Raw genomic sequence first — 57,671 nt, forward strand, 5'->3', positions numbered from 1 at the left:
ATCAGCTTGTCCAGGGTCAGGTCAGAAACTGCACGTCGCAGGCGCTCGTTCTCTTTCTGTAGCCGCTTTAGCTCTTTGAGTTGTTCCGTGCCCATTCCACCGTACTTCTTCTTCCAGCGGTAATAGGTTTGTTCAGTCACGCTGATCTGACGGATCGCGTCAATCCGGGGCATGCCTTGCCCCATCAGCACCTCAACCTGCCGTAACTTCACGACAATCTCTTCGGGCTTGGGTCTCTTAATCGCCATTCTTGGTCCTCCGCTTTCCTAACTATAAGGGCGGACCACTTCAAAGGGGGAGGCTCAAGCCGATGTCGTGTGGCTCGGCGCTCGAACCGTTTGGCCGATCAGCAGGCGCCTTGAGCGCGCAGATCGCGTCGGACGTGACCCCGAAGGATGCCGGGGCCGCGATTGCGGTGCGTCAGGATGAACTGGTCCTCTCTCCCGCACATTCCTTTCCAGCATGTCAGATCTGCCGTGGGGTTGCGTCAAATCTCAAGCCGCGACACGCGCCAGTCGCCGGTGTAGCCACGCCGCAGATGCGCCGCCACCATCTGAACCCGCTCTGTGGCCAGCCGCGCGGGGTATCGAGGAGCACCAATTCCGCGATGCCGTATCCGTGCTCAGCCAAATCCCGCAGCCGCGCCTTGGTGGTGATATTCACGATCGGCACCAGCCAGACGATATGCTCGCAGAGCGTCATCGCATGGCGGGTGAAACTGCGGATCTTCGACCAGGGCGGATTCGTCCTGATCCAGTCGACCGGATCGCTCCACGCAAGAAAATCCCGACCCAGCGCCAGCTCGCACCAAGAGCGTTCGACATGATCGGGATACTGGTCGTAAAACGCGCCCGCGCCCCTTGCCGGGTCGAGCACATGCCCGGACATCCGGTCTGCGAAATGTGCGATGATCCTGGCCGCCAGATCAGGGGGCGTCATCACCAAGTCGCGGGCGGGATCGTTCGTTGCCGGGACCAGCCCGGGCTTTGTTGGTGCTGACTCCGGGCGAAGAGCCTGACGGATCCCGAGGATCGAAAGAACACGCAGCAACGTCTCGACCCTGCCGGTCAGGTCGCGCTCAAGCGCGATGATTGTCGGGCGCGAGCAACCGATCTTTTCCGCCAGCGCGCGCTGGCTGAGCCCGCGCATCCGCCGACGCCGCGCAAGGTCCGGCCCGGCATCCGTGTCACGGAGCCAAGACCACCGGAGCTGCAGGTAGGGCAGGGTGCGCGACAGCGACCCGATGCTGCCTTTGCCCTGTTCGAGATTACGCAGTGTCGGGATGCTGATCCCCGCCGCGCTGGCCACGCTCGCTTGGGTCAAGGAAAGGTTGCGGCGACGATCCCGCAGGAGAGGGAGTGCAGGAATGATAAACTATCTTTGCTTTTTAAGCGGGCATGATGGAAAGATTATTTTACTTGTGGCAAAGAGATGTGACGTCGTCAATTGCCGACCCTGCGGGATCAACGCGAAAAGTTAAGACGAGATGAACACCAGTGGCCAGCTGATATCGAATGGCCGCGTCGGATGCAGCGTGAGGCGGTTTGGTGCCAAACGTCACCAAGACTGCACTCGGCCCAGAGCCGACCTTCGTCGGTCGCAGGATACGCCGCACTGGAGCCCGCCATTACGGACATTGGGCGGTGAGCACAGCGTGTCCATAAGCAGGATAGCTGGCTTTGACGATTAGCGAGTCGGGAGCCTAAGTCCCGATGATGTTCCGGAATATCTTGGAATGATGTGGGCGGACCGGTAAGGCTTGATCCTGCTCTCGCTTCTGGAATGACAAATGACAAGAAGTCCCACGTTCGGCATCATCCTTGCACTTTTTGGTGCGCTGGTGATCACGCCTGACACTCTTCTTATGCGGTGGTCGGAGATGAATGGCTCCCAGATGGTGGCTTGGCGCGGGCTCCTCATGGGCTCGGCAATGCTCCTGGCTTGGCTGATCTTCCGACGGCGGCACCTTCAAAGCGATCTGCGTGCCATTGCCTGCGGGGCGGGGCTTCTAGTCGTGCTTTGCCAAGCCTGCAACGCCTCGCTCTTCGCGATCGGCATCGCGGTGGCGCCAGTGTCGGTCGTGTTATTCAGCGTAGCGACCGTGCCGATCTTTGCTGCGCTACTGTCCCGGATGTTGCTGGGAGAGACGGCGCATTGGACAACCTGGATTGCGACTGCGGCAGTGCTGGCCGGCATCGGCGTCGCAGTTTTCGGGACCGCGCCCGCGCAGACCACCGGCAGCCCGCTACTTGGCGCCCTAACAGGGCTGGGCGTTGCGATGTGTCTCGCGCTCAGTTTCGTCACCATCCGAGCCAATGCGCAATTGCCAATCCTGCTGGTGGTGGGGGGCGGAGCCACGCTGGCCGGCCTCGCAGGTCTTGCCTGGACGGGAACGAGCGCGATGATTGAAGGTCACGTCTGGGCGATTGCCCTTGCGGGTGGTCTTGTGCTGCCAGTGTCGTTCTTCTCGCTATCGCTTGCATCGCGCTATACGCACCCGTCGAACGTGGGTCTGCTGATGCTACTCGAAACCGTTCTCGGCCCGATTTGGATTTGGGCCGGAACCGCCGTTGCTCCGACGCCCGCGATGCTTAGCGGTGGGACAATCGTAATTGTCAGTCTAGCGCTCTATCTTTGGCATACTGGACAGCGCCAAGTCCGAGCGCGCCAATCGGTGCCAACGCCTGACAATACAGTTTAGAGCTAACTCCCAATGTCTTTCTGCAATGCAGTATCGGTCAGCTTTGCGGGATGAGTTCAAAGCAAACATGCGGCGGCGCGGTGCTCGAATTTTCACTTTCTGCGCTTCGCTGACGTTTGTGCTCGACCCTGCGAATGACTGGTATCCGCCGCTGTGTGAAGGGGGCCTCCCGGCCCTTTGCTGCGATTTAACCTGCAGCCTTTTGCTACGGTGCGGCATCATAAAGGCGGTGTTTTAAGTCATTGCCATGGAGCAGTATTCTTACGGAAGTCGGGTTGTGTCTTGAATCTGGTTGAAATTCTCTGGCGGCGTTCTCCGAGCATGTGGATTTGGGCCTGATCAGGCCGCGAGGTCAAGGCTGATTGGGTGATGGGCTGAGCCAAGGTTTCCCAGCCATCGACCTTTCGCATCTGGATTTGGCCCGATGCCATCAGCGCCCAGAGTAGCATCGACACGGTTTCGGCGCAGGACAGCACGGTCTGGGTCTTGATGCGACGGCGGAATTCCTCGTTCAGACGCTCTATGGCGTTTGTCGTCCTGGCCGATTTCCACTGCGATGGGTCCAGGCGCGTGAAGGTGAACAGCCGATCCCCGGCCTCGTCCAGGCTGTAGGCGACCGCGCGACATTTCAGGTGCCGCTTGCGCAAGAATGCTTTGCGCCGCCTCTTGTCCGTCGTCAGATAATTTGGGACGCTTGGGCGCTTTTCGGATTGGAGGCTCTGGTCCATCCTTGATTGACGTTACCTTGCAGGCTACAAGCCCGGCTTCAACACGGGGATGTTCAGGAATGCCCCTGGTTCGCAGCCGGACGTCAAGTATTCGGGGCAGAAGGAGCCGTCTTGATTGGTGCTACCGGTGGGGGGGCGAGCCCAAGGACCGGAACGCGAATTGTATCAAGGACCACATCCTCCGGGCGAAACTGAAAGACCACCTGGCGCACACGGCGCCTAATTCCGCGTCTGAACTTCGCGCGGCGCGTCACGCTCATGCCACCATGCGAAACTACCTGAATCCGAGCAGGCCATGAAAGCAAGCGCACACCGGCAACCGAACTGTAGCTCACATCATTGATATGGGTGATTGACAAGACAGGCGAGCGGGCCAGTTCCGTATCCGGATATTCAGGAAGTCCCAGCTTGAACTCGCCGGGGTCGAGAAGTGATGGATCACGTCCGATCTCCATCATCCGATTGAACCCACGCCAAATATAGCGGGCAACCCAGCCACTCCCCGCTTTCCCTGAGCGTCCAGGGCTCCGGGTGAATCTGTTTTTGAGGGCAACCAGGACAAAAAGCAATATTAAGAAAACAAAAACCACCGTGAGAGTTATAGCCACCACTCGGATCACATCCCAAATCAACAGCATGCCACTGCTCAAAGATTCGTACCAAACATGATCTACCAGTATGATGATAAAAACGGCGACCGCCGCCTTCGTACGAACGACACCGACTTGACGAAGAGGTGACCCCCTTCCACTTCCGCCGGGGCCAAGCGCTTGGCTCTCGAATATCCTCTCTATATCTTCAGCGGCCCGATCGAACCGCGCGAGAAGATACTTCTCTGGAATCTTCTGCCTGAGTCCCCGCAGGTAGTCCGCAAACGGCCCCAGTATGAAGATCCGTGCGCTTGAATCGCTCATCTTTGAGCTGATGAAATCGGCAACCTCATCACGGAACTCGGGCTTGATCGGGTAGATCAGGGAGTCTCTGATCGGGCTGAAAATGCGCACCTTTCCCGGCACGAAGGCAGGGCCCACCAACCTGATGATTGATAAATAAACCATTGTTGCAGCCAGCATTCCTACAAGCGCAGGAAACTGCATCTCCTCCGAGATATCGATTGGAAACAAAAGGAAGGCGATCCAACCGAGAATATCGATCGGGACTGCCAGGGCAGCAGTCACATCGCCAAGAAAATTCAGGACCTTAGTCAGCCCCTCAATGTTGAAATCGAGCCACTTCGCCACGTCCCCCCATATTTCGAGCTTTGAGAGGGCTATGAAAAGAGAGTACCCCAAAGTCGCCACCCCCCAGTTCTCGAAAGCAAAGGCGGCAGTACGGCGTATTGGATCTGGTCGGTCTGACATTTCACGTCTCGACGTCCGGCTGCAAAGAGTGCTCCTCGGGAAATCTCCCCACATCCGAAGCATGGTTCATCCTGAACATCAGAATGCGGCAACTTTTCCAGTCTGGCAAGGATGCCCGAACGACAAAGGCAGGCTGTGAAGCATGGCGCCTCTTCGCGCCGAAAAGAGGGCGAGTATTGGGATGGCATATCGCATCTGAATGTCCGCTCCTGCTGAAGCCTCTCATCTGGTTCGCGCGTGCGGCGAACTTCCGAAATCCGCCTAACCATCGCCCCTTCGCGACCGGTCAAAAACCGACATTTTGGGTGGAGACCAACACCGCTACGCGGCCTCACCAAACCGGTCATTCGTGCATCGCGCAGCATCTTTGAACACCGCGAGACCTTTCAGCGACGTTTCCTGACCTTCGCTGCGATTGCCAAGATGACGATACCCAGTGTTGAGGGTCAATATTTGCAATTGTAAAACAATTGCTTGCGCCTTGTCGCGGGCGCCCCTCAGATTACTCAAACTTATGTCGCAAGCCACCGTCATCAGCTGTTTTTGTCGGCCCGGCCACCGGGCACGCTGAAGAGCGGTTCAATTTTTTGCACGGGAGGTTGCATCGCCGACAAGGCGCTCAAATCGTGCCTATGATTGCCCCCAATAGGCACCTTCGTCTATCACGGGGGCGCCTGATCATTGGGAAACGTCGCAGGATCGATGGCACCGAAAGACTACCCGATCCCTCTGAATTTATATGCTCCACTGGTGTCTTCTCCGCGGACATAGCCGACAGCTAACGAGATTGGCGCATACCGGGATACTGCAAAACCGTCCGACGAACATTGCCGTTTCAGCTTTGACGAAACTCCGCTAGGCTCCCGCCATGCAGGCTGAATTAACACAGATTTTTGCCCTGTTGGGGGTGGTGTTCGCGCTTCTTGTCTGGGGCCGCATTCGATACGATCTTGTTGCCTTTGGCGCTTTGATCACGGCGGCGACGCTTGGGCTGGTGCCAACCGAGGATATGCCAAGAACCGCTACATGCGCGAAGCCGAGCGTCACTATCAGGTGCTGAATGATCACCTGAAGGGCCGCGAATTCATCGTGGGTGACAACTATTCCATCGCTGACATTTCTGCATGGGGCTGGGCCATCCGCGGCGAGCGTGTGCTGGGCGGCGAAGGTCTGGAGCGGTTTCCAGAAGTCGCGCGCTGGTTCAAGGTAATCAACGCACGCCCCGCCGTTGAAAAAGCGCAGCAGATTAGCAAGGGCGAGACCTTCAAAACGCCCGGTGATGAAGCCTCGCTTCGCGCCCTGTTCCCCAGCAACTACGTGAACGCATGACATTTGCCCGCCCCAAGCCAAGACTTTTGGGGCGGGCCTTTGGACAGTGCGATCGCTTGGCAAGGTCCGCAGCGCTGCATTGATCGCGTCACCGACCCTACCTTGCTGGCCGATGGATCATTGGCGAACTCCGGCTCTTGAGCGCTTCAATGGAGGTCGGCCAGTTCCTAGTTTTGCAGATTTGGGGGTGTCGCTCTGCTGATGCTGTCCGGCATCCACTCTGTTTTTGCGCGATGAACCCCCTCAGAGCGGCTGCAGTAGGCCCGCATAAGGCGCTGTATTCGCAAGATTAATTCCCTATCGAGATCACTCCAGAAGAGCCGGTATGGGCCCGGATTTGTGCTCTTTTTGGCGCCACTCAATCAGCGGAAAGGACTCAAATAATCGTGATTGGCGGCTGGTTGCTGATCGTGAGCGTCATTGTTAGCGTCTGCCGCAATCGTTGAGCGTGACTTTGAGCAGGCCCCCTTGGGGCCCTTTTTCGGCGATAGAGCGACTACATCCTGAGCGGGTGATATGCGCTGCCAGGATGGTTTGGTCACATCACGCACTGGTCGAACGCTGCTTGAACGATCTCCAACCTCACCAAGAGAGGACTTTACATGCGGAAGACAACACTCCTTGCGGTTGCCGGGGCAACCGTCATGATCACCGGGTTTGCTGCCCAAACCAGAACCGCTCGTGCTGCCGATAAATGTGGTGATATCTCGATCGCCCAGATGAACTGGGCTGCCGCCGAAGTTACCACCAATATCGCGAAATTCATGCTTGATCAGGGCTATAGCTGCAATGTCAGCCTGATCAAGTCCGACACCATTCCCGCGATTACCTCGATCGCAGAAAACGGTCGTCCCGATGTCGTCACCAACCTGTGGCTGAACTCGGCGGGCGACGCCTACAAGAAGCTTGAAAACGAAGGCAAGATCAAACGGGTTGCCAAGACGCTCGAGCCCGGTGGCGTCGAAGGCTGGTGGATCCCGACCTATCTTGCCAAGGAGCACCCCGAGTTGACCACCATCAAAGGTGTGATGGAGCACCCCGAATGGGTCGGCAACCGCTTTAATAACTGTCCCGATGGCTGGGGCTGCCGTGTGGTTAGCGACAACCTGATCAACGCGCTCAACCTCGAAGGCTCGGGAATCAAGGTCTTCAATCACGGGTCGGGCCAGACGCTGGCCTCCTCGATCGCATCGGCCTATGCCGACAAGAAGCCGTGGTTTGGCTATTATTGGGGTCCGACCGTCGTCATGGGCAACTATGACATGACCCGCGTCAAGCTGGGCGATTACGACAAGGCCAAGTTCGACAATCTGCAAAACAAGGACACCAAGAACCCGCAGGTTTCGGATTTCCCGGCGGCAACCGTGCTGACCTCGGTCACCACGCAATTCGCCAAGGATCACCCCGCCGAGACCGAGTTCTTCTCGAAGATGAGCTTCAAGACCGACACCATGTCGCAGCTTCTGGCATGGCAGGACAAGAACAAGGCATCGGCCGAGCAAACGGCGGTCCACTTCATTCAGGCCTATCCCGATACATGGAAAAACTGGCTGTCCGCGGACGCCCAGAAAAAGCTTTCCAAGCTGATCGGCGGATGATCAAGCTGGCGCCCAGCGCGCCTTTCACGGACGGGGTCGATCGCGACCCCGTCCTTTTTCGATCAAACGTGCAATAAATGATAGGCGGGACCGCTGGCGCGGCCCGGAAAACGAATGGCAGCTTATGAGAACATCTTCAACGCCGTTGGCCTGAAGGACTGGTGCTCAGCCGGGGGCGATGGCGGCGGCATGATGTCGATGGCCGACCTGATCGCGAAATCCGATGGCACGAGCACGCAAGGCCCTACGCTCTGGAACTGGCCCTTTCCCTCGCTTGATGCCTTGCACAAGGCCTGCGCTGCGGTCCCGCCCTCGCGCGAAGTGACGCAAGGTCTCGAAGACGGCTTTCTGGCAATACGAAGCGGGTTGCGCGCGATTGTCGATCCGCTGACCCAGCCGCTGAGCTGGGCCTTGAACGACATGCTCTGGATCATGACCAACACGCCTTGGTGGATCATGGTGCCGGTGCTGATGCTGATCAGTTGGCTGGTCACACGGTCGTGGCGGCTGGTGGTCTTCGTGATGGCCTCGATCGCGCTGCTCGCCTTCATCAACCATTACGCCGCGGCGATGGAGACGCTGGCCATTATCTTTGTCTGCGCCTTCATATGCGTGCTGTTCGGGGTGCCCATAGGCATTGCGATGTCACGCAGCGATCGATTACAGCGCATCGTGATCCCGATCCTCGACATGCTGCAAACCTTGCCGCCCTTCGTCTATCTGATCCCGCTGATCTTCCTGTTCTCGGTTACAGAGCCCAAGCTCTATGGCATCGCGATCATCCTTTACGCTATCGTGCCGGTCGTTCGTCTGACCGATCTCGGGATCCGGCTGGTAGATCCTGATGTCATCGAAGCGGCCGATGCGTTTGGCATGACCAAGCGGCAAAAGCTTTTTGGCGTGCAGATCCCGCTGGCGCTGCCCAATATCATGGCCGGTGTGAACCAGACGATCATGATGAGCCTTGCAATGGTGGTGATCGCCTCGCTCGTCTCTGCGCCGGGTCTGGGTGTGCTTGTGCTGCGCGGCATCCGTTCGCTGGAATTGGGCGTTGGCCTTGTTGCTGGTTTTGGCATCGTCATTCTCGCGATCCTGCTGGACCGCGTGACGAAAGCGGCGCTGGCGCGCATCGACACCAGCAAGAGCGGAAAGTGAGGAGACAAGCATGACGAAAGATATCAAGGTTTCCATCCGTCACCTCTACAAGATTTTCGGAAGTGATCCGCTGACGGCGCTGGAAGACGTCAAGGCGGGCATGGGCAAGCCGGAATTACTTGAGAAACACAACCATGTGCTGGGGCTCAACGACATCAATGTCGACATGAAAGAAGGTGAGATCACCGTTATCATGGGTCTGTCAGGTTCGGGCAAGTCGACGCTGATCCGCCACCTCAACCGGCTAATCGAACCCACAGCCGGCAAGGTGTTGGTGAACGGTGAGAATATCCTCGGCTACAACGAGGCGCAGCTCCGCAAGCTGCGGCGCGAGAACATGTCGATGGTGTTCCAGAAATTTGCCCTGCTGCCGCATCGCACCGTGGCCGAGAACACCGCGATGGCGCTGGCCACGCGCGGCATCGGGGCCTCGGAATATACCTCCGAGGCCGAGAAATGGCTCGCGCGCGTGGGGCTTGGGGGCTACGGCGACCACCATCCGCACCAGCTTTCGGGTGGTATGCAGCAGCGCGTGGGGATCGCCCGGGCGTTGGCGTCGAACTCTGATATCATGCTGATGGACGAGGCGTTTTCGGCGCTTGATCCGCTGATCCGCACGGATATGCAGGATCTGCTGCTCGAACTGCAGGCAGAGTTGCACAAGACGATCATCTTCATCACCCACGATCTGGACGAGGCCCTCAAGCTTGCCGATCATCTGGTGATCCTGAATGACGGGCGTGTGGTGCAGCAAGGCGAGCCGCAGGATATCCTGCTCAATCCAGCCGATCCCTATATCGAGGACTTCGTGGCCGACATCAATCGTGCGCGGGTTCTGCGCGTGCGCTCGGTGATGGAGAAGGGCGCACCCGAGGGCGAGATGTCAGGGGATATCGATCTCAACGACAACCTCGAGAGCGTGATTGCCAAATCGCAAGGTGCGCTTGACCGCCGCTACCGCGTACTGCGCGATGGTGCGGCGGTGGGCAGCCTCACGATGCCCTCGATCGTGCGCGCGCTGGTGCCCGCGCAGTCCTCGGGCGAGACCGCCAAACGCTGAGAGAGAAGGGCGAGGGGGGCGCTGGAGTTACAGGGCAGGGTAGTACTGACATACTTGCGCGCGGGATGCACCCGCGCTGTCTGGGGCCATAGGCTCGAGCAACTCAACCTCTCGCCCGCTCTGAGTGGTAAACGCTATCTCCTTTGAGCTGGACATCCACAACCGTGCGGGCGGGACCGGCTGGTCACTGGACGTTGTCTCAGAAGATGAAACGTTCAGTGTCCGGAACGATCTATTTGACGACGACGATTCCTGAGAAATGCACGCACGATCAAACCGTGGGCTCAAATATCTGGGGTGTCTTACCTCTGTTCGGCTTTGATGATGTAACCGCCCCCCCGACGGCATCTGTGTGCCAAGGTGGGTCACCGGCGGCATCCGGGCCGTGGAATTCACCTCAAGCGGGGAGGGCCCCCTCTCGTGGTTTGCTGGCAAACCACTGCTGGGTGGCGAATGCGTGGGGCATTGTTGCAGAAGTAGCCACTTAAAGGATTCACCTTGCGAATCTGGTAGGTTAAGAGGCTTGTCATGAGCAAGCCTGACCCTGTCCACTACCGCACTACGAACTGGAAATCCTACAACGAAGCGCTGAAGCGGCGCGGGTCGCTGCTGATCTGGCTCGACAAGGACATGGTGTGGCTGGCGCCCAAGGCGGGCCCGCATCTCATTCTCCCCAAAGGAACCGGTCATGACCCATTACTCTCTCCCCATCTCTCTTTCTTCCAAAGAACCCTTTCGTCGCAAATCCGATGGAATCACAACCTGCTGAAATTACTCACCCTCTTTTTTCGGTCAGCCTCTCAGCGAGAGCGGGGACCGCGCACGTACAGCATCACCGCCAGAGGCATAATCTCAGGCTCTCAGTCTACGGCTTGAAATGATCAAGAGGCTACTTTTCATCATGCACGAACGCTACTCGGCACCCGCCCAAACCTACGAGAGCGATGCCACGTAGCGTGGCCTTGCTGAACGGGCGCGCCTGCGTCCTCATCATTCAGATATGGGGAGCCTCGCCAACGGCTCGTCAAGTTTCTCGTCAAGGAACAGTTCGGCCGCACCGACCTCCACGAGACCTCCCATGGTGGCGATGACCTCCAGGGTGATGGGGCCCGGCGGCCCTCCCGGGGCGCCGGCCAAATTGTAGACGAACGGAGCATCGACGCCGACGATGTCATAGGTGACGCGCATGGCAATCTGCCGTCGCGCGGGCGTCGTCCGCTGATCCAGGCTCGCGAGCAGGCCCTCGGCTTCGGCGGCGCTCATCGGGGCGACCCTCGGATCTTTTTCAAGAAGCCGTTCGATTGCATCTTGGCGGCGAAGCCATGGCATGGGCGTCTGTCCCACCGTCAGCCTTACCCCTCCAAGATCCGCGTCGTAACGTCGAATCATCACCGGCACCACCGCCGCGAAGGCGACCGGCCATTCCGGCGCAACGGATGCGGCCGCTTCGAGGAGCTCGTCCTCAATCGAGGCGAGATGCGCAGCCAGCGCCTCATCATTCACATTGAGCCCCGTCTCCCGACGCAGTTCCGTCGGGATGAGACGCATCCACTCATCGGGCGAGAGGATCTGATCGGCGATCGCCCGCAGAACCGGCGGATCGATGTCACGGTCCGGCCCGTGCTTTCTAAGGAAGACAAGGCTCATCGCGAGGCGGGCCTGCTCGGCACCCAACCGTCCCGATTCCGCTTCGACGAGGGCGTCAGGGTCGGGGTAGAGAGACCTTAACCCGTGCGTCGCACGATCGTCGCGCAGGGTCAGGTCGGCGTAGAGCGACGTCAACGCGGCGGCGTCCCCGAGTGGGGCGCCCTCCGTTCCCATGCCCGCCTCCAGCGCGGAGCTGGAAAAATGGTAGAACGGCTCTCCGGGTTCCGCCGGATAGCCACGGCTCGGAGCTGCGTCGTCGATCAGGCTCGCCGCGAGCACCCGGGCATCCGCTGTCGCCGCGACCCCCATGTGCCGCGGCTGGACCGGGTCGACCTCAGGCAACCGGATGACAGGATCCTCTAGGGCGATCTCAAGGCGTAAGAAATGACGTGCGGCCGGTCCGCGGGCCGCCGCCTCGGCGGCGCCCTGACCTTCAAGGACGAGCGACACGGGGTTGACTAAAGACAACACGACCGAGCCGTTGACGAAGCCGTTGTCGAACTCGAGCTGCCGCAGCGTCTCTGCGGGTCCTCCGGCGGTGCCGCCGTATTCGGTTTTTTCCGCAACGACGACCGTGGGGGGGCGGCTGGCGCCTCCCATAGGCGCATCTCCATCCGGGACCCGGGCCGGAAGGTCGATGATCAGCCGACGTGGCGCACCCGCGGCTCTCGCCTCCTCGCGCAGACGTTCCGACACCGACTCCCGGTCGTCACGCCGCCCAAAGGACCGGTCTGAGGACGCCCATCGACGCCAACCGATCTCGTTCTCGAGCATCGTCGGACGCTCGGAGAGCATCCAGAGCGCAAAGCGCCTCTCGAGCGCCTCTTCCCGAAGTGGTACCACCTCTTCGAAGGACCCGCCTACTGCGCTTGCCGTCGCATCTGGCACGGGCGCGGTGGAGGCCTGCGGCTGTCCGTCTTCCGGTTGCGGCAGTTCGAAATCGGGAAGTTGTCCCGATCCGCTGGCACGGCCCGGGAGGATGCATTGCGCGAGGTCTGCGCCCGCTTCCAGGTCCGCACAACCCTTGGCCGCCACCGTCGCCTGGGACATGCAGGCTTGCGACAACTGCGCCATCGCCTCGCCCAGCCCGGACGAACCGGCGAAATCTACAGCTTGCGCACCGGTGCGGATCGCCACCCGCCCTTCGGCCAACCGTTCGGCGAACCCCGGCACCAGCACAAGGTCGGCCGAAAACGCGCCCGGCGGCGCGCGCCACTCGAAGGGCAGGGCGAGGGTATCCGACGGACCAAGCGCAAGTTCCGCATTGATCGCCTGGCCCGCCGCGCCGCTGCCCGCCATCTGCGGCGCAAGATGTAACGTCACGATTCCGGGCGTCGGATCGATGCCCGCGACCGCCGCAGGCTGCGCACCGTTGGCTTCGACGCACCGCAACGACACCAGCAGGTCTTGCCCGCGGTAAAGGTCCGCCGACGCGATGAAGGCCATATCAGCCGAATACCTGCCAAAATTCCATGTCAGATCAGACGGTTGTGGCGCGCTCATCCCCGGCAGTGCCGGTTGCTGCTGCGCCCCTGTGACAAGTGTCACCCGCAGCCCGGTCGCGCGCCCGGCCGACCCAAGCACCTCGACGAGAACGGGCGCATCCTGCCCCCCAAGGATCGCCCGGGCGACGGCGGGGTCAACAGACCCACTGCCAAGCAGTGCCGGTATCCGCGCACGTTTCTCGGTGGTGAGAAAGGTCCGGTCCGCCGTGTCACCGTCTTGCCTGATACCAAAGCGGTGAAAATTGGCGCGGTCCTGCGCGAGTATCTGGCCCGGTTGGGTCAATGCGGCGCCTGACGAATTGAAGCGGTCCTGCGGTCCGATCACTGCGACGTAACTGTCCACAACCTGCTGTGCAATTGCGGCGGTGGACGGGGAAAGTGACAAAACGACTGCAAGTCGTGCCAAGTGCCTTAAACCGGTTGCCATGAGAAATCCTCTCAATCAGACTGCCTTGCCCTTGCCGCTTCCCTTGGAAAGTTAGTCGGGCACCATACGGCTGTAAAGAATAAGTTCGGGTCGGAACTCGAAATGCATGCCATCGAAATGGTGCCACTTCCCACCCCAGATGAAACCGAAACGCTCCATCGTCGTAACAAGGCTTTCGGGAATGACGTTGTCGTAATGGCCAACGGCATCTTCTTTGGCACCGGTCCAGAGCCAGTATTTGCCCATCTCGGCATTCACGTCGAAGGCGATGCCGAAACTATGTGTGCTCAACCGCGTCGTTCCGGCGATCGCACGCCAGTTGAAACTACCGCCCGCGTCCGCGAACAGGGCGTTGTAATCCTGATCAGATGCGGCCAGCGCGGCCAGAGCCGCAGCAAGCTGACACGCGACATTTCGTTTCCGCGTGACCCGAAACGATGCCTGCGTCATCGCCGGTTCGGTTACGTAAACAAGGCTCTCGCGTGCCGCCTGTTCTGTTTGAAAATACAACGCCTCGAAGAAGGCTGCATTGCGTAACCGCCCCGGATCGACGAAAGGCACGGCGCGCTGCGTCAGGTCAAACTCTAGCGGATAACGGTACTTGAATTGTTCAAGAATAGTTGGGTCGCGTAGCGTGTTCTCAGGCGGGATATCGCGGATCGTCCCAAGGTCTAGCCAGTCCTGTCCGTTCAGGCTTATGGCTCGGCCGTCTGGGGATAAACTGATATCATCGTAGGCGAGCAACAATGCGTCGGTGCAGCAGACGCGCTGTTCTGCGCTACTTCAACTGCCAAGAAATCCCTTGGCACACAAGCCGAGGCTTGTAACACTGGAAATCCAATGATCGCTATCACAGATAGTAAAGTCTGGGTTCTAGCCGACAGAAGCATGACTGAACCGATCTGCATTCCTAAAGCGGTTTACTACTCGATAAAACTGCACATGATCTCAGTCCTTGGTCAAGCCTTTTTCGCCCCGGGCTTAGGCAACGAGATGGAGTAACGGGCTGGCGATCTGTTCGCTTGGGTGGCCGTCCCTGCGACTGATGGTGTTTTGCACAGCCTCGGCGAAAAACTGCGCCAGAGGGATTCTGCTTTACTAAAAGGTCCTCGAGCACGGACAGATTTCCAGACCGCCATCTCACCCGGCCAGGGAATGGCGTGGGCGGCGACCAGCGGCCGATGCGCGGGCTGGTCTTCGGTCAGCTGCGGCAGGTCCATCAGCATCACGTCCGGCGCACCGAACACGACGGCCCGCGTCAGCGACGCCGCGCGCGGATCGCCGGGCGGCAGATCGTAGGTCGCGCGATCTTGGCGGACCGCCTCGATGCCGCGCGCCTCGGCGTCGGCGATGGAGACGAGCCGCAGATCGACCAGCCGCCCGTCATGGGCGAGCCGGATCGCGTCGGCCGGATCGAGCCCGACCTTGATAGCTTACGACATGACCGCTTTTTTTGTCGATCATTGCAGGCCCGCCTTGGCACATCGACGCCGTCGTGGGGGCGTTCACATCATCAACGCCTTAAGGCGGCACTTATTCGGCAACGATCAATCCGGGTACAGGATTTCAGCGACCTCGGAAAGCGTTGTGCCGCGCCGTCGCGCGAGTTCAGCGAAGACGCGGCACGACAGATGCACCGCGATGGCCAGTGCACCTTGCTACTGGTGCGCCCGGGCCGCGATCTGATCCTTGCCAAGATCGAGCTCGACAGGATCCTGAGCAAGCTCGCCAGGCTCCTCGCGCTGCCTGAGGTGGCAGGCGCGGGACTCGCGGTCTTTGTCGATATGGCGCATCGCGATGCAAGTGCTTCGGAGCAAGCGCGCTCTCATGAGCGCTTTTGCCAAGAGCAGGACCAGACGATCAGCTATGGCGGCCCGCTTCTCGCGGTCGCGTCAGATCCGGGGGCTTTCACGCCTGCCGCCCGCGCGCTTTGTCCCAAGCCGCGCATGCTGCCTCAGCTTACGCGCGCGCTGATGCTGCAGCTGCTCTGCGTCACGCATTCCGGTAGGGGCGAGATTGACACGCACGCGCTTCTGGCGGCGCTGCCCACCGACGAAGATCTGCGCCGTCTCGAAGGGCCGCTACTTAGCCCGGCGTTTCAAGAGCAAACGGCGCTAGGGGCCGCCATCCGGCTCAAAGAGCTGGTAGATGCGTCACGGGTTCTGGTCCAAGACGGCCTCAATCGCGTGCATGGGCTCACGCCGATCCGCCCTCAGATCGACCGGCTTTTGGCCGGACTAATTGCCTGGCAGGCCGGCAAGGTCGATTGGTGCGATCTCCTCACCAGCGCGCTGATCTCGGGGCCGACGGGCTGTGGCAAGACGATGCTGGCCCGCGCCTTCGCTGCCCAAGCCTGCGTGCCCCTCGTATCCACGAGCTACGCGGAGTGCCAAAAGGCGGGCCATCTCGGGCAGATGCTCGCAGCGCTCGACACAGTTGTTAGTGAGGCCATCGCCAAGGCACCCTGCGTGTTCTTTATCGATGAGATCGACAGCTTCGCCGATCGCATGATCCAGCATCGCAATAGCGAATATCAGCGCCAGGTCGTCAACGCGATGCTGGTGCATCTTACGCGCTTGGCGCAGGTCCCGGGGGTGATTGTGCTGGCTGCGACGAACCATCCAGAGCATGTCGATCCAGCGCTGCGCCGAGCGGGGCGCCTCGACCTGCACCTGCGGATGCGCTACCCGGATCGGGCCGGGATCTCGGCAATTCTGCGCGATGCGCTCGGTCCATCCGCGCCAGATTTTGGCGCAGCCGCGGATCTGCTGATCGGGGTCAGCGGCGCGACAGCAGCGGGGGTGGCGCGCGCGGCCCTTGGGATTGCGCGGCAGCACGCTCGCCCGGTGGCAACGGACGATCTCATCGACGCCGCGCAGGAGATCGTGCCAGCGATGTCTCCCGGTCTGCTCAAGCGCATGGCGGTTCACGAGGCCGGTCATCTGCTCGCAGCCTTTCAGCTGTTTCCCACCCCGCCAACGAGCGCCTCAATCGGCCCCTCGGGCGGCACGATGGAGCTGCCGATCCAGCCTGCCATTACCGAGACCGACCTGCGCGCGGCGATGATCGTTAGGCTGGCCGGTTGGGCCGCTGAACTGGCGACATTCGGTGACGCTTCGATCGGAGCCGGCGGCACGGAGCAATCCGACCTCGCCCTCGCGACGCGCATCGCGATAGATGCTGTGACCCGACACGCGCTCTTCGGCAGCGATCTGCTCTGGACGCCCGTCGCCCCCGAGCATCACCTGACAATGCCCAAACACCTGCGCCTGCGCGTCACTGACCTCCTCAACGCGGCGAACGCCGCCGCCCGGCAACTCGTTGCAGACCATCCACAAGCCATTGAGACGATTGCTCAGGCACTAATCGAACACCGTGAGCTGGATGCGGGGCAAATCGCAGACTTGCGGGCGCGGATCTTGGATTCTGCCCGAGGTGCTCAGAATTTTGAGGCTATGAGAGAGAGTTCTGGTATGATGGCTACGCGGGACTGCGCAAAGCACCCCAAGTTTTGAGGAAGCCATCCCAGACAAGCGAGAATGTAACTCAAAACGTAACTCAGACCCAGCACGGCCAAAAAAGGACAGACAAATGAAGGCTTTATAGAAGTGGAGTGGCGGACAGTGAGGGATTCGAACCCTCGAGACGGTTCCCCGCCTACACACTTTCCAGGCGTGCGCCTTCGACCACTCGGCCAACTGTCCGTGACGCGCGGTTTAGCCGCAAACCCAGGCGTGATGCAAGGGGGGTTTATGCAGAAGCTGCTTAGCGCTCGAATTGATTTTATTTCGCACGCGGGGGCGCTTGCGCGGGGGGGCTGGGCACCCTAGCATAAGGCTTGGCCAGATTTTACGCCCGCGCGGGTGGATCAAGGACGCGATGAAGATGAAGGACAGCCCCGGTCAAGGCCTCTCGGCTTTGCACGATGATCAGCGCCGTGAGCCGCGCCAGCTTACGAATGTGCTGTTGGGCATCATCGCTTTTGCGCTGGTGTTGTTTTTGTTGGTGCAGGCGCGCTTTATTCTGATCTCGCTGGCGATTGCGATCATCCTGTTTTCGCTGACATCTGAGGCGATCAACGGGGTGGGGCGGTTGCGCATCGGGCCGTTGCGTATTCCGCCGCGGGTGGCCTCGCTGATTGCATTGGCCTTGATTGCGGGAGGGTTGCTGACGCTGACGGCGGTGCTGATCAGTCAGGTCAACACGGTTATCACGATCATCCTGAACTATGCCGGTCCCGCGCAGCGCGCGATTGCCGAGCTGTTTGGCTGGATGGGGCCGGATGTCGAGCAATCGGTGCTGGAATCGATGCAGCGTATTCAGGTGGCGGGCTATCTGACGACGCTGGCGGGACAGGCCTCGAACCTGCTGTCGGCGACGATTTTGGTTATTTTGTTCGTGGGCTTCCTATTTGCCGAGCGGATTTGGTTTGACGCCAAACTCATGAGTCTGATGGGGGATCAGGAGCGCGCCAAGCGGATCTCGAAAACCGTGGGCACGATCATGCGCCGGGTGAACCATTACCTGCTGGTGAAGGCGGCGGTCAGCGGGGTTACGGCGATTGCGGTTTACGGGGTGTTTACCTTTGGCGGGCTGGAATTGGCGGCACCGGTGGCGATTATCACATTCGCGCTGAACTTCATTCCCTCGATCGGGTCGATCATCGCCACGATCATTGCCGCACTTGCTGCCTATGTGTTGACGCAAAACCCGTATCAGGCGGCCAGTGTGTTTGCGATCATCGGCGTGCTGCAATTCATCATCGGCAATGTGATTGACCCGATGCTGATGGGGCATGCGCTGCGCCTCTCGAGCTTTGGGATCATCATCTCGCTGGCCTTCTGGGGGGCGGTCTGGGGCCTGCCGGGGATGTTTCTGGCGGTGCCGATCATGGTGGCGCTGATGATCATCTGTGCGCAAAGCCCGACGCTGCGCCCGCTGGCGGTGTTGCTATCGCGCGAAGGCCTGCCCGAATCCGAGCATTGAGGCCTAGCGATCTTGCGGCGGGCGTTGCGGCTCGCGTGACGACGACAGCGGTTTAGATTTGCGGCGCCGCAGCCCATCGGCATCGCCACGCTTGAGGCGCATGAAATACAGCGCCGAGAGCGGCCCCATCATTCCGCTCAGAAGATAAGCGATGGTGAAGGCGTGTAAGGGCAGGGCCGTGGAGCCATCGGTGCCCCCCGCAGCACCCGCGGTGAATTGCAGCACGACCCCAGCAAACGCGATTCCCATCGCCAGCGAGATTTGCCGCGTCATTGCCGAAAATGCCGTGCCCGTGCTGATTTCCGCAGCCTCCAGATCAGCATAAGCGATGGCATTGACGGCCGTAAATACCACCGCTTGTGCCGCCCCGCCGATCAGCAGTAGCGGGATAAGCTGCCAATCGAAAATGCTGGTGACAGTCGCAAAGCCAAAGATCGTGACGCCGCGGATCAACGCGGCCAGTACCATTACCGGTTTGAACCCAAAACGATCAAGAAAACGGGGCGCAATCGCGCGCATCGACACCGCTCCCACAGCGTTCAGCCCGCTGAGTGCGCCTGATACCATGATCGTGGTGCCCAGCCCCAGCTGGAAGAACAGCGGCAACAGCAGCGAGATCGCGCCGTTGGAAAGGCGAAAAATCAGCCCTCCAATCGTGCCAATATCGAAAGTGCGATGGCGAAACAGGCTTAGATCGAGCAACGCATCGCTCCTCCCTGAGGCACGCAGCCCGTAAAGGATCAGCAAGATCACCCCCAGCACAGCTAGTCCCGTCGCGGCTTGCCAGGGCAAGATATGCTCGCCCAGTGACGACAGCCCTGTCATGGCCGCGACAAGCCCCGAGGCGGAGAGCACAAACCCCGGCAGATCAAAAGGTTTCGCCATCGCCGGGCCGTCTTTTGGCATCACCTTTAGGGTCAGCGTAATCGCGGCGGCGGCCAGTGGCAGGTTGATCAAGAAGATCGCGCGCCAGCCCAGATAGGTGGTGACCGAGGCCCCCACGAAAGGCCCGATGGCAGGCCCGATCAGCGCAGGCAGGGTGACATAGACCATCGCGCGGGTGATTTCAGACCGCTCGGTATGGCGCAGCACGATGATGCGCCCCACGGGAGACATCAGCGCCGCCCCCAGACCTTGCACGGCGCGCGCAGCGATCAGACCGGGCAGGCTTGTTTGCAGCGCGCAGACCAGCGAGGCGGCCGCAAAGACAATCAGCGCGGTGATAAACACCCGCTTGGCCCCAAAACGGTCGGCGATCCAGCCGGACACCGGGACAAAGGCGGCCAGCGCGATCAGATAGGTTGCCATCGCCATCTTGAGCGACAGGACCGCCACCCCCAACTCGCGCGCAATCACCGGGACTGCGGTGGCCAGAACAGTGGCGTCCACCATCTCCATCAAGAGGGCGAGCGCCACCGTCAGGGGCAGGATATTGTCACGAAGGTTTTTCAGCATGGCCAAAGGCACTTAGCGCAGGAAATGCCGAAGTCACCCCATCGGCGTGCCAATCATCAACGGAAACAATCCCGCCAGTCCGATCGCGATCAGATAGACCGCCACGATATAGCTTAAAAGACGTGGGAAAATTAAGATGAGCACGCCTGCGAATACTGCCATCAGCGGCGCGAGCATCACCATCGACCCTGAATATACCATTTAAACCTCCATCACGTCACCGACTGGCAAGACCCATCAGTTCATATACCAGCCATGGCTGACCACCAGGCTTTGGCCCGTCAGCGCGTTGCTTGGGAAGGCGGCAAAGACATAGGCCACTTCGGCGACATCCTCGACCGTTGTGAATTCGGTATCGACGGTGCCCCCGAGCATGATGTCATTGACGACCTCTTCTTCGGAAATCCCCAGATCCTTGGCCTGTTCGGGGATCTGTTTTTCCACCAGCGGCGTTTTCACGAAACCGGGGCAGATCACATTGGCACGCACGCCGTATTTGCCGCCCTCTTTCGAGATCACGCGCGCCAGACCCAGCAGCCCGTGCTTGGCCGTGACATAGGCGGATTTGAGCGGCGAGGCCTCTTTTGAGTGGACCGAGCCCATGAAAATGATCGAGCCCGATTTTTGCGTCTTCATGTAGGGGATCACCGCCTTGGAGGTCAAAAATCCGCCATCAAGGTGGACCGAGAGCAGAAATTTCCAATCCTTGAACGGGAAGTCCTCGATCGGATGGACGATCTGGATGCCGGCATTGGAGACCAAAACGTCAATGCGGCCCCATTTATCGGCCACCGCCTTGACGCCGGCATTGACCTGATCTTCATCGGTCACGTTCATCTCGACGGCCATCGCGCGGCCCGGTCCTTGGGCGTTCAATTCATCGGCAGTCGCCTGCGCGACCGCCAGCTTGAGGTCGGCAATCGCAACCTTGGCACCACCTGCGACATAGCGCTCAGCAATCGCCTTGCCGATGCCCGAGGCCGCGCCGGTGATGATGCAGATTTTGTCTTTCAGATCGAGGGTCATGGAGTAACTCCTTGGGTTAACTTATTAAAATTATGTCAGGCGAGGTAGTCATGGACCACCGTGCCCAGACCCAGCGTCAGATCGGTAAGAATGTGGCTGGCCGAGACCACCTCGTGCACGGGCAGATCGGCGACCGGGGCGAGGGCGTGTTCAAACAGCTCCAGCCGGGCAGGGGCGGACCATGCGCCTTTGACGGTCACGTCTTGCGAAGCATAGCGCACCAGCTCGCAAATCCGCGGCGTGCAATCGACATGCGGGATGATCTTGAGCAGGAAGGCCGGGGCCTCGACGGCGGCCTTGGCCTGCGCCAAATCCATCGCGGTATATTTGAACCCCATCGTGGCCGTGGCAATGCGCACCGGGCCAATATCGAGCGTGCCCAGCAGCGTGTCTTTCTCGACGCTCAGACGCGGCGCGCCCAGTTTCTTGGGAAAGCCCCAAATCTCGCGCCCGCCCGCAATCGGGGCTTCGTCATCAAGATACATCGCGTGGCTATAGCCGCCCTCGACCCCATTGAAACTGACGGGAATGACTTGGCCGCTTTCGGTATAATCGCCAAAGCCAGTCGAATTGGGCATGCGGATGAATTCAAATTTCACAAGGCCCTCGGGATTGGGCACAAGGGGTTCGGGCACCACGTCGCGCAACAGATTGGGATCGGTGTGATAGGTGATGGTAAAGAATTCGCGGTTGATAAAACGATACGGGCCGGGCGGAAATGCGGGGCTGGTGAGGGGCATTGCGAAAGCGGTTTTGAGAACATCGTCTTGTTTCATCGGAGGGCTCCAAACTTCGGATATCGCAGGCTTAAATCAAAGGCTTTCATGCCCTCGCCGGGGGCCAGTAGGGTTTCCCAATCGGCATTGGCATGGCTGCGCTGCACGTCGCGGCTTCCGGCCTGCCAATGCTCCAGCATTGAGGGGCGCGAGAACTCGTAATCTTTTGAGCCGTTTTCATAGGCAAAATGGCGATAAATCAGGTGAATGACCGTCACGTCCGAATTTGCGGCCGCATCCATCAGCAGTCGCAGGTCGGGATCGTCGCGCAACTCGGGGGGGAGTTTTGCCGCCAGCCGACGTGCAAGCTCTGACACGCGCGACAAGTCCTTCATCCGGTCGGTCGTTGCGCGGGTGCGCGATGAAAACCGGATGTCCTTTTCGCGCGTCTCGATGCCCGCAAGCGTCGCGGGGGCCTCACCCGATGCTGGAAACAGATCGACCTGATAGATCAAAAGCGGCGGGCAATTGCCCTGCGCGCAACTCAGTTGCAAGCCGTCCTCAAGCACGTATTGCAACGGTGCATTTGACACCAAGCCACCATCCCAATAGAGCGCCCCGTCAATTTCGATCGGGGGAAAGCCCGGCGGCAGTGCGCCTGATGCCATCACATGATCGGGCGTGATCACGGTATCTTCGCTGTCGAAATAGGTCAGGTTGCCGGTCTCGATATTGACCGCCCCAAGGCTGACGCGCACTGGCCCGTCATTGAGCAGGTCAAAATCCACCAACCGCTCCAGCGTTTCGCGCAGTGGAGCGGTGTCGTAATAGCTGATTTTGGTCGGGTCAGTAAATTTGGTGAACCAAGCACTCGGCATGCGCGGGCGGAAAAAACCAGGCACGCCGAACATCATTGCTTCCAGAGATGAGGCGCTATTCCAAGGCCCGCGCGCGATACCCGTGGGCACGAAGGGCAAGCTGGCGGTGGCCATGCTGGTTTTTTCCCAGAAGTCCCGCAGGGCCGCTACGCGTTTTTCCGGCGGGTTACCTGCGATCAGGGCGCAATTGATCGACCCGATTGAGATCCCAGCCACCCAGTCAGGGCTTAGCCCGGAATCTGCGAGCGCCTCGAATGCGCCCGCTTGATAGGCCCCCAGCGCGCCGCCCCCTTGCAGCACCAGCACTTTATGTCGGTCTTTCGCCTGTTCAGGGATGTGGATCGGGATATGGGCTGCGTGGCGGCGGGTCTGACCGAGCACGTCGCGGTTCGGGGATTTACGGCTTGTTCGGGTGGGGCTGCTTCGTGCCATTGGAATGGCTCCTCGCACTGTGCTTCACTGGCGCTTCATCGACAGAACTCTGCGCGGATGGCGTTGTTCCTGCGCGACACGGGCATGTGTGCGCAGAGGAGGAGACGTGAAAAAGCCCGCCCTTTTTCGGGGCGGGCAGGTGGGAGAGAACCACGGTGATAGGCGAACGCGCCCCCGCAGACCGGAGAGAGAACAGTGCGAGGGCGGCTCGTAACGGGTGGCGCGCGATTGAGGGGGGGAGAGAGCCCCCTGTCTCGGCGCACCCGTTTGGCGGGATGTTTGCGGGCTGCGCGACCAAAATGAGGGGTTTGATTGCGCGGCACATCTGTCAACTTGGCAGTAGCGTTTCGATGCTCCATTCCGATATCGGCACACCCCAGCTGGGCACGCGGCCATTGTTGCGAAAAAAGATTTCCTTGTAGGCCAGCTTTTGCATATAGGGCATTTTGCCCATCCGCAGTTCCTGAATATCGCCGCCAAACCAAGAGGTTGCGTGGATGTAAAAGCCCTTGCCACCGCCCATGTCGCCAATGCAGATGACCTCGGGGTGCCACTCTTTGTTGGCCTCGGCCTCGCTGAGGCGGCCCAGATCGCCCGCTATCTGACGCCCCACCACGTCACATTCCTGATGCCCGATCGCGCCCAGCTTTGGCACGGTCAACGCGGCTGCATCGCCACAGGAAAACACCTCGGGGTGGTCAGGGTTGCGCATGCGCATATCGGTGACGATAAAGCCGACCTCATCGGACACTGACAGCCCCTTGAGGAAGTCATGCGGCTTCCAGTTTGGCAAAACGATCTTGAGTTCGGCCGGTAGGGAGCGCCCATCGGTGAACTCGATCCCCTCTTTGGTCAGGCGTTTGATCCCCTCGACCTTGTTGACATAGTTGAACCCCATCGAGCCCGCCGCCTCTAGCAGCTTGCCCACGACCTTCTCGCCCGCATCCTCGGCGATCAGTTCCGCCGGAGTGAAAAGGGTGATGTCTTTGGGGCCACCCTTGTTGCGCTCCCCCAGCCAATGCGCCAGCGACAAGGCAATTTCGACGGGCGGTCCCTCGCAGGCGGCCAAGGCGGTGGGCAGCCAGTCGGGGCGGCCCTTATGGCCCTGCTCAAAGCGGTCCGAACCCACCACGATCGGCCCGCCTTGATAGTCATTCTCAAGGAAGTCGATCAGCCGATTGGCATGAAACGCGTCTGAAACCGTGTGGCCATGTTCGGCAAAGCCTTCGATGTCGTCATAGGCCAGCTTGGCCCCGAGGGCGATCACGACATAATCATAGCCGCGCGCGTATTCCGGCGCACCGGGGCGTTCATTGGGGCGAATCTTGACCGTCTTGGCGTCAATATCGAGCCCCAGAATCTCAGCCTGCACGAAATGGATGTTATCTTTGGCCAAGGCCGAGAGCAGATCCATATGCATCGTCACGGCCGGGTCGCGCCCCTCAAAGGCTTCAAGCGGGATATTGGGGATGAAATCGAGATAGGCTTTGCGCTCGATCAAGGTGATCTCACAAGCATCGCCTGCATAATCCCGGATCTTCTGTGCCGCCCCGAGGCCAGCAAAATTGCCCCCTAAAACAACAACCTGCGGCTTATCTTTGTGCGTAGCCATGGCGGCCCTATCCTTTGCTCGTCGCTTGCCGACGCTGTCATGACAACTGATGCGCAGATGCAGCGGTTCCCAAATTTCAAAGCGTTCTCGCCAATGTGATTGGCTCGGGACGTGGCGTGCTGAGGCCAATTAATTGCGCGGCGAAGGCGGAAAAGCGCTTGGGGTTGTCACAGGTCAAACGCGCCACGCTTAGAATGTGCTAATCTCATGCCTCAACCTATGGAGGATGCCATGGCTGTTACGAAATTATCACCGGGTTCTAAAGCGGCAGGCTTCATGCCATTGCCCGATAGTGGCGATGTCTCGCAGATCGTTACGCCGCATTTGCATATGGCAGATGCGTTGATTGCTCGGAATATCGAGATGCTCCATTTCCTGAAAGCGCGCTTTGAACGTGATCGAGAGATGATCGGCAAGCTTGCGGACGAGCGCGACCCGATGAAAGCGATGAGCCTTTGGGGCGAGTTCTGGCAGGGCACGATGACCGATTACAGCACGCAGATGACCAAGCTGGCCACCTCTGCCAGCGGCCTCGCTGAGCAAGCGGTGCGCGCGGCCACTGAAGAAAGCGAGGCGATCGCGAAAGCGACTGCGGGAAAGTGACGACTCAGACGGGTAGATCACCGGTCAGCCTGACCGACGTGCCCGTCTGAGACGCCAACATGACGATTGGTGCGGCGGGGCATGTGTAACCCGCCGCGCCGTTATCACGTCTTAGCCCTTCCAGATCCAGCCGCCGCCAAAGATACGGCTGTCATCGGGGGCGTAGAACACGCAGGCCTGTCCGGGGCTGACGCCTTCTTCGGGGACCAGCAGTTCCACCTCTGCCGTCGTCTCTGACAGCGGGCGAATGATCGCCTCACGCGGCGGGCGGGTTGAGCGGACCTTGACGCCCAGATGCCACTCCTTGCGCGAGGTAAATGCCTCATCGCCCAGCCAGTTGATTTCGCGCACCGGGATGATGCGGGTCGAGAGCGCCTCTTTCGGGCCCACGACCACATGGCGGGAGTCGGGATCAAGCTTGACCACGTAAAGCGGATCTTCCAGCCCACCGATGCCCAAACCGCGCCGCTGCCCGACCGTATAATGGATCACGCCGCGATGCTGGCCCAGAACATTACCCTCCATATCCACGATATCGCCGGGATCCGCCGCGCCGGGGCGCAGCTTTTCGATCACCGAGGCATAATCGCCATTGGGCACGAAACAAATATCCTGACTGTCGGGCTTATCCGCCACTGCCAGCCCATATTTTGCCGCCAAGGCGCGGGTCTCGGCCTTGGACGCCAGATGGCCCAGCGGAAAGCGCAAATAAGACAGCTGCTCGGGTGAGGTCGAGAACAGGAAATAGCTTTGGTCGCGATTGGCATCTGCGGCGCAATGCAGTTCTGGGCCCAATGCGCCGATCTTGCGCTGGATGTAATGGCCCGTCGCCATGCAATCGGCGTCCAGATCTTTCGCTGTCTCCAGCAAGTCCTTGAACTTCACGCGCTCATTGCAGCGGATGCAGGGCACCGGGGTCGCCCCGCCCAAATACGCATCAGCGAACTCGTCGATCACCGCCTCGCGGAAGGTGTTTTCGTAATCCAGCACGTAATGGGGAAAGCCCATCTCCTCGGCCACGCGGCGCGCATCGTGAATATCTTGCCCCGCACAGCACGCGCCTTTTTTCGCCAAGGCTGCGCCGTGATCGTAAAGCTGCAACGTCACGCCCACCACATCATAGCCTTCCTCGGCCAGTTGCGCCGCCACAACCGAGCTATCGACGCCGCCTGACATGGCAACGACGACACGGGTTTCGCTGGGCGGCTTGGCGAATCCCAGCGAGTTGAGAGGCAAATCTTTAGGCATGTTGAACGGACCTTTAACCAGACCCGCTGAAATATAGGAAAATGCGACGCACTCACAACCCTCTGTTTCACACGCTGTTAAGAGCGATCGCGCAAACTGCCCGGTGTGAAGAGGAAGAAGGGGTGTCCCATGTATCTCAAGAAAGTCGATGGTCCACGCGCTGTGACCCTGCCTGACGGCTCGGTCCTGACCCGCGCTGACCTACCGCCCGCCCAGACCCGACGCTGGGTCGCCAGCCGCAAAGCCTTGATTGTTCGCGCACTCTCCCATGGGTTGATTTCCCGTCCCGAGTTGATTGAGCGATACGAGTTGTCCGATGAAGAGCTCGATATCTGGATCGAGGCAATTAAAAAACACGGAACAAAAGGTTTGAAAGTGACCGCAATTCAGAAATTCAGACAACTTTAGGTTGCATTGTCACGAAATCGTGCGAAGGTAACCGGGTATTAACCAATTGATGGCAGGCTCATTCCTGACTGAGGGATTAACGCGGAGAACCCAAGATGCGGATTTTGTTGGTGGGAGACGACCCGACCACGTCGCGCAGCATTGAATTGATGCTCACCCACGCAAACCTGAACGTGTATTGCACCGATCTTGGTGAAGAAGGGATCGATCTGGCAAAGCTCTATGATTACGATCTTATTTTGCTGGATCTGAACCTGCCCGACATGAACGGGCATGAGGTGTTGCGCCAATTGCGCCTGTCCAAGGTGGATACGCCGATCCTGATTTTGACCGGCTCGGACGATACCGAGAACAAGATCAAGGGATTTGGCTCGGGCGCCGATGATTACATGACCAAACCGTTCCATCGTGAGGAATTGGTGGCGCGCATTCATGCCATTATCCGGCGCTCCAAGGGGCATGCGCAATCCATCATTCGCACCGGCAAAGTTTCGGTCAATCTGGATGCCAAAACCGTCGAGGTAGAGAGCAAACCGGTCCATCTGACGGGTAAAGAATATCAGATGTTGGAATTGCTGAGCCTGCGCAAGGGCACGACGTTGACGAAAGAGATGTTTCTCAACCATCTTTATGGCGGAATGGATGAGCCCGAATTGAAAATTATCGACGTCTTTATCTGTAAATTGCGCAAGAAAATGGCCGATGCCACGGGTGGCGACAATTACATCGAGACGGTTTGGGGGCGCGGCTATGTGTTGCGCGATCCTGATCCTGATGAGTTGGAGCGTCGCATCGCGATGGGTGCCTGAGCCCGCTTAGCCGATGATCTCCGTCACGGCTCTTTACGCCCCCTCGGCGCGGCCCTAAACCTTGGGTCGAACTGAGGGGGTTTTCTTATGGTTGATCAGACTGATCTCTCGATTGATGCCTTGAGCCGCGTTGAGGCGCGCGCAGAGCTGCCCGATCTGATCGCGCAGATCGAGGCCGCCAATCGAGCCTATCACACCAAGGACACGCCCGAAATTTCGGATGCGGAGTATGACCGGTTGAAACACCGACTCGCCGCGATCGAAGCGAAATTTCCCGATCTGAAACCAAGCGACAGCCCCAGCGAGAAAGTTGGTGGCGCGCTGGCTGAGGGCTTTGGGAAAATTCCGCATGAAGTGCGGATGATGAGTCTCTCCAACGCTTTCTCGGATGAGGATGTGGTCGAGTTTGACGCGTCAATTCGCAGCTTTCTGGGGCTCGTGGCGGATGCGCCCTTGGCTTATACGGGGGAGCCCAAGATTGACGGGCTGTCTCTCTCGATCCGCTATGATCAGGGGAAATTGGTTTATGCCGCAACGCGCGGCGATGGGAACGTGGGTGAAAACGTTACTGCGAACGCCCTCACAATTGCGGATATCCCTCAGCAGCTGAGCGGTGCGCCCGATCATCTTGAAGTGCGTGGCGAGGTCTATATGGCCCATGCCGATTTCGCGGCCCTCAATGCCCTTGCTTTGGAAAACGGGGATAAACCCTTTGCAAATCCGCGCAACGCCGCCGCCGGATCGCTGCGTCAATTGGATGCGCGCATCACTGCCGCCCGCCCGCTGCGGTTTTTTGCCTATGCGTGGGGGGTGCTTTCGGCCCCATTAGCGCCCACCCAAAAAGGCGCGATTGCGCGTCTTTCGGAGCTTGGTTTTCAGACCAATCCCCTGACCGCGCTATGCGATGGACCCGGCGAAATGCTGGATCATTACCGCAAGATCGAGGCGATGCGCGCCGATCTTGGCTATGACATTGACGGCGTGGTGTACAAGGTCGACGATCTTGCCTTGCAGCGCCGCCTTGGGTTTCGCTCGACGACACCGCGATGGGCGATCGCGCATAAATTCCCCGCCGAGTTGGCCTGGACCCGGCTTGAGGCGATCGAAATTCAGGTTGGGCGTACCGGCGCGCTTAGCCCTGTGGCACGTCTCGCGCCGGTCACGGTCGGCGGTGTAGTGGTGTCCAACGCGACCCTGCATAACGAAGATTACATCGCCGGACGCGACAGCCGTGGCGCGCTGATCCGCGAGGGGCGCGATATTCGCGTAGGTGATCTGGTGCAGGTGTATCGCGCCGGCGATGTGATCCCAAAAATCGCTGATGTCGATCTGACCCAGCGACCGGCTGACTCGTTACCTTTTGAATTTCCAACGCACTGTCCGCGCTGCGGGTCGGATGCGATCCGCGAAGAGGGCGATGCGGTGCGCCGCTGCACTGGCGGGCTGATCTGCCCCGCTCAAGCGGTTGAAAAACTGAAGCATTTCGTCTCGCGTGCGGCCTTCGATATCGAAGGTTTGGGCGCCAAACAGGTCGAGGCATTTTACGAAGATGGCTGGATTCGTGAGCCGGGCGATATTTTCACGCTTGAGGATCGCTATGGGCAGGGCTTGCAGCAGTTGAAGAACCGCGAGGGTTGGGGCGAAAAATCGGCGCGCAACCTGTTTGACGCGATCGCTGAAAAACGTCGTATCCCCTTGGCGCGCTTGATCTTTGCGCTGGGAATCCGCCATGTCGGGGAAACCAGTGCGGGGCTTTTGGCGACCCATTATGGCACTTGGGATGCGTTTGAAACGGCGATGACGCAGGCCGAGATCGGGCAGGGGGCCGCTTGGGAAGATTTGCTCTCAATCGACGGGGTCGGGGCGACGCTGGCTACCTCGGTGATCGCGACGTTCCATCAAGAAGGAGAGCGCGCCTCTATCGAACGGCTGGCGGCACATCTTGACGTACAAGAGGCCGAGAAACCCAAATCCGATAGCGAAATTTCCGGCCTCACGGTCGTTTTCACCGGCTCCTTGGAGCGTATGACACGCGCCGAGGCTAAGGCGCGCGCCGAAAGTCTGGGCGCCAAGGTCGCCGGCTCTGTCAGTGCCAAGACCGACCTGTTGGTGGCAGGCCCCGGCGCAGGCTCAAAGGCGAAAAAGGCTGCCGATCTGGGCATTCGTGTGATCGACGAAGACGCCTGGATCGCATTGGCGCACAGCACATGAGCGGGCGCCCCGAAGCCCTTTTCCCGCTGTTTTCCGGGCTCGAAACGCTGGCCGGGATCGGCGAGAAGACGGCGAAATCCTTTGCGCCTCTGGGTATCGAGGTGCCGCGTGATCTGTTGTTCACGCTGCCCCATTCGGTGATCGACCGCCGTCCTGTCAAGACTGTGCAGGGGGCGGCGGCTGGCAGTGTCGTGACGGTGGAGCTAACGATCGACAGCCATATTCCGGCGCGCCGACGCGGCCTGCCGGACCGGGTGATGTGCCATGATAGCGAAATCGACGTAACGCTGATCTTTTTCCATGCGCGCGGCGATTGGCTGGCGCGCCATTTGCCGCAAGGGGCGCGCCGCGTGGTCTCGGGCAAACTTGAGATTTATGATGGCATGGCGCAGATCGTGCATCCCGATCATATACTGCCTCCCGAGCAAGCCGACGAAATTGCACGGTTTGAACCCGTTTATCCGCTCACCGCCGGGGTCAGTCAAAAGTTGATGACGAAGGCGGCGCAGTCGGCGCTGGCATTGGCGCCGCAGATGGGCGAGTGGATTGATCCGGCGCTCAAAACGCGCGAGGGCTGGCCCGATTGGAACGGTGCGATCCGTGCCGCACATGCCCCCGAGGGTTTGGCGGATGTGATGGGCACCGCGCCCGCGCGTGCGCGCCTTGCCTATGATGAGTTGTTCGCCCATCAACTGACCCTTGCCTTGGCCCGCAGACAAGCGCGGCGCAAGCCGGGACGGGCCACGCAGGGAACCGGGATTCTGGCGCGCAAGGTATTGCAATCACTTCCCTATAGTCCAACGAATGCGCAGACTCGCGCGATTGCGGAAATTGCTGGCGATCTGGCCTCGACGCGTCGGATGAACCGGCTTTTGCAGGGCGATGTTGGCGCGGGTAAGACGTTGGTGGCGTTTATGGCGCTGCTGACGGCGGTCGAAGCAGGCGGGCAGGGCGTGATGATGGCCCCCACCGAAATCCTTGCGCGCCAGCATCTTGAGGGGCTTGCTCCTCTGGCTCAGGCGGCGGGCGTTCGCCTTGATTTGCTCACCGGGCGCGACAAGGGGGCGGACCGTGCACGCAAGCTGGCCGATCTGGCGCAGGGCAAGATCTCGATCTTGGTGGGCACCCATGCAGTGTTTCAAAAAGACGTTGTGTTTCAGGACCTTCGCCTTGCCGTCACCGATGAGCAGCATCGTTTTGGCGTGGCGCAACGGATGGAGCTGGGGGCCAAAGGGCAGGCGGTTGACAGTCTCGTGATGACGGCCACGCCGATCCCGCGCTCGCTCGCGCTGGCGCAATATGGCGATATGGATGTGAGCCTGCTGGATGAAAAACCCCCGGGTCGCAAGCCGATCACCACGGCGTTGGTTGCCACCGAGCGCATCGGCGAGGTGGTGGAGCATCTGCGCCGCGCCGTCGCCGATGGGCGCCAAGCCTATTGGGTCTGCCCCCTCGTCGAGGAGAGCGAGCGGGTCGATCTGACATCTGCCGAGGACCGGTTTCGCCATTTGCGCGCCGAGCTGGGTGAAGGGGTCGTTGGGCTGGTTCATGGCCAGATGCCGCCCGCCGAGAAAGACGCTGCGATGGAGAATTTCATGGCAGGGCGGACCGCTGTTTTGGTAGCGACCACAGTGATCGAGGTTGGCGTGAATGTGCCCAATGCCACGATCATGGTGATCGAGCGCGCCGAGAGCTTTGGTCTGGCGCAGCTTCACCAACTGCGCGGCCGCGTCGGGCGCGGTGCGGCGGCCTCGACCTGTTTGATGATCTATCAAGCCCCCCTCAGCGAAACCGGCGAACGCCGCCTGCGGATCCTGCGTGAGACCGAAGACGGGTTTCGCATTGCCGAGGAAGATCTCGCGATGCGCGGTGCAGGCGATATGATTGGCACGGCGCAATCTGGCTTGCCGCGGTTTCGCATTGCCGATCTGGAACGCCAAGCGGGGCTTTTGGCCGTGGCGCAAAGCGATGCGCGCAAGCTTTTGCTGGATGATCCCGATCTGAGTGGGCCGCGCGGACAAGCGGCACGCCAGCTTTTGTGGTTGATGGGGCAGGATCAAGCGATCCGTTTGATCAATGTCGGCTAACTAATTCCCTTCATTTGGGCGCTTGTTCTCAGATGTTCTCAAAAAGTTCTTTACAGGGCGTTAAGAATATGAGAACAAAGCAGCAACAGAGATGAAGGAGACCAAAATGGCCCAACAAATCAAAGCAGTCTTTGCAAGAAACTCCTCGACGCTTTTGCATGACGCCATCGGTGGTGTCGCGCTATGTGTCAGTTTTCTGATCGCGCTTTATTTGCCCGGGTTGTTGTGATCCTTCGCTTCGTTCGCCTTTGACGTTACTGCCTCGCGCTTTCTGCTTTGCCGCACCTGTCCCAAACAAACGCGGCCCGCCTGTCCCAAGGTTTTGCCTGTCCGAAAGCGCAAACTTGCCGCCATCCCCTCACCGGGGTGGCGGTTTTTTCATGGTGAAAGGGGCAGGGGTCAGGCCGCGATGGCGCTGTCGAAAGCCGCCAAGGTGGCCTCGGGGGCGAGCAGGATCGAGCCATGGCGATTGGGATATTCGCGCGCGGCCGTGAGCACTTCGTACTCGCCGAAGGGGGCATCGGGGACCGGGCCGCCTTTGAGCATCGCCGCCAGTTGATCGCGCAGCCGCGCCACCTGATCGCGTGAGCACCCGATGACCTGCGCGCCAAAAATTGCTGCCGAAGCTTGCCCCAGAGCGCAGGCGTGAACCGTTTGACTATAGCCGCTGATCCGCCCGTCCTGAAGCGTGATCGCGACCTCAACCGTCGAACCGCAAAGCGGCGCGCGTTTGCGCAGCACAGCGTCGGGATCCGCAAGCGGGTCGGTGCAGGGCATGTCGGCCGCCAGTGCGAGAATGCGCTGGGAATAGAGTTTGATCAGATCCGCGTCGCTCATGGCTTTTCCCTTCGGTCCGTCCGGGGTAAATAGGGTGAGCGCCCCCAGAAGGAAAGTGTCGATGCCGTTTGATCCCGCCAGCCTGCGCTATGATTCCAACGGGTTGATTCCCGCGATTGCCCAAGACTATCAGACCGGAGAGGTGCTGATGATGGCTTGGATGAACGCCGAAAGCATTGCGCATACACTTGAGAAAGGTCACGTAACCTATTGGTCCAGATCGCGAAAGTCGCTTTGGGCCAAGGGTGAAAGCTCGGGCCATGTGCAAAGCCTGCGCGAGATGCGGATTGATTGTGATCGCGATTGTTTGCTGCTGTTGGTCGATCAAATCGGTCCCGCATGCCATACCAATCGCCGCTCATGTTTTTATACGGCGCTGCGTGAAGGCGACGAAGTCGAGATTCTGAGCCCCATCGAGGATTAGCGCCTAAAGCCCGACCATCCGGCGAATGTCGGCGGGGCTGGCCCCATCTTCACGATATTTCGCAATTGCCCTTGCATCGTCACGCTTGGCAAGACGTTTGCCATTTTCGTCACGAATTAACGCGTGATGACAATAGCTTGGCGTTGGAAGTTGAAGTAACTTCTGGAGCGTGACGTGGATTTTGGTAGCATCAAACAGGTCTTCGCCTCGCACAATATGGGTCACGCCCTGAGCCGCATCGTCCAGCACCACGGCGAGGTGATATGACGTGCCCATCTCACGCCGCGCAAGCACCACATCGCCCACATCTTTGCGCATTTGCTCCGGGGTAATCTGATGCACGCCCGTGCGATCCTTGCAGAGTTCGGTAAAGCTGCACTCTGTTGCCGCGCGCTGCATGTTTAACCGCAGCACGTCATTGGGTAGGGGTTGACCAGGGCGCGGGGCACCGGACTGGCGGCAGGTACCGGGATAGATCAGCCCATCGGGGCCAAACCCTGCACCTTCTTGCGGGGCATTCGCGGCCTCTTCAATATCGCGACGGGTGCAGGTGCAGCGAAAAAGGAATCCGGCTTTCCAAAGTGTATCAAGGGTTTCTCGGTAGCAGTTAAAGCGGTCGGATTGGCGCATCACGGGGCCGTCCCACGTGATGCCAAGCCAGTGCAGGTCGTCGTAAATCTGGCGTTCCCAATGCGGTCGCGCCCGGCTTTGATCAATATCCTCAATGCGCAGCAGGAACTGACCGCCCGCTTTGCGCGCCATGTTATGGGCCAAAAGCGCGCTATAGGCGTGGCCCAGATGAAGCGGCCCGGTGGGCGATGGCGCGAACCGGGTGATCACCTTAGGTTTGTCTTTCAAGCCATTGATTAAACGTCTCTTTCGCGCGATCTGTATAGGCTTTGTAACGGTCCTTGCGCCCACGCCGTCCGCCTTTGGCGTCAATCGGCGGGAAAAGCCCGAAATTGACATTCATCGGCTGAAATGTCTTGGCTTCGGCACCGCCAGTGATGTGGGTGACAAGCGCGCCCATCGCGGTGTCGGGGCCGGGTGGTGGCAACGCGCGCCCCTGAAGTTCAGCGGCTGCCATCCGCCCCGCCAGCAGCCCCATTGCGGTGCTTTCGACATAGCCCTCAACCCCGGTGATCTGCCCGGCAAAGCGCAGATGCGGGTGCGATTTCAGTCGCATCTGGGCATCCAACAGCGTCGGGGAGTTGATGAACGTATTGCGGTGAATGCCGCCAAGGCGTGCGAACTTGGCATCCTGAAGGCCGGGAATCATCCGGAAAACAGAGGCTTGCGCGCCATATTTCATCTTGGTCTGAAAGCCGACGATATTATAAAGCGTGCCAAGCGCGTTGTCGCGGCGCAGTTGCACCACAGCGTAGGGCTTGTTCTGCGGGTCGTGATCATTGGTCAGACCGACGGGCTTCATCGGGCCAAAGCGCAGTGTTTCGCGCCCGCGTTCGGCCATGACCTCAATCGGGAGGCAGCCGTCGAAATAGGGTGTGGGCTTGTCACCTGAACCCGCTTCGCCCTCGTGAAACTCGGTCTTTTCGGCGGCCATGAGCGCGTCGATGAACGCCTCATACTGATCATGCGTCATCGGGCAGTTGATATAGGCAGTGCGCTCTTCTTCGGTCTCGCCCTTGTCATAGCGCGACTGCCGCCAAGCGACGGACATATCGATGCTTTCGGCATAGACGATCGGCGCGATGGCATCGAAAAAGGCCAGCCTGTCCTGCCCGGAGGCGGCCCCAATCGCAGCCCCCAAGGCCGGAGACGTCAGCGGACCGGTCGCAAAGATCCAGTTGCCACTTGAAGGAAGGCTTGTAACCTCTTCTTCAACAAAGGAAATGTTTTCATGTGCGCGCAGGCGATCTGTCACGGCTTGCGAGAATGCATCACGATCCACCGCCAATGCTCCGCCCGCCGGCAAGCGATGCTGGCGTGCCATTTCCATGATCAAACCACCCGCCGCGCTCATTTCCCAATGAAGCTGGCCGACCGCGTTTTGCTGATCGTCATCAGAACGAAACGAATTCGAGCAGACCATTTCAGCGAAATTTCCGCTTTGATGGGCAAAGGTTTCGACCTTTGGTCGCATCTCGTGCAGCACGACATGCACGCCTGCATTGGCCGCCTGCCAGGCTGCTTCTGATCCGGCCATTCCGCCGCCGACAATGTGAAGTTCTTGGGTCATGATCCGCCTAATATAAGCGAAAAGCTGCGCTTGCAATCAGCGCAGCTTTCCAGAGTATTCCTGTCTTGCCAACGCAGCCTTATAGGCCGGGCAGCAAATCCTGTAGTCCGCGTTGCGAGAAGCTGGTGCCTTGTCCGGCCCCAAACGTCGCGCGCAAACCGAGGCCGATATAGCCCTTGGCATCGGCGCCTTGCGCATCAACGCGCCCGACTTCGCCGTAAACACTGTAGCTTGACGCCAGCTTGTAATCCGCCGTCACGCCGATCCGATTGTAGTTATCGCCGCGTCCGTTGAACGCATCCAGACGCCCGCCCAGCGAAAACCGATCGTTGAGGGCATAGCTGCCACTCAGACCCAGCGCGGTGCCGTCCGAACCGCTTTCGGTGTGCCACACATAGCCTTCCAGATCGATCATGTTGAGCTTTTGGCTGCCTTCAAGACCGTAGAAATCGACATTCTGGCTGTTCAGACGATCACGCCCGACAAAGGCGCCAAGGGCGGTGCCTTGCATCGGGTGATAGACCCCGTGCAGCGCGAACATGCCGCCATCCCAATTTGTCCCGCCAAAACGGTTCAGCGCCATATCGCCCTGCACGCTAAACGCGGGCGAGAAGGCGACCTCGAGCGAGCCGAAGGCCGAAAGTTTATTGGCGTCGCTCGCCGAACCGGTCAGGTTCGAATAGCTCACCCCGACTTGCGCGCCGTTCACTTCGGCAGCTTGCGCGATAGGCGCGTTCAGCGCCGTGCTTGCGGCCAACGCAGCGACCGCTCCGATAATCCACTGTTTCATGTTCTGCCTCATCGGTAATGCCCGGGCGTGTTCTCCGCCCGGTGCGGGTTTAGCTTTCTGCTGTCTCATCGCCAGCTTGTTCGGTGAGTCCTTCGACCTCTTCAGCGTCATCGCCTTGATCGGCAATGCGCGCGACCGAGACGACCTCTTCACCCTTGGCGGTGTTGAAGACGCGCACACCGCCTGCCGAGCGCGAGCGGAACGAGATGTCCTGCACCGGGCAGCGGATCGATTGGCCCGTCGAGGTGGCAAGCATGATCTGATCGCTCATCTCGACCGGGAACGACGCCACCAGCAGACCGCCGCGCATCGCCTTGTCAATCGCGCCCACACCTTGACCACCACGCCCACGCAGCGGGTAGCCGTGGCTGGAGCTGATCTTGCCCGAGCCCTGCGCCGTGATCGTCAGGATCAGATCCTCGGCAGCGGCCATTTCGTTGTAGCGTTCGGGCGACAACTGTCCTTCGGCCACGCCGTCTTCATCCTCATCATCGGAGGACTCATCCTCGGTCACACCCGCCATCAAGCGGCGCTGCTTGAGATAAGCGGCGCGTTCCTCGGATGTGGCCTCGAAGTGGCGGATCACCGACATCGATACGACCTCATCGTCCGGACGCAGACGAATGCCGCGCACACCGACCGAATTGCGCGAGTTGAACACCCGCACATCAGGCACCGCAAAGCGGATCGCACGGCCCCCGGCGGTGAACAGCATCACGTCGTCATCCTCGGAACAGATGCGCGCATTGATCAGGCGCACACCCTCATCCTCGAACTTCATCGCGATCTTGCCGTTGCGCATAACATTTGTGAAGTCTGACAATCGGTTACGGCGCACAGTTCCAGCAGATGTCGCGAATACGATCTGCAGGTCGTCCCAATCTTCCTCGGCGCGATCCACCGGCATGATCGCGGCAATCGAGACACCCGTCGGGATCGGCAGGATGTTCACAATCGCCTTGCCCTTGGACTGACGCGAGCCCAGCGGCAACTGCCAGCATTTCATCTTGTAGACCATGCCCTCGGTCGTGAAGAACAAGAGCGGCGTGTGGGTGTTGGCGACGAACAGCGTGGTGACCGTGTCGTCCTCTTTCAGCGAACCACCCGACAGCCCCTTGCCGCCGCGCTTCTGCGTGCGGAAATCGGCCAAGGTGGTGCGTTTGATATAGCCACCTTGAGTGATCGTGACGACCATATCTTCGCGTTCGATCAGGTCTTCGTCATCCAGATCGCCCGCCCAGTCGATGATCTCGGTGCGGCGCGGCACGGCGAATTGCTCTTTCACTTCGCGCAGCTCATCAGCAATGATCGCCATGATCCGGTCGCGCGAGGCGAGGATGGCGAGGAAGTCACGGATCTTGCCCGCCAATTCGGCCAGCTCGTCGGTGACTTCCTTAACGCCAATCTGGGTCAGGCGCTGCAGGCGCAATTCCAGAATTGCGCGCGCCTGAGCCTCGGAGAGGTTATAGGTGCCATCATCGTTCACCGGATGCAGCGGATCGTCGATCAGCTTGAGATATTCAAGGATCTCATGGGCCGGCCAGCGCCGCGTCATCAGCTTTTCGCGCGCTTCAGCAGCGTCAGCCGAGGCGCGGATCGTGGCCACCACCTCGTCGACATTGCTGACAGCCGCGGCGAGGCCACACAAAATATGGCTGCGTTCGCGCGCTTTACGCAGTTCGAACGCGGTGCGACGCGCAACAACTTCCTCGCGGAAGGTGATGAAATAGCTCAGGAATTGGCGAAGCGTCAGCTGTTCTGGCTTGCCGCCATTCAGCGCCAGCATGTTACAGCCAAACGAGGTTTGCATCTGCGTAAACCGATGCAGCTGGTTGAGCACGACATCGGGCGTCGCATCGCGTTTCAGCTCGATCACGACGCGCACGCCAACCCGGTCGGATTCATCGGCGATGTTGGAAATGCCCTCAAGGCGCTTGTCGCGCACCAGTTCGGCCATTTTCTCGATCATCGAGGCTTTGTTCACCTGATAGGGCACTTCGTCGATGATGATCGCAAAGCGGTCCTTACGGATCTCCTCGATATGGGTTTTGGCGCGAATGATGACTGAGCCACGCCCCTCAAGATAGGCTTTGCGTGCACCACCCCGACCCATGATAAGCGCACCCGTCGGAAAGTCAGGGGCGGGCACGATCGCCATGATCGCCTCATCCGACATGTCGGGATTGTCGATCAGCGCCAGCGTGGCGTCGCAAATCTCGCCCAGGTTATGGGGCGGGATATTGGTGGCCATACCGACCGCAATACCGCCCGCACCATTGACGAGCATATTTGGATAGCGCGCGGGTAGAACCGAGGGTTCACGGTCCTTGCCATCATAGTTGTCCTGAAAATCGACCGTATCTTTTTCGATATCGGCCAGCAGGGCGCTCGCAGGCTTGTCCATGCGCACTTCGGTGTAACGCATCGCGGCGGCGTTATCGCCATCCATCGAGCCGAAGTTACCCTGACCATCCAGAAGCGGCAGCGACATCGAAAACGGCTGCGCCATTCGCACCAGCGCGTCATAGATAGCCGCATCGCCATGGGGGTGATATTTACCCATCACATCGCCCACCGGACGCGCCGATTTGCGATAGGATTTGTCATGCGTGTTGCCGGTCTCGTGCATCGCATACAGAATGCGCCGGTGAACCGGTTTCAAACCGTCGCGCAGATCGGGGATCGCCCGGCTTACGATCACGCTCATCGCGTAATCGAGATAGGCGGTCTTCATTTCTTGTGCGATGGAAACGGTCGGGCCGAGATAGGCGGGCCGTGCAGGACCCTCTTCTTCGATTTCCGGCGGATCAGGAGTGTCAGTCACGCGCGCCTCGATGCTCTAGATATTGTTGTAACAGGTTATAGTCCCCCCAAGCGGCGGGCGCAATCGCCAAGGGCGACAGCAGTGCGCCTGTGGGCGGTTTTGGGACGCTCCGCGGGGAGTATTTATGGCCAGATGAAAAGAGGGCGGTGTTTCATCTAGCTCGAAATACCCCCGCCGGAGGCATCTGGCGTTGCTTTCAGGCGCTGCGGCGCGCCTTGAGAAACGCCCAAAGCCAAATGCCCGCCAGCACCAGTGAGCCGATCGCATTCAGGTTCGCCATGGTGATGCCAAACATCTCCCACGGAATCTCATCGCAACGCACCAAGGGCGCGGCGTTGATCTGGGCCATCAGATCAGCCGCAGAGATTGCGCTGTTCACGGCGCCTGATGTGCAATCGGTGGGGCCTGCGAAGATATGGCGCTCGACTCCAGAGTGGTAAAACCCAAGCCCAGAAGTGGTCAGGGCCGCGAGCATGCCAAACAGGGCCGTCCACGAGGGCAGGCGGAAGGCCAAGATCGCCAGCCCGATCAGAATCGCCGCCAGATGTGGCCAGCGCTGCCAGATACACAAATGACAGGGCGCATAGCCCATCGCCTGAAATATCAGCGCGCCGGCCAGAACGAAGGCCGAGCCAGCGGCGGCGTATCCAATCAACATGCGCGGCGGGAAGGGATCTCTCATCAGATATACTTCAACAGGTAAAAGCCGCCGATCAAGAGTACGACGAACAGGGTGAACAGAAGGCCGAGCCAGCGCTCGATGAAGGTCTTAATTGGCGCGCCGAATTTCCAAAGCAAACCTGCGAGGATGAAAAAGCGCAGCGAGCGTGCCAGCACCGACACGCCCAAGAATAGCGGCGGAGACAAGTGCGTTGCTCCTGAAAAGATCGTGATGACCTTGTAGGGGAAGGGGGTGACGCCCGCGATCAGCACCGCCCAGCCGCCCATCTCGTTAAACCGCAGGGCCAGTTCGTCAAAACTTTGCGCCTTGCCGTAAAACTGCAAGATCGGCTGGCCGATCACATCCATGAACCCATAGCCGATCAGATAGCCAAGGCAGCCCCCCGCGACTGAGCCCGCCGTCGCCACCAGGGCGATTTTCCAAGCCCGCCACGGGGTTGCAAGGATCATTGGGATCATCAGCACATCTGGGGGAATCGGAAAGACCGAGGCCTCGATAAAGGCGGTGATGGCGAGAAACCACATTGCTTTGGGATGGCTCGCCTTGGCCATCGTCCAGTCATAGATGCGCCGGATCATCAGTTTTTGGCCTCGGTTGTCGCTGTCTGCCCGCTTCGTGCCTGCGCGCGTGCGCAAGGTCAAGCGCAGCGGTGCTGTTCACACGCGCACGATCACGCTAATCTCACACAAAAGTGGGATGGGAGATCGCAGCAATGCAATGGCGAGGGCGGCGGGGCAGCCGCAATATCGAAGATCGGCGCACGCAATCGCGGATGTCGGGTGGCAAGACGATGCGGCTTGGCGGCGGTGGGCTGGGCGTATTGGCCATCGTTGTTGTGGGCTATTTCCTTGGAGTCGATCTGACGCCCTTGCTGGAGGGTGGGCCGCAAGGCAGCGTCACGCAGCAAAGCGGTCCTCTGAGCGAGCGCGAGAAGTCGATGGGCGATTTTGTCTCGGTCACACTGGCCGATACTGAAGATGTCTGGCAGGGGATATTTAAGCAGCAACTGGGCAAGACCTATCACCCGGTGACGCTTGTGCTTTTCAGCGGTGTGACGCGTTCGGCCTGTGGCAATGCCAGCGGGGCAACGGGGCCGTTTTATTGTCCGGGCGACAAGCGCGTCAACCTTGATACCGCGTTTTTTGACACGCTCAGCCAACAACTGGGTGCCAAAGGCGATTTTGCCGCTGCTTATGTCGTGGCCCATGAGGTCGCTCATCATGTTCAGGACGAGCTGGGAATTTTAAGCAAGGTTAATGAGTTGCGCGCGCAAGGCTCTGAGGCGCAATCCAATGCGCTTTCCGTGCGCATCGAATTGCAGGCCGATTGTTTCGCCGGAATATGGGCGCGCGCGGCGCAAGATCAGATCGGTGCGGTCGAGCCAGGTGACATCGCAGAGGCGATGAACGCTGCCGCGCGCATTGGTGATGCCACGTTGCAACGCGAGGCGGGCAGGGTGCCCATGCCCGATAGTTTCACCCATGGGTCCTCAGTTCAGCGCCAGCGTTGGTTCCAAAGCGGCTATCGCAGCGGCGATCTGCGCCAGTGCGACACATTTTCTGTGCGAAACCTGTGATCCAGACGCTTGTCATGGCCGCGCGGTTTCGCTAGAGGAAGCGAACTGGGCCCGAGTGGCGGAATGGTAGACGCAGCGGATTCAAAATCCGCCGATGCAAATCGTGCGAGTTCGAGTCTCGCCTCGGGCACCAGCCCAGCCCAATACTCCTTTAGATTGTATGCGTTAGCGCCTCTGGGCGCGCGCAATCGCGTCATACACGGCCGTTCAATTCGGCGTGCAGATTCGTTGCCATAAGGTGATTCGGGCTGTCGGGGCGGGATTGGTAGAACAAAAGGCGGATATCGCCTCATTTAGCCGCAATCTGAGAACAATGTTCACAACTTTGTGTCACGACTATGGCCGCGAATTGGCCACAGATTAGCCACGCTGTGGAAACGATTGCGGGGCCGGTGTGTTTCCGGAGCGCGAACAATCACCGGCGCTCTTTTGTCCTGAAACGCGGTTTATGGCCTGCTCACCAATCCTAAAGGACAGGTTTTAAAGGAATTGCGCGCATCTTTTTGGGGTGCTCTTGAAACAATCCTTTCGGTGTAGGTGAATTGGATGAGCTGGATCCCGGCCGATTTGCGCGGAAATCGGGGTAAATGCGGCGAGAAGATGGCAAATTCCGCTTTCATTATGGCGCGTCTGTGTCCATTTTCGACGCATGCCCAATTGTGGGGCATCATGGCCATGGGGGTGGCCAGTGAGGGGACGGCATCTACGGATGTGTGTTCGACAGCTGCCAGCGAGACGCGCCAAAAGGCGCAGCGATACTCGCAACATTGACAGGTGCACCGATGATATCGGTTGGGCCTGATCTTGGGACGTTGTCTGCACGCAGTAGCGAAACAACCCGATCTTCACAGCAAATCACCGGGGCGTAAGCCCTGACGAAAAATCGGCGCTGCCATTTGCGCCTTCAGAATTGACGGCGCACGGGTCGATTGACCGACGGTGTAAAAGGAGACGTAGGGATGACGCTTTGGTATTGGGATTGCAACAATAACCCTGTTGCCCATGATGACACGGCTGAGACGGCCTTTAACACAGCAGTCAAAATTGATGTGTTGGCCAACGACACTGATCCAGACTGTGACAAGCTGCGCATTTTCGGGACGCCCACATCGACCCATGGCTCGGTTGTGGTCAATTCCGACGGCACGCTGACCTTTACACCAGCGCCCGGTTTCGCGGGCACGGCAGAAATTTGCTATACCGTTTCAGATGGCAACGGCGGTCATGACAGTGCCACGGTGCACATTCAGGTCGACGAGGAAAAGCCCGACGGTATCGTCGAAGGCACCTCGGGCAATGATCTGATCGATGCCCACTACACCGGCGATCCTCAGGGCGACATGGTGGATCATAACGACGCGATCCTGCCCCATGTCACGTCCAATGATGACATCATCAAGGCGGGTGCGGGCAATGACACGGTCTTTGCGGGCGCGGGCAATGACTCGGTCGATGGGGGCGCAGGCAATGATCTGATCTATGGTCAGGGCGGCAATGACACGCTCAATGGCGATTCCGGCAATGACACGATCTATGGCGACAATGGCGGCATTGCGAGCCCGCCTGCCGCCGATCCGGTGAATCAAACCGTTGATTGGGGGAATTTCAAAACCGATTGCGGCAAGATCGAGGATCAAACGGTTGATCTGGGCGACACCAAAGTGGCGTTCGATTTCACCGTGCTCGATCACGGCGCAACGGCGAGCTACACCAACACCACCGAATATACCGGCGGTGCCACATTTGACGCGCATTCCGGTCTGAAACTCTATGGCTGTGGCGGGGAGGGCGGTGTTGATCCGACCTCGTTGACGACGTTGACCTTCAGCTCGGACAATTCAGAATATACCGGCGAAGTTCAAAATACCTCGTTCCGTATCAACGATCTGGACAGGGGCAACCCTTCGGATAACCACGTCGATGTGGTGACGCTGCAGGCCTTGGACGGCGACGGCAAACCGGTCGATATCAAGATCACGCCGTCGGGTCATCAGACCGTCAGCTATGATGCCACCACCGGCACCTACACCATCACCGGCACCGATTCCGACACGGGTAGCTTGCACTCGGACGATGCGGTGGGCTCGGTTCTGGTCGAAATCGCGGATCCGACCGCGAAGCTCTCGATCGGCTATGCCAACGGTGCCAACACCGATCAGGCGATCACGATCACCGACATCCACTGCGAGACCGTTCCCGTTGCCACCGACACCGGTGAGCCGGGCAATGACGTGATCAGCGGCGGCACCGGCGATGACGTGCTGTATGGCGAGCAGGGCAATGACACGCTTTCGGGCGACGCTGGCAACGACTCGCTGAACGGCGGTTCGGGCGACGATACGGTCATGGGCGGTTCGGGCAATGACACGCTGGTTGGCGGCACGGGCAGCGACTCGGTCTCGGGTGGCGATGATCGTGACCTGTTCATTGTTGACTCGCAGGCAGATGGCGTTGGCGATACGCTGGATGGCGGTCAGGGGGGCGATAACTTCGACACGCTCGATCTGACGGGGGCTGGCCCGCTGCGTGTTGACAGCCATGTCACCGCTTACGATCCGGTCTCGGGGGTCAGTTCCTATGCGGGCACGGTCACCTTCCTGGATAGCAATGGCAACCCGGATGGCACGCTGCAATTCTCCAATATGGAGCGCGTGATCCCCTGCTTTACGCCGGGCACCTTGATCGCGACTCCGAAAGGCGAAGTGCCTGCCGAGACGCTCAAAGAAGGCGACAAGGTTTTGACGCGCGACAACGGCATCCAAGAGATCCGTTGGGCGGGGCGTTGCGATATGACCCGCGACGATCTGGCAGACGCGCCGCATTTGGCTCCGGTGCTGATCAAGGCTGGCTCGCTTGGCAATGATCTACCCGAGCGTGACATGCTGGTCTCGCCCAACCACCGGATGCTGGTCGCCAATGACAAGACCGCGCTCTATTTCGAAGAGCACGAAGTTCTGGTCGCAGCCAAGCACCTGATTGGCAATGCGGGCATCGCCAAGGCGCAGACTCTGGGCACCAGCTATCTGCACTTTATGTTCGATCGCCATGAGGTAATTCTGGGCAACGGCGCCTGGACCGAAAGCTTCCAGCCGGGCGATATGACCTTGGGCGGCATGGGCAATTCTCAGCGTCAGGAAATCTTTGAACTGTTCCCGGCGCTGCAAACCACTGAGGGTCGTCAAGACTATCAGGCGGCGCGCAAAACGCTCAAAAAGCATGAGACTGCGGTTCTTCTGAACGGCTGATCTCATTCGAGACTGCGCCCGGGCTCAAGGTCTCGGGCGCAGGCATGTCTGGAACAGTTCATGTCTGTTTCATTTAAGGAAACGCTCAATTTCGCAGATCGTGGCGAAATTCTGGCTTTTTTACGTTTCATTACAACCCTTTCTGTCATACCTTTTTTATGGGGGCTCAAGTTCATCGGCACTATGCCGAGGGGATGGGCGAGGATGGCTGCGGCAGAATTGCGCATGAGTTTAATGGCGAACATATCGGGCGTAGCCCCGTTTCTGTCTTCTGTGTTCGCAGAACACGGGCCCAATTCGGCACAGATCCTGCGCCTTGAATTCAGCGATTATGATGAACGCAACGGCCTTTTGCGTGGCTATGACGCAAAAGGTCAGCTGCTTTATAGCGGTGAGATCGCGCAGGTTATCTCGGCGCTGCCCTGTTTTACTCAAGATGCACGTATCACCACGCAGGCCGGAGAGGTCGCCGTAGCAGATCTGCGCGCAGGCCAGCGTGTGGTGACGCGCGACAATGGTCTGCAGGAGCTGCGCTGGATTGGTGTGCGCCGCTTTGACTGGCATATGCTGGGGCTCAACCCGCTGCTGCGCCCGGTGCGTCTGGCGGCCAATGCCTTGGGTATTGATCTGCCCGAAACCGAAATCACCGTTTCGCCCAATCACCGTCTGCTGTCGAACGTGCCTGCGTTGGGCGTGACCGGAGAGCAGTTGGTGAAGGCGCGCGATCTGGTCGGGCTGGACGGGGTGACGCAGTGCGCCTGTTCCGAGGTGACCTATTTCCAACTGCTTTTTGATCACCATGAACTGGTTTTGGCCAATGGTATCTGGTCCGAAAGTTTCCGCCCGACGGCAAATAATGTCGCGGCTCTCTCAGCGCAGTCGCGTGCCGATTTGATGGCCGTGCTGCCCGGTGTCTTTGACGGGGACGACTATGCGCCGGTGCGTCCCGATGCGTCCACATTGCCCTTGGTGCGCCACGATCATTCCTAGGCCGACTGCCCTCTGATGCAGTTTGAACGACAAAGACCGGGCGCTATCGCGTCCGGTCGTTTGCAAATTGGCGATTAAAAAAAGGCCGGGCGCAGGGCCCGGCCAGATGACGGAGCCTCCGGGGAAACAGAGGACCCGCTTGCGTCACAGGAAGCGGCGCATCTCGATTTGCGCAGTGGCGCGGCTGACTCCGATGTCGCTCAATAGGCGATCATCAAGCTTCCCCAAGGCTTTGCGTGACCGATACGCAGACAGCACGCGCGCAACGCGCGCGGTCAGGCCATGGGTGGCGTGACGGGCGAGGGCGGGGCGGGTCCGCGAGAGGGTCAACATGGGGAAGCCTTTCTTGTGTTGATACAATGCCAGTTGATCTGGTATGCGATGAATACAAAGAGCGAAATGACTCAGCCAGAGAAACATTGTGACTGATACAAGCTGGACAGCAGACCTTACCCGCCAAAGCGGCCCGAAATACCTCGCCTTGGTGCGGGCCCTGCGCGAGGGGATACGCCGCGGAGACCTTACGCCGGGGGCAAAACTCCCCACCGTCAGGGACTTGGCCTGGCGCCTTGGAGTCACGCCGGGCACGGTCGCGCGGGGCTATCAGATCGCCACGCAAGAGGGGCTTTTGCAGGCCGTTGTGGGGCGCGGCACGTTTGTATCGACACAATCTCGCCGGATGGGTCCGACCGAAACGATCTATCCGATGTCGACCCGCGACCCCGAGGCCGAAGAGGGCATTGTCGATCTGCGCTCGCCACAGCTGCCCGATATTGGCCAGACTGAGGCACTTTCGCGCGCGATGATCGCGGCGGCGCATGATATCGGCGGGCATTATCTGGAATATCCCGGCCTCAAGCGCGACGAATATTGTCGCCGCGCCGCATTGAGTTGGTTCAGCGAATATACCGATTTCGACACGGTCACGGCGGATGATCTGGTGCTGACTCATGGCGGGCAGAACGGGATCAATGTGGTGATGCAATGCTGTTTGCGCGGCGAGCGTCCGGTGATCCATGCCGAGGCGCTGGCTTATCCCGGTTTTCGTCACGCAGCCCGTCTCAACCGGGCCGAGATCCGCGCCGTTGCGATTGACGGCGAGGGGATGATCCCCGAGGCGCTGGATGCAGCCTGTCGGCGTCATGGCGGGCAGTTGGTGTGCGTTACGCCCGATGCGCAAAATCCCACCGCCGGGCGGATGGGAATGGCGCGCCGGCACGCGCTGATTGAGGTCGCGCGCCGCCATGATCTGCAAATCATTGAGGATGATTGCTACACCGCCCCCGTCACCGGTCTGGCCAGCCTGCGCAGCCTCGCGCCCGAGCGCTGCTGGCATATTTCCTCACTGTCGAAATCAATCTCGGCGGGGATGCGTTTTGGCATCGTGGTCGCGCCCGAGGGGATGGGCGAGGCGGGTCGCTTGACCGCGCAGCACAGCTATTTCGGCCTGTCGCGTCCGGTGACCGATATCATGACGCGGCTGTTTGAAAGCGGCGAGGCGCTGGATCTGAAGCATCGCGCGCAGGCCGAGATGGGGCGGCGGTTGCAGATGCTGCTGCAGGCGCTTGGGGATCAGGAATTGGGCTGGCAGCCGGGGCTGAGCTTTGTCTGGTTGACTCTGCCGCTGGGCTGGCGGGCGTCAGCCTTCGCGCGCATGGCTGAGGCCGAGGGTGTGCTGCTGCGTGCGGCGGATGAATATGTGCTTCAAGACGGGCAGGCCCCCAATGCCGTGCGCATCGCGCTGGCGGGCGGCGTCAGCGAAGAGCGGTTTCGCCAAGCGATCGACACACTCAAGCGCTTGCTGGAGCGTATGCCCAACGATTTGCTGGTCTGACGCGCCCCCCAAGGTGTGCATAAACCTTTGGGGGTTGAGCCAGTGTCAAAGATACCAGACCTAGTGCCAGATCAGGCGGCAGTTTAGGCGGCCGGGCGCATCGCGTGCCGGGCGGTTGATAGAGGCGTGGGGATCTTTGCGCCGCCCATCTGCGCGCGCCGCGCGTTTGAAAACGCCACCGGCATTCGCAAGGCGGCATAGCTGCGCCCGTCCTCGTCATTGCGATAGACCGGGCCCATTCGGCTGACATCATAGCCAACTTGACGCAAGGCACGCATCAGGGCGAGCGATGACAGGCAGATCAGCTCCTCTGCGCCCCGAGCCATCGCGCGTTCGACCAGACCATCCACGATCATGCCAAGGCAGGCGGTGCGTTCAACCTGAGTGCTCAGCGCGTCTGAAATCACCAGCCGCGTGCATTCCCAGATGCTGTCCGAGGCGATGTCATCGGGTAGCACTTGCGCGGGGATATGGCCTAGCTTTCCCAGATGCGCGTCGCGCAGCATATAGGTGTTGGGGCCCCAGATCGCCGTGGTGGACATTGCGCGTGCGCCGCCCACGACATTGCCGTCTTTGAGGACGATCGAATAATGCGCGAGGGGCGTGTCATATTGGTCCATCTCGACATCGCTATTGTGGGGAACGTCCCAGCCAAGCTGATCCACGAAGACTTTCTTGCGCAGGCGCAAGAAGTCGTAAAACGCGGTTCCATGTTGATGCAGTTGAGAAAATTCGAATGTTTTAGCGTGCATGTTAACCTCCTTTTGGATGGTTAATCCCAAGCACTAATTGGTTAAAAAATTACCACTTTGAGTTGAATCGCGCTAAATGAGTCGCCTTGCGGATGCGATTGCCAGCAACTCGATGGCGTTCTTTGCGCCAAGTTTTCGGCAGGCCGAAGAGATGCGCGCCTTCACCGCGCTTTCCGAAATCGCCAGTTCTGCCGCAATCTGCTTCAACAGTAACCCATCGGCGCGCATCCGGATCGCTTCGGCCTCGGCATCCGTCAGGCTGGGGCCGCTTTGCCCGCGCGTGTGCAGCCGTTTGAGCATCGCAAACGTCTCGGTAAGCTCGCGATCATCGAACTCGCGATCGGCACGAAACAACACCGCATAACTGCGCCGCCCGACATCGGCATCGCCCCTGACCGAAATCGTCGCGCCGAAATTGAGGTTTAAATCGCGCGCCAAAGGAATCACGCCCGCCGGATCAGGCAACGCCAGTTCGCTCCAGCGGATTGCCCCCTGATTGCTGTAAATCCAGCGCATTGACGGGTCATGTACGAACAACCCCCGTCGGGTGTAGATATCGACCCAGTTTGAATCGAGCGCGTTCATTTCCTCTTCGGGAAATGAATATCCAACCCGCAAGGCTACATAAAAGCCAGCAGGCGCAAGCGTCTGGAGGTAGGGCTGGCTTCGTTTCAAGGTCATTCGTAGGTCAAGCTACTTGCGTTTCAAAAGGGTGATATTTAGTCTCTCTTCATTGGAGACTTGGGGGCATTGGGACTTAACCTATGATTGTATTCGGCATATGAAAACCGAAATTCGACATTCGGTTGTGCAAATCCTGAACGAGACCGGGGCGCTGTGCGACTCAGGATACGCCTACGCGCTCCATATCCTCTTTGCTCGGCCCAATATTTTGTATCGCACATACCCGCAAAGCTGGATTGATCACTACGACGAACAGGGCATGATCGTCGAAGATCCGGTGGTGAAATGGGGCCTGAGCAAAACGGGGTTTGTGTATTGGAAAGATCTTGATGATCCTGCTGGGATTCTGGCGGATGCCGCAGCGCATGGATTGACCAACGGGTTGACCTGCGCAGTGGGGGCGCTCAGTTCACGCTCGATTGCGGGATTCACCCGGTCGGATCGCGCTTTTAGCGCGGCCGAGGCGCAAAAACTCTTGGATATGACATCACAATTGCATGATCTGACCGCTGAGACGCTTTGATTGCCAGATCAGCCGGGCAGGGCGATCGCCGCAACGCGGGCTCTTGGGGCTTTGCAATCAGCGTGCAGGGCGCTGTTCGTTATTGGCTAGAAGAAAACCCTATTTGATAACAGTCTTGTAATCGCGCTGTTACATAAGCAGACTAGGCAGCGTGGCGTGGGCGACCTCTCAGGTCGCAAGAGCATGAAATGCCAATCATATCCCGCTACCCACTTGGGAGGAAAACATGAAGAATTTTGCACTGGGCGCTCTTGTCGCCTCGTCGGCGCTGCTGTCGCCATTCGCGGCTTTCGCGCAGACTGACATTCAGTTCTGGCACGCCTTTACCGGACGGTTGGGTGAGTTGGTGGACGCGCAAGTCGCGCAGTTCAATGCCAGCCAAAGCGACTATAAAGTCGTGGCCAATTACAAGGGTAACTACTCGGAAACGCTCAATGCCGGGATCGCGGCGTTCCGCGCCGGAGAGCAGCCCGATATCTTGATGGTGTTCGAAGTTGGCACCGCCACGATGATGGCAGCCAAGGGCGCGATCAAGCCGGTTTATCAGGTGATGGCCGATGCGGGCGTGCCGTTCAATGCCGACGATTATATCGGCGCGGTAAAGGGCTATTACACGGATACCGATGGCAAAATGCTGTCGCTGCCGTTCAATTCCTCGACGCCGGTTCTGTGGGTCAATCGCGATCTGCTCGACAAGGCAGGCGTGGCCAAGGATGCCGATCTGAGCACCTGGGAAAGCATCGGTCCGGTTCTTGATAAACTCAAGTCGGCGGGCGTCGATTGCCCGATGACCACCGCTTGGCAAAGCTGGATCCAGCTGGAAAACCTGTCGGCCTATCACAACGTCCCGTTTGCCAGCAAAGAGAACGGCTTTGGCGGGCTCGATACCGAGCTGGAATTCAACGGCCCCGTGCAGGTCAAACACATCCAGACGTTGGGCGATTGGGCCAAGAAGGGTGAGTTCATCTACAAGGGCCGTCGCAACGAGGGCGGGGCGGATTTCCGCGCTGGCTCCTGTGCGCTGTTCACCGAAAGCTCGGCGGGTTACGCGGGCATCAAGGCTGAAGCCAAGTTCAACTTCGAAGTCCACCCGCTGCCCTATTGGTCCGATGTCGCAGGCGCGCCGCAAAACACCATCATCGGGGGCGCTTCGCTTTGGGTAATGGCGGGCAAGCCGGCCGAGGATTACAAGGGCGTGGCCGAATTCCTGAGCTTCCTGTCCTCGCCTGAGGTGCAGGCGAAATGGCACCAGGACACTGGCTATCTGCCGATCACCAAGGCAGCGGCGGACCTGACGCGCGAGCAAGGCTTTTACAAAGCGAATCCGGGCACCGATGTTGCGGTGATCCAGATGACCACGAAAGAGCCGACTGGCAATTCCAAGGGCATCCGTCTTGGCAATTTCGACCAGATCCGTTCGATCATCGACGAAGAGCTGGAAGCCGTTTGGTCGGGTGACAAGACGGCGCAGGATGCGCTTGATACGGCTGTGACGCGGGGCAACCAGTTGCTGCGCCGCTTCGAACAAGCTAACCGCTAAGACCAACCCTGTCGCGGGCGGCATTTGCGCTGCCCGCGATTTCCTTTTGCCGAGGCCGGAATGGAAAAACGCGTCACCTTCAAGGGCTGGCTGTTGCCGCTTTTGCTGATCGCTCCGCAGCTTGTGATTTCGGGGGTGTTCTTTTTCTACCCCGCGGGCGAGGCGGTGTGGCAATCTTTGTTCATTCCCGACCCGTTCGGCCTGTCGATGCAATATGTCGGGCTGGGCAATTTCGAATACTTGCTAAGCGATCCCTATTACCGGGCCTCCTTTCTGACGACGGCGGTGTTTTCCACGCTGGTGACGCTGGTTTCGATGATCCCGGCGCTGTTTTTGGCGGTGTTGGCGGATCGGCTGGTCAAAGGGGCGGGGGCCTATCGCACCATGCTGATCTGGCCCTATGCGGTGGCACCGGCTGTCGCGGGCGTTTTGTGGCTGTTCATGTTCAACACCCGTATCGGGATTGTCGCGTGGTATCTCGGCCTGCTGGGCTATGACTGGAACTACGTGCTCAATCAGAACGAGGCGATGGGGCTGGTCGTTGTGGCCTCGTCCTGGGGGCGCATCAGCTATAACTTCCTGTTCTATTTCGCTGCCCTGCAAGCTGTGCCGAAATCGGTGATCGAAGCGGCGGCGATTGATGGTGCGCGCTTCTGGCGGCGGTTCTTTACGATCGTGCTGCCGTTGCTGTCTCCGACCACGTTTTTCCTGCTGGTGGTCAATATCGTCTATGCGTTTTTTGAAACCTTTGGCGTCATTCACACGATCACCAGCGGCGGGCCGCAACAGGCCACCACGATCCTTGTCTACAAGGTCTATGCCGACGGCTTCGTCGGACAGGATCTGGGCTCATCTGCCGCGCAATCGGTGATCTTGCTGCTGGTCGTGGGGCTGCTGACGGTGCTGCAATTCAAATTCATCGAGAAACGGGTGCATTACTGATGGCAAACGCATCCACCCCCCTCAAAGAGCCGCCCCCCGGCATGGTCGAAAAGCGTGGGCGCGGCCTGTGGTTTACCCATGCGCTGATGATTTTGGGCGTGCTGGTGATCTTCTTCCCGATCTGGCTGGCCTTCGTGGCCTCGACGGTGCCGCAAGCCGCGATCACCCATCCGCCGATGCCGCTGCTGCCGGGCGATCAGTTCCTCACCAACTATAAACGCGCGCTGTTTTCGGGCGTGAACGTGCCGGTGGCGACTATGTTGCTTAACTCGCTGGTGATGGCGATGGGGATTGCCGTGGGCAAGATCGCGATCTCGATCCTGTCGGCCTTTGCGATCGTCTATTTCCGCTTTCCGGGGCGTAATTTCTTCTTCTGGCTGATCTTTATCACGCTGATGTTGCCTGTCGAAGTGCGCATCGTGCCGACCTATCAGGTGATTGCCGGCTTTGGCATGCTCAATAGCTATTCGGGGCTGATCTTACCGCTGATCGCCTCGGCCACAGCAACGTTTCTGTTTCGCCAGTTCTTCCTGACGGTGCCCGATGAGCTGGCCGAGGCGGCCCGCGTCGATGGCGCGCGCCCGATGCGGTTTTTCGTCGATATTCTGCTGCCGATGAGCCGCACCAATATCGCAGCCCTCTTCGTCATTCTCTTCATTTACGGCTGGAACCAGTATCTCTGGCCGCTTCTGATCACCACCGATCCCTCGATGAACACGGTCGTCATGGGCATCAAGCAGATGTTCCCCTCGGGCGATGATATCGCGGATTGGCCGGTGATCATGGCGACCTCGATCTTGGCGATGATCCCGCCGGTGATCGTGGTGATTTCGATGCAGAAACTCTTCATCCGCGGTCTTGTGGATAGCGAGAAATAGGACAGGCAATGGCAACGGTCGAACTGGACAACGTCAAGAAACGCTTTGGCTCCACCGAGGTGATCCACGGCGTCAGCACGCAAATCGAGGATGGCGAATTCATCGTGATCGTCGGCCCCTCGGGCTGCGGTAAATCCACATTGTTGCGCATGGTCGCGGGGCTGGAAAGCGTCTCTGAGGGCGAGGTGCGCATCGGTGGCAAGCGTGTCAACGAAATTGAGCCGATGGATCGCGACATCGCGATGGTGTTTCAGAATTACGCGCTTTATCCGCATATGTCGGTGCGCCAGAACATGGGCTACGGGCTGAAAATTGCGCGTCTGCCAAAGGCCGAGATCACCGCCAAGGTGGAGCAGGCCGCCGCCCTGTTGCAACTGGGCGAGTTGCTGGATCGCAAGCCCAAGCAACTATCGGGCGGGCAGCGTCAGCGCGTCGCAATGGGGCGCGCCATCGTGCGCGAACCGGCGGTGTTCCTGTTTGACGAGCCGCTCTCGAACCTTGACGCCAAGCTGCGCGTGCAGATGCGTGTCGAGATCCGCGAATTGCAGGCCAAGCTGGGTATCACTGCGCTATACGTGACCCATGATCAGGTCGAGGCGATGACCATGGCCGACCGGATGATCGTGATGAATGCGGGCGTGGCCGAGCAGATCGGCACGCCACTGGAGGTCTATGAGCGCCCCGTCACGATCTTTGCCGCGCAGTTCATCGGCAGCCCCTCGATGAATATCCTGCCAGCCCAGATCGAGGGTGGGCAGATCAAACTGGGCGACGCGGTGCTGGGTCAATGCCGCTTGCCCGATGGCCCTGTCAGCTTTGGCATCCGCCCCGAGCATTTGCGCCCCGACCCGCAAGGTGCCATCGCGCTTGAGGTGCATCTGGCCGAACCATTGGGTGCCAATACTCTGTTGCATGGCGTGCTTGCTGGTTCGGGTGAGACGATGACCGCCGCTTTGCCGGGCGTGCATCGCAGCAATATCGGGCGTGAGATGTTGAAACTCACCGCCGATCCCGCGCATTTCCACTTTTTTGACTCCGAAAGCGGCAAGCGCATCGAGCCCGTCTGACTTTGGGGCGGGGAAGATTGCGCACCATCGGTTCGCTTGCGCGAAACATGACAGCCCCGCCAAGATGCGTTTGCGTCTCTTATATGCGTGCAAGCCCATGAGGCATCGCGGCGGTGCCCAGAAAAGTCGCCCGCGCGAAACCTGATCTCGCGCGGGCAAGCCGATGAAAGCCACCAAGGTGTGTGGCCAAGTCCGGGTTACATCTTGGGCATGATCACCGAGTCGATCACATGGATCACGCCATTGCTGGCCTCGATATCAGCCTGCGTCACCGTCGCGTCGTCGACCATCACGGCGGGATCAGTCTTGATCGTGACCTGTGATCCCTGAACGGTCGCAGCCATCATGCCATCGCTCAAATCGCCAGTCATCACTTTGCCCGGAACGACGTGATAGGTGAGGATCGCGCTCAGTTTGTCTTTGTTTTCAGGCTTGAGCAAATCCTCAACCGTGCCCGCAGGCAGCTTGGCAAAGGCCGCGTCGGTGGGGGCAAAGACGGTGAAAGGGCCTTCGCCCTTCAGCGTCTCGACAAGCCCAGCGGCCTGAACGGCGGCAACAAGTGTTTCAAAACTGCCTGCAGCGACGGCAGTATCGACGATATCCATATCGGCCGCATGAACGGGGGTGGAAACGAGGGCGGTGCCAGCAACAATCGCCGCGATGAAGGTTCTTCTCAGCATACTCATACTCCCTGGTTTGAACACGTGTGGATCGTGTTAGGGTTACGTCGAGGCGAGAAAAATGGATCACAGGAAGATCACGGATGCGCACGCCTTCGCGAGAATTTGGGGCCTCGCATATGACCTTTGTGCGAAAACCTGCCGATCAAAGACGCGGATCGCGCGCGACAGAGATCGCTCAAAGGCCGCGCTTATCAGCGCATTGCGTCAAGCGCGGCCAGTTCCTGCAAGATCGACTGCGTCACTTCCTGCGGGTTTGGCCCATCAGTCTTTCGCGGGCAGGCAGATCACGCGCCATCCAAAGGCCTCCAACACGGTCGCGCCTGCGCTGAACGTTTCTCCAATCTCGAGGCTGTGAAACAGGTCGGAGCTATCAATCAGCCCGGCGAATTCAAAGTGATTGCTGATCGGGCGCGCGAGAAAATCGGCTTCTTATCGGGCAAAAGCGCGCCCGCGGGCCCGTGCAGCATTTCGCGCGGCGAACGATGGGTGCGGGTCCTTATGAATTTGTGTTCCAAGGCGCGCCGGCCCCTGACATAGGCCGCTTTGCGTCCCCGATCATGGGGCGTCAAGTCGCGATCGGGCGATTCCGTCAGCGCGATCTCCGTGCCAAAGCTCGCAAACGCGCGCAGCGCTGGCCATGCGCGCCTCTTCGAGCATGCGCGACCCGATTGCGGCAAGGGTGCAGATCAAGCTGGCGCATGCAGGACCAGATTGCTGCGGGTGCAGCCGCGAGCGGGGCCAATTCTTGATGGCGCCGAGATCGCGATTTTCGAACGCTCTTACGACGCGCTCAAGATCTAGACGCCACGCTGGCGTCAGGCGGTGGGCAACCTGTCGGGCGGCAACCAGCAATAGATCGTAATCTTCCTGGGGGGCGTGCAAATGAAAAAGGGCGCCCGAAGGCGCCCCGTTCCAAATTCGGTCAAACCGTTCAGGCGAGCTGAAGGTTCGCAGCCGACTCACGGCCGTCACGGCCGGATTCGACGTCATAGGTGACTTTCTGATCGTCGTTCACCGAGGTCAAGCCAGCACGCTCAACAGCGGAGATGTGCAGGAAGACATCTTTTCCGCCGGTGTCGGGTGCGATAAAGCCGAAGCCTTTAGTTGCGTTAAACCATTTCACGGTACCAGTGGCCATCGTGAGATCTCCTTTAGTATTCAACCTGTTCGCGGAAGTGCAACAGCGTGGCGCAGTCGGCCAAGATCGAGTTCGCTGAAGTCCGGTAGGGAACGCAGGGGATCGATATAGGAAACGTAGCCCGCCCCTTATGACAGAGCGCTGCCCGCTTGTCTATGCCTTATATCGCCGATCTTGGATCCATGCTGACGACTGCCGCACGACTTGGCGGTTTTGCGCCGACGCATCCAGATTCGTTGCTGACAAAAAAGGCTGAGAAACCTGTGTTGCGCTTTTCCGAGATCGCCCGAGGGGCAGGTGTATGGACGGCCGATCATATATCGATCTGGCCAGGGCGGCGCCTTATCGACCCAAGTGCAGGTCACAGGGGCAGGGCCGATCAAGTTGCGAAAACTGCGCGCGCACAAGCAGCTGCGCGCGCGAGCCTGCAGCAAAATCAATGCATCTTCGTTGCCATGTTGATGTTCACGCAAACGCTGCGCGACCCTTCGATCTCAAGAACCGGACCCGCCGCAACGCAATCAAGCCCAACGCGCCGCGCAAGGCGGGGCGAATTTTCGGGGATCATGCCGATCACGCTCGTGGCTCCCAATTGACGCGCTGAAATCACCATTTCATTAATCAATTGCATCTGAACACGCATCCTCAGCTTCGCCGGGACACTGTCACTTACGAAAACCCTTGAGCTTTCCCAAATATGTGACGCGGTCGGAGCCTCGTCGAAAAGCAGGTTTTCTGGAATCGTCTCAAGCAAGCCGCGCTGCGCATCACGGATCATATAGGTGTAGATTCCGCATTGATGCGTGGTGGGCGTCAGGCGAACACCCGCCATGACGATCCCACGATCATGGACCGCAACCCAGCGGCTGGCGGGGGTGTCATATTGGTCGAATTCCATCCCGTCGGCTTCGGGGAGTTTCCATTTGTTTTGCACAATGAATGCACGATGTCTTGCGCGAAACATGTTTGCGAAAAGTTCGCCATGGTTGTGTAGATTTTTGTAAGAAAGGGTTGTGACTTCCATTGGAGTGCCTCCGTCTGGGGTTGAAAAAACCGGTCAGATGGGCCGCCACGTGCTAAAGGTATTGATATTCCCTAGCCTTGCGCAAAGCCTCCGATGTCGTGCGCGCTTCCAATCGAATCCGCGCCGATTTCAGGCGTGCTTTCAATGCGCTCTCCGATATCCCGAGTTTTGCTGCAGCAGCAGTGTGCCGATCCCCATTCGCGACACACTGCAGTGCCTCGACTTGAGCTTTCGTCAACTCGGATGGAGGTTCCGCCGCAACATGCAGCCGAGCCGTAATTTCGCTCAGTTCGGACAATTCTTCATCGTTGAATTCACGATCAGTGTGGCTGATACCAACGATGGATCGCGACGTGATCGGGCCGTAAGAAGAGACCGCGCCATATTTCAGGCCATAGCTTGCCGCTTTGGCAATCACACCAAACGGATCTGGCAGCGGAATTTCGCTCCACCGCGTGGTTCCAGCCGTTCCGATTCCCCAAAACACCAAGGGATCTCTGAGATAATACGCCTGGTCGTTGTAAAATTTGATCCAGGCGCTGGGATACGAGCTTTCATAAACAAGCGGGCTGGCAAAGCGAATGTGCAGCCCAACGCTATATCCGCAGGGCGCAAGCTGTTGGAGTTCGGAAAAGGGCACAGTGAGGGCTTTTGAAATGGACATAATTTACTTAAATAAGTGCCGTTAAGGTCCGTCAACCTAAAATCGCATTGTCTGAATATGGGGCTTCTGCTGCGGGCAGTCTGGCCTTGAACCGGGTTGGCGCGCATTGACGCCGCGGCATGCGTTTGGGCTCCGGTTTGCGTCTGTTGGGGGGGCGCGCATAGCGCATCTGCCAAGCGATTTTCCCAAGTGATAGGTTTTGTTTATAAGTTTGCGGTCTCTTGCGTAACTATCCCCCTGATGAACGTGACGTTTCCGCGCGTTCAGCGTTCTTTGTGCGCCCGATGTTGAAGGCCGCCATTGCAAAACATGCGGGTTTTCCAGTGGAATCGTATAGGCCCGCTTTTGTTGCAGGCGCCACATATGTCGTTGGTATCGGGGCGCTGAGGGTA

General features: G+C 59.4%; 49 protein-coding genes, 2 tRNA genes and 3 pseudogenes. 25 read left to right on the forward strand and 29 right to left on the reverse strand.

The genetic code is table 11. The features are described from left to right. Together AB4874_RS17205 and AB4874_RS17210 are read right to left on the reverse strand one after the other, a co-directional pair. Positions 1–248 (reverse strand): transposase (locus AB4874_RS17205; protein WP_368392899.1); only part of this gene is annotated, 248 nt, incomplete at its 3' end. Positions 249–465: 217 nt separating this feature from the next. Then, positions 466–1,323: a helix-turn-helix transcriptional regulator gene (locus AB4874_RS17210; RefSeq protein WP_368392900.1), complete on the reverse strand. Its 858-nt coding sequence runs from the start codon at positions 1,321–1,323 to the stop codon at positions 466–468. A 466-nt stretch (positions 1,324–1,789) separates the two neighbouring features. Between AB4874_RS17210 and AB4874_RS17215 the strand changes: the two genes are divergently transcribed. Then, a complete protein-coding gene (locus tag AB4874_RS17215) occupies positions 1,790–2,701 on the forward strand; it encodes a DMT family transporter (protein WP_368392901.1) in 912 nt (303 codons plus the stop codon). Between the two features lie 339 nt (positions 2,702–3,040). On the opposite strand, the pseudogene AB4874_RS17220 reads toward AB4874_RS17215, so the two are convergent. Both AB4874_RS17220 and AB4874_RS17225 read right to left on the reverse strand, forming a co-directional pair. Continuing rightward, positions 3,041–3,369: pseudogene (locus AB4874_RS17220) on the reverse strand (transposase); the annotation flags it as partial. A gap of 143 nt (positions 3,370–3,512) precedes the next feature. Beyond that, on the reverse strand, positions 3,513–4,670 hold the full coding sequence (locus AB4874_RS17225; protein ID WP_368392902.1) for a hypothetical protein: 1,158 nt from the start codon (positions 4,668–4,670) through the stop codon (positions 3,513–3,515). Between the two features lie 1,146 nt (positions 4,671–5,816). On the opposite strand from AB4874_RS17225, the gene AB4874_RS17230 reads away from it, so the two are divergent. The 5 genes and pseudogenes from AB4874_RS17230 to AB4874_RS17250 form a co-directional block, all read left to right on the forward strand. After that, the gene (locus AB4874_RS17230) at positions 5,817–6,119 is read left to right on the forward strand and encodes a glutathione binding-like protein (RefSeq protein ID WP_368392903.1); all 303 of its coding nucleotides are present in this window, start codon (positions 5,817–5,819) and stop codon (positions 6,117–6,119) included. 602 nt (positions 6,120–6,721) lie between these two features. Continuing rightward, positions 6,722–7,717 (forward strand): ABC transporter substrate-binding protein, encoded by a 996-nt coding sequence (locus AB4874_RS17235; protein WP_368392904.1) that lies wholly within the window; start codon positions 6,722–6,724, stop codon positions 7,715–7,717. Positions 7,718–7,831: 114 nt separating this feature from the next. Beyond that, a complete protein-coding gene (locus AB4874_RS17240) occupies positions 7,832–8,872 on the forward strand; it encodes an ABC transporter permease (protein WP_368392905.1) in 1,041 nt (346 codons plus the stop codon). 10 nt (positions 8,873–8,882) lie between these two features. After that, the gene (locus AB4874_RS17245; protein ID WP_368392906.1) at positions 8,883–9,932 is read left to right on the forward strand and encodes a quaternary amine ABC transporter ATP-binding protein; all 1,050 of its coding nucleotides are present in this window, start codon (positions 8,883–8,885) and stop codon (positions 9,930–9,932) included. Between the two features lie 528 nt (positions 9,933–10,460). Further along, positions 10,461–10,589: pseudogene (locus AB4874_RS17250) on the forward strand (IS5/IS1182 family transposase); the annotation flags it as partial. Positions 10,590–10,922: 333 nt separating this feature from the next. Here AB4874_RS17250 and AB4874_RS17255 read toward each other — a convergent pair. From AB4874_RS17255 to AB4874_RS17265, 3 genes and pseudogenes are all read right to left on the reverse strand, one after another. Further along, the gene (locus AB4874_RS17255; protein WP_368392907.1) at positions 10,923–13,511 is read right to left on the reverse strand and encodes a hypothetical protein; all 2,589 of its coding nucleotides are present in this window, start codon (positions 13,509–13,511) and stop codon (positions 10,923–10,925) included. A gap of 51 nt (positions 13,512–13,562) precedes the next feature. After that, the gene (locus AB4874_RS17260) at positions 13,563–14,255 is read right to left on the reverse strand and encodes a M15 family metallopeptidase (protein WP_368392908.1); all 693 of its coding nucleotides are present in this window, start codon (positions 14,253–14,255) and stop codon (positions 13,563–13,565) included. 362 nt (positions 14,256–14,617) lie between these two features. Beyond that, positions 14,618–14,938, reverse strand: a pseudogene (locus AB4874_RS17265) (hypothetical protein); the annotation flags it as partial. A 546-nt stretch (positions 14,939–15,484) separates the two neighbouring features. Between AB4874_RS17265 and AB4874_RS17270 the strand changes: the two are divergent. Continuing rightward, complete coding sequence (locus AB4874_RS17270; RefSeq protein ID WP_368392954.1) at positions 15,485–17,026, forward strand: AAA family ATPase; 1,542 nt, start codon at positions 15,485–15,487, stop codon at positions 17,024–17,026. 99 nt (positions 17,027–17,125) lie between these two features. On the opposite strand, the gene AB4874_RS17275 is transcribed toward AB4874_RS17270, so the two are convergent. After that, positions 17,126–17,215, reverse strand: a tRNA-Ser gene (locus AB4874_RS17275). Between the two features lie 181 nt (positions 17,216–17,396). Here AB4874_RS17275 and AB4874_RS17280 point away from each other — a divergent pair. Next, positions 17,397–18,497: an AI-2E family transporter gene (locus AB4874_RS17280; RefSeq protein ID WP_368392909.1), complete on the forward strand. Its 1,101-nt coding sequence runs from the start codon at positions 17,397–17,399 to the stop codon at positions 18,495–18,497. Between the two features lie 3 nt (positions 18,498–18,500). On the opposite strand, the gene AB4874_RS17285 is transcribed toward AB4874_RS17280, so the two are convergent. From AB4874_RS17285 to AB4874_RS17310, 6 genes are all read right to left on the reverse strand, one after another. Further along, positions 18,501–19,952 (reverse strand): MFS transporter, encoded by a 1,452-nt coding sequence (locus tag AB4874_RS17285; RefSeq protein WP_368392910.1) that lies wholly within the window; start codon positions 19,950–19,952, stop codon positions 18,501–18,503. Positions 19,953–19,985: 33 nt separating this feature from the next. Then, on the reverse strand, positions 19,986–20,153 hold the full coding sequence (locus tag AB4874_RS17290) for a DUF3096 domain-containing protein (protein WP_295533658.1): 168 nt from the start codon (positions 20,151–20,153) through the stop codon (positions 19,986–19,988). A gap of 36 nt (positions 20,154–20,189) precedes the next feature. Beyond that, positions 20,190–20,978, reverse strand: a complete 789-nt coding sequence (locus tag AB4874_RS17295; RefSeq protein WP_295533660.1) for a 3-hydroxybutyrate dehydrogenase — start codon at positions 20,976–20,978, stop codon at positions 20,190–20,192. Between the two features lie 35 nt (positions 20,979–21,013). Then, positions 21,014–21,754 carry an acetoacetate decarboxylase gene (locus tag AB4874_RS17300; RefSeq protein ID WP_368392911.1) on the reverse strand — a complete coding sequence of 247 codons (741 nt, stop codon included), beginning with the start codon at positions 21,752–21,754 and terminating at the stop codon, positions 21,014–21,016. Beyond that, complete coding sequence (locus tag AB4874_RS17305) at positions 21,751–23,004, reverse strand: patatin-like phospholipase family protein (protein WP_368392912.1); 1,254 nt, start codon at positions 23,002–23,004, stop codon at positions 21,751–21,753. Before AB4874_RS17305 ends, AB4874_RS17300 begins: the two co-directional genes overlap by 4 nt. Positions 23,005–23,332: 328 nt before the next feature. Next, a complete protein-coding gene (locus AB4874_RS17310) occupies positions 23,333–24,616 on the reverse strand; it encodes an NAD(P)/FAD-dependent oxidoreductase (RefSeq protein WP_368392913.1) in 1,284 nt (427 codons plus the stop codon). Positions 24,617–24,847: 231 nt separating this feature from the next. Between AB4874_RS17310 and AB4874_RS17315 the strand changes: the two genes are divergently transcribed. After that, positions 24,848–25,219 carry a phasin family protein gene (locus AB4874_RS17315; protein WP_368392914.1) on the forward strand — a complete coding sequence of 124 codons (372 nt, stop codon included), beginning with the start codon at positions 24,848–24,850 and terminating at the stop codon, positions 25,217–25,219. A 111-nt stretch (positions 25,220–25,330) separates the two neighbouring features. On the opposite strand, the gene mnmA is transcribed toward AB4874_RS17315, so the two are convergent. Further along, positions 25,331–26,467 carry a tRNA 2-thiouridine(34) synthase MnmA gene (mnmA, locus tag AB4874_RS17320; protein WP_368392915.1) on the reverse strand — a complete coding sequence of 379 codons (1,137 nt, stop codon included), beginning with the start codon at positions 26,465–26,467 and terminating at the stop codon, positions 25,331–25,333. Between the two features lie 129 nt (positions 26,468–26,596). On the opposite strand from mnmA, the gene sciP reads away from it, so the two are divergent. The 5 genes from sciP to AB4874_RS17345 all read left to right on the forward strand — a co-directional run bounded on the left by sciP (position 26,597) and on the right by AB4874_RS17345 (position 32,211). Continuing rightward, positions 26,597–26,875, forward strand: a complete 279-nt coding sequence (gene sciP, locus AB4874_RS17325) for a CtrA inhibitor SciP (RefSeq protein WP_295533672.1) — start codon at positions 26,597–26,599, stop codon at positions 26,873–26,875. 95 nt (positions 26,876–26,970) lie between these two features. Further along, complete coding sequence (gene ctrA / locus AB4874_RS17330; protein ID WP_368392916.1) at positions 26,971–27,684, forward strand: response regulator transcription factor CtrA; 714 nt, start codon at positions 26,971–26,973, stop codon at positions 27,682–27,684. A gap of 87 nt (positions 27,685–27,771) precedes the next feature. Then, positions 27,772–29,895, forward strand: a complete 2,124-nt coding sequence (gene ligA, locus AB4874_RS17335; RefSeq protein WP_368392917.1) for an NAD-dependent DNA ligase LigA — start codon at positions 27,772–27,774, stop codon at positions 29,893–29,895. Beyond that, positions 29,892–31,982 carry an ATP-dependent DNA helicase RecG gene (gene recG, locus AB4874_RS17340; RefSeq protein WP_368392918.1) on the forward strand — a complete coding sequence of 697 codons (2,091 nt, stop codon included), beginning with the start codon at positions 29,892–29,894 and terminating at the stop codon, positions 31,980–31,982. Before ligA ends, recG begins: the two co-directional genes overlap by 4 nt. 106 nt (positions 31,983–32,088) lie before the next feature. Further along, on the forward strand, positions 32,089–32,211 hold the full coding sequence (locus tag AB4874_RS17345; RefSeq protein ID WP_295533680.1) for a hypothetical protein: 123 nt from the start codon (positions 32,089–32,091) through the stop codon (positions 32,209–32,211). Positions 32,212–32,381: 170 nt separating this feature from the next. Here AB4874_RS17345 and AB4874_RS17350 read toward each other — a convergent pair whose 3' ends face one another. Next, positions 32,382–32,819 carry an iron-sulfur cluster assembly scaffold protein gene (locus AB4874_RS17350; RefSeq protein ID WP_368392919.1) on the reverse strand — a complete coding sequence of 146 codons (438 nt, stop codon included), beginning with the start codon at positions 32,817–32,819 and terminating at the stop codon, positions 32,382–32,384. Between the two features lie 61 nt (positions 32,820–32,880). Here AB4874_RS17350 and hisI point away from each other — a divergent pair, with 61 nt between their 5' ends. After that, on the forward strand, positions 32,881–33,243 hold the full coding sequence (gene hisI, locus AB4874_RS17355; RefSeq protein ID WP_295533684.1) for a phosphoribosyl-AMP cyclohydrolase: 363 nt from the start codon (positions 32,881–32,883) through the stop codon (positions 33,241–33,243). Between the two features lie 3 nt (positions 33,244–33,246). Here hisI and gluQRS read toward each other — a convergent pair whose 3' ends face one another. From gluQRS to AB4874_RS17385, 6 genes are all read right to left on the reverse strand, one after another. Then, positions 33,247–34,083, reverse strand: coding sequence for a tRNA glutamyl-Q(34) synthetase GluQRS (gene gluQRS / locus AB4874_RS17360; RefSeq protein WP_368392955.1), 837 nt, complete (start codon positions 34,081–34,083; stop codon positions 33,247–33,249). A gap of 1 nt (position 34,084) precedes the next feature. Beyond that, positions 34,085–35,443 carry a methylenetetrahydrofolate--tRNA-(uracil(54)-C(5))-methyltransferase (FADH(2)-oxidizing) TrmFO gene (trmFO, locus tag AB4874_RS17365; protein ID WP_368392920.1) on the reverse strand — a complete coding sequence of 453 codons (1,359 nt, stop codon included), beginning with the start codon at positions 35,441–35,443 and terminating at the stop codon, positions 34,085–34,087. A gap of 79 nt (positions 35,444–35,522) precedes the next feature. After that, a complete protein-coding gene (locus AB4874_RS17370) occupies positions 35,523–36,233 on the reverse strand; it encodes a hypothetical protein (protein ID WP_368392921.1) in 711 nt (236 codons plus the stop codon). Positions 36,234–36,282: 49 nt separating this feature from the next. Beyond that, positions 36,283–39,057, reverse strand: coding sequence for a DNA gyrase subunit A (gyrA, locus tag AB4874_RS17375; protein ID WP_295533691.1), 2,775 nt, complete (start codon positions 39,055–39,057; stop codon positions 36,283–36,285). Positions 39,058–39,253: 196 nt separating this feature from the next. Next, positions 39,254–39,739, reverse strand: a complete 486-nt coding sequence (locus AB4874_RS17380) for a disulfide bond formation protein B (RefSeq protein ID WP_368392922.1) — start codon at positions 39,737–39,739, stop codon at positions 39,254–39,256. Continuing rightward, positions 39,739–40,317, reverse strand: a complete 579-nt coding sequence (locus AB4874_RS17385) for a YqaA family protein (RefSeq protein ID WP_368392923.1) — start codon at positions 40,315–40,317, stop codon at positions 39,739–39,741. Before AB4874_RS17385 ends, AB4874_RS17380 begins: the two co-directional genes overlap by 1 nt. A 134-nt stretch (positions 40,318–40,451) precedes the next feature. On the opposite strand from AB4874_RS17385, the gene ypfJ reads away from it, so the two are divergent. The 4 genes from ypfJ to AB4874_RS17405 all read left to right on the forward strand — a co-directional run bounded on the left by ypfJ (position 40,452) and on the right by AB4874_RS17405 (position 45,550). Further along, positions 40,452–41,315 (forward strand): KPN_02809 family neutral zinc metallopeptidase, encoded by an 864-nt coding sequence (gene ypfJ / locus AB4874_RS17390; RefSeq protein WP_368392924.1) that lies wholly within the window; start codon positions 40,452–40,454, stop codon positions 41,313–41,315. A gap of 49 nt (positions 41,316–41,364) precedes the next feature. Further along, positions 41,365–41,448: transfer RNA gene (locus tag AB4874_RS17395), tRNA-Leu, on the forward strand. Positions 41,449–42,274: 826 nt separating this feature from the next. Next, on the forward strand, positions 42,275–44,560 hold the full coding sequence (locus AB4874_RS17400) for a Hint domain-containing protein (protein WP_368392925.1): 2,286 nt from the start codon (positions 42,275–42,277) through the stop codon (positions 44,558–44,560). 204 nt (positions 44,561–44,764) lie between these two features. Next, on the forward strand, positions 44,765–45,550 hold the full coding sequence (locus AB4874_RS17405; RefSeq protein ID WP_368392926.1) for a Hint domain-containing protein: 786 nt from the start codon (positions 44,765–44,767) through the stop codon (positions 45,548–45,550). 144 nt (positions 45,551–45,694) lie between these two features. Here the strand turns inward: AB4874_RS17405 and AB4874_RS17410 are convergent, their stop codons facing one another. Beyond that, entirely contained in the window at positions 45,695–45,970 is a 276-nt protein-coding gene (locus AB4874_RS17410; RefSeq protein ID WP_295533703.1) for a DUF1127 domain-containing protein, read from the reverse strand. A 1-nt stretch (position 45,971) separates the two neighbouring features. On the opposite strand from AB4874_RS17410, the gene AB4874_RS17415 reads away from it, so the two are divergent. Beyond that, positions 45,972–47,384, forward strand: a complete 1,413-nt coding sequence (locus tag AB4874_RS17415; protein ID WP_368392927.1) for an aminotransferase-like domain-containing protein — start codon at positions 45,972–45,974, stop codon at positions 47,382–47,384. A gap of 83 nt (positions 47,385–47,467) precedes the next feature. On the opposite strand, the gene AB4874_RS17420 is transcribed toward AB4874_RS17415, so the two are convergent. Together AB4874_RS17420 and AB4874_RS17425 are read right to left on the reverse strand one after the other, a co-directional pair. Next, positions 47,468–48,136, reverse strand: a complete 669-nt coding sequence (locus AB4874_RS17420) for an acyl-homoserine-lactone synthase (protein ID WP_368392928.1) — start codon at positions 48,134–48,136, stop codon at positions 47,468–47,470. A gap of 72 nt (positions 48,137–48,208) precedes the next feature. After that, positions 48,209–48,721, reverse strand: coding sequence for a helix-turn-helix transcriptional regulator (locus AB4874_RS17425; protein WP_368392929.1), 513 nt, complete (start codon positions 48,719–48,721; stop codon positions 48,209–48,211). A gap of 196 nt (positions 48,722–48,917) precedes the next feature. Here AB4874_RS17425 and AB4874_RS17430 point away from each other — a divergent pair, with 196 nt between their 5' ends. From AB4874_RS17430 to AB4874_RS17450, 5 genes are all read left to right on the forward strand, one after another. After that, complete coding sequence (locus AB4874_RS17430) at positions 48,918–49,343, forward strand: autoinducer binding domain-containing protein (protein WP_368392930.1); 426 nt, start codon at positions 48,918–48,920, stop codon at positions 49,341–49,343. 226 nt (positions 49,344–49,569) lie between these two features. Next, positions 49,570–50,883: a sn-glycerol-3-phosphate ABC transporter substrate-binding protein UgpB gene (gene ugpB, locus AB4874_RS17435; RefSeq protein WP_368392931.1), complete on the forward strand. Its 1,314-nt coding sequence runs from the start codon at positions 49,570–49,572 to the stop codon at positions 50,881–50,883. Between the two features lie 60 nt (positions 50,884–50,943). After that, positions 50,944–51,825: a sn-glycerol-3-phosphate ABC transporter permease UgpA gene (ugpA, locus tag AB4874_RS17440; RefSeq protein ID WP_295533715.1), complete on the forward strand. Its 882-nt coding sequence runs from the start codon at positions 50,944–50,946 to the stop codon at positions 51,823–51,825. A gap of 41 nt (positions 51,826–51,866) precedes the next feature. Next, positions 51,867–52,703, forward strand: coding sequence for a sn-glycerol-3-phosphate ABC transporter permease UgpE (ugpE, locus tag AB4874_RS17445; protein ID WP_295533779.1), 837 nt, complete (start codon positions 51,867–51,869; stop codon positions 52,701–52,703). Between the two features lie 8 nt (positions 52,704–52,711). After that, positions 52,712–53,770 carry an ABC transporter ATP-binding protein gene (locus AB4874_RS17450; RefSeq protein WP_368392932.1) on the forward strand — a complete coding sequence of 353 codons (1,059 nt, stop codon included), beginning with the start codon at positions 52,712–52,714 and terminating at the stop codon, positions 53,768–53,770. A 197-nt stretch (positions 53,771–53,967) separates the two neighbouring features. Here AB4874_RS17450 and AB4874_RS17455 read toward each other — a convergent pair whose 3' ends face one another. The 4 genes from AB4874_RS17455 to AB4874_RS17470 all read right to left on the reverse strand — a co-directional run bounded on the left by AB4874_RS17455 (position 53,968) and on the right by AB4874_RS17470 (position 57,279). Beyond that, positions 53,968–54,450 carry a fasciclin domain-containing protein gene (locus tag AB4874_RS17455; RefSeq protein WP_368392933.1) on the reverse strand — a complete coding sequence of 161 codons (483 nt, stop codon included), beginning with the start codon at positions 54,448–54,450 and terminating at the stop codon, positions 53,968–53,970. Positions 54,451–55,384: 934 nt separating this feature from the next. Beyond that, complete coding sequence (locus AB4874_RS17460) at positions 55,385–55,591, reverse strand: cold-shock protein (RefSeq protein WP_295533725.1); 207 nt, start codon at positions 55,589–55,591, stop codon at positions 55,385–55,387. Positions 55,592–56,027: 436 nt separating this feature from the next. After that, on the reverse strand, positions 56,028–56,615 hold the full coding sequence (locus AB4874_RS17465) for an acyl-homoserine-lactone synthase (RefSeq protein WP_295533727.1): 588 nt from the start codon (positions 56,613–56,615) through the stop codon (positions 56,028–56,030). 52 nt (positions 56,616–56,667) lie between these two features. Next, positions 56,668–57,279: a helix-turn-helix transcriptional regulator gene (locus tag AB4874_RS17470; protein ID WP_295533729.1), complete on the reverse strand. Its 612-nt coding sequence runs from the start codon at positions 57,277–57,279 to the stop codon at positions 56,668–56,670. Positions 57,280–57,671: the final 392 nt, after the last annotated feature.

Source organism: Thioclava arctica, from assembly GCF_040892615.1.
GTDB lineage: Bacteria > Pseudomonadota > Alphaproteobacteria > Rhodobacterales > Rhodobacteraceae > Thioclava > Thioclava arctica.

Excerpts from the sequence above, each read along its gene's own strand:
- recG (WP_368392918.1), top strand. The coding sequence starts at position 29,892 with ATGAGCGGGCGCCCCGAAGCCCTTTTCCCGCTGTTTTCCGGGCTCGAA.
- AB4874_RS17305 (WP_368392912.1), bottom strand. The coding sequence starts at position 23,004 with ATGGCACGAAGCAGCCCCACCCGAACAAGCCGTAAATCCCCGAACCGC.
- sciP (WP_295533672.1), top strand. The coding sequence starts at position 26,597 with ATGTATCTCAAGAAAGTCGATGGTCCACGCGCTGTGACCCTGCCTGAC.
- AB4874_RS17450 (WP_368392932.1), top strand. The coding sequence starts at position 52,712 with ATGGCAACGGTCGAACTGGACAACGTCAAGAAACGCTTTGGCTCCACC.
- AB4874_RS17295 (WP_295533660.1), bottom strand. The coding sequence starts at position 20,978 with ATGACCCTCGATCTGAAAGACAAAATCTGCATCATCACCGGCGCGGCC.
- ctrA (WP_368392916.1), top strand. The coding sequence starts at position 26,971 with ATGCGGATTTTGTTGGTGGGAGACGACCCGACCACGTCGCGCAGCATT.
- AB4874_RS17310 (WP_368392913.1), bottom strand. The coding sequence starts at position 24,616 with ATGGCTACGCACAAAGATAAGCCGCAGGTTGTTGTTTTAGGGGGCAAT.
- AB4874_RS17215 (WP_368392901.1), top strand. The coding sequence starts at position 1,790 with ATGACAAGAAGTCCCACGTTCGGCATCATCCTTGCACTTTTTGGTGCG.
- AB4874_RS17285 (WP_368392910.1), bottom strand. The coding sequence starts at position 19,952 with ATGCTGAAAAACCTTCGTGACAATATCCTGCCCCTGACGGTGGCGCTC.
- AB4874_RS17270 (WP_368392954.1), top strand. The coding sequence starts at position 15,485 with ATGCTGCAGCTGCTCTGCGTCACGCATTCCGGTAGGGGCGAGATTGAC.
- ugpA (WP_295533715.1), top strand. The coding sequence starts at position 50,944 with ATGGAAAAACGCGTCACCTTCAAGGGCTGGCTGTTGCCGCTTTTGCTG.
- AB4874_RS17400 (WP_368392925.1), top strand. The coding sequence starts at position 42,275 with ATGACGCTTTGGTATTGGGATTGCAACAATAACCCTGTTGCCCATGAT.
- AB4874_RS17370 (WP_368392921.1), bottom strand. The coding sequence starts at position 36,233 with ATGAAACAGTGGATTATCGGAGCGGTCGCTGCGTTGGCCGCAAGCACG.
- ligA (WP_368392917.1), top strand. The coding sequence starts at position 27,772 with ATGGTTGATCAGACTGATCTCTCGATTGATGCCTTGAGCCGCGTTGAG.
- AB4874_RS17315 (WP_368392914.1), top strand. The coding sequence starts at position 24,848 with ATGGCTGTTACGAAATTATCACCGGGTTCTAAAGCGGCAGGCTTCATG.
- AB4874_RS17405 (WP_368392926.1), top strand. The coding sequence starts at position 44,765 with ATGGCTGCGGCAGAATTGCGCATGAGTTTAATGGCGAACATATCGGGC.
- AB4874_RS17345 (WP_295533680.1), top strand. The coding sequence starts at position 32,089 with ATGGCCCAACAAATCAAAGCAGTCTTTGCAAGAAACTCCTCGACGCTT.
- ypfJ (WP_368392924.1), top strand. The coding sequence starts at position 40,452 with ATGCAATGGCGAGGGCGGCGGGGCAGCCGCAATATCGAAGATCGGCGC.
- AB4874_RS17290 (WP_295533658.1), bottom strand. The coding sequence starts at position 20,153 with ATGGTATATTCAGGGTCGATGGTGATGCTCGCGCCGCTGATGGCAGTA.
- AB4874_RS17425 (WP_368392929.1), bottom strand. The coding sequence starts at position 48,721 with ATGAACGCGCTCGATTCAAACTGGGTCGATATCTACACCCGACGGGGG.
- AB4874_RS17385 (WP_368392923.1), bottom strand. The coding sequence starts at position 40,317 with ATGATCCGGCGCATCTATGACTGGACGATGGCCAAGGCGAGCCATCCC.
- AB4874_RS17380 (WP_368392922.1), bottom strand. The coding sequence starts at position 39,739 with ATGAGAGATCCCTTCCCGCCGCGCATGTTGATTGGATACGCCGCCGCT.
- AB4874_RS17280 (WP_368392909.1), top strand. The coding sequence starts at position 17,397 with ATGAAGGACAGCCCCGGTCAAGGCCTCTCGGCTTTGCACGATGATCAG.
- AB4874_RS17410 (WP_295533703.1), bottom strand. The coding sequence starts at position 45,970 with ATGTTTCTCTGGCTGAGTCATTTCGCTCTTTGTATTCATCGCATACCA.
- AB4874_RS17255 (WP_368392907.1), bottom strand. The coding sequence starts at position 13,511 with ATGGCAACCGGTTTAAGGCACTTGGCACGACTTGCAGTCGTTTTGTCA.
- mnmA (WP_368392915.1), bottom strand. The coding sequence starts at position 26,467 with ATGCCTAAAGATTTGCCTCTCAACTCGCTGGGATTCGCCAAGCCGCCC.
- AB4874_RS17460 (WP_295533725.1), bottom strand. The coding sequence starts at position 55,591 with ATGGCCACTGGTACCGTGAAATGGTTTAACGCAACTAAAGGCTTCGGC.
- AB4874_RS17420 (WP_368392928.1), bottom strand. The coding sequence starts at position 48,136 with ATGCACGCTAAAACATTCGAATTTTCTCAACTGCATCAACATGGAACC.
- AB4874_RS17235 (WP_368392904.1), top strand. The coding sequence starts at position 6,722 with ATGCGGAAGACAACACTCCTTGCGGTTGCCGGGGCAACCGTCATGATC.
- AB4874_RS17245 (WP_368392906.1), top strand. The coding sequence starts at position 8,883 with ATGACGAAAGATATCAAGGTTTCCATCCGTCACCTCTACAAGATTTTC.
- AB4874_RS17455 (WP_368392933.1), bottom strand. The coding sequence starts at position 54,450 with ATGCTGAGAAGAACCTTCATCGCGGCGATTGTTGCTGGCACCGCCCTC.
- AB4874_RS17300 (WP_368392911.1), bottom strand. The coding sequence starts at position 21,754 with ATGAAACAAGACGATGTTCTCAAAACCGCTTTCGCAATGCCCCTCACC.
- trmFO (WP_368392920.1), bottom strand. The coding sequence starts at position 35,443 with ATGACCCAAGAACTTCACATTGTCGGCGGCGGAATGGCCGGATCAGAA.
- AB4874_RS17350 (WP_368392919.1), bottom strand. The coding sequence starts at position 32,819 with ATGAGCGACGCGGATCTGATCAAACTCTATTCCCAGCGCATTCTCGCA.
- ugpE (WP_295533779.1), top strand. The coding sequence starts at position 51,867 with ATGGTCGAAAAGCGTGGGCGCGGCCTGTGGTTTACCCATGCGCTGATG.
- AB4874_RS17430 (WP_368392930.1), top strand. The coding sequence starts at position 48,918 with ATGAAAACCGAAATTCGACATTCGGTTGTGCAAATCCTGAACGAGACC.
- AB4874_RS17470 (WP_295533729.1), bottom strand. The coding sequence starts at position 57,279 with ATGTCCATTTCAAAAGCCCTCACTGTGCCCTTTTCCGAACTCCAACAG.
- ugpB (WP_368392931.1), top strand. The coding sequence starts at position 49,570 with ATGAAGAATTTTGCACTGGGCGCTCTTGTCGCCTCGTCGGCGCTGCTG.
- AB4874_RS17230 (WP_368392903.1), top strand. The coding sequence starts at position 5,817 with ATGCGCGAAGCCGAGCGTCACTATCAGGTGCTGAATGATCACCTGAAG.
- hisI (WP_295533684.1), top strand. The coding sequence starts at position 32,881 with ATGCCGTTTGATCCCGCCAGCCTGCGCTATGATTCCAACGGGTTGATT.
- AB4874_RS17240 (WP_368392905.1), top strand. The coding sequence starts at position 7,832 with ATGGCAGCTTATGAGAACATCTTCAACGCCGTTGGCCTGAAGGACTGG.
- AB4874_RS17465 (WP_295533727.1), bottom strand. The coding sequence starts at position 56,615 with ATGGAAGTCACAACCCTTTCTTACAAAAATCTACACAACCATGGCGAA.